This is a genomic window from Chitinophaga rupis, assembly GCF_900109685.1.
Taxonomy (GTDB): Bacteria; Bacteroidota; Bacteroidia; order Chitinophagales; family Chitinophagaceae; genus Chitinophaga; species Chitinophaga rupis.
This window is the reverse complement of sequence record NZ_FOBB01000001.1, coordinates 980,413-1,038,083: the sequence shown is the minus strand read 5'-3', so window position 1 is coordinate 1,038,083 and position 57,671 is coordinate 980,413. Positions and strand designations below refer to the sequence as shown.

50 protein-coding genes and 1 riboswitch (2 of these 51 only partly in view) are annotated in these 57,671 nt (G+C 48.7%); of the genes, 29 read left to right on the top strand and 21 right to left on the bottom strand.

Annotation, left to right across the window (positions count from 1 at the left end; all coding sequences use genetic code 11):
• The 7 genes from BMZ54_RS04080 to BMZ54_RS04050 all read left to right on the top strand — a co-directional run.
• Window positions 1–141, top strand: the 3' portion of a protein-coding gene (locus BMZ54_RS04080; RefSeq protein ID WP_089906849.1) for an AAA family ATPase. The gene continues 867 nt to the left of window position 1, outside the view; only the last 141 of its 1,008 coding nucleotides appear in the window; its start codon lies beyond the left edge, outside the window; the stop codon is at window positions 139–141.
• A 211-nt stretch (window positions 142–352) separates the two neighbouring features.
• Complete coding sequence (locus BMZ54_RS04075; RefSeq protein WP_089906848.1) at window positions 353–1,243, top strand: DUF58 domain-containing protein; 891 nt, start codon at window positions 353–355, stop codon at window positions 1,241–1,243.
• Between the two features lie 3 nt (window positions 1,244–1,246).
• The gene (locus tag BMZ54_RS04070) at window positions 1,247–2,638 is read left to right on the top strand and encodes a BatA domain-containing protein (protein WP_143080900.1); all 1,392 of its coding nucleotides are present in this window, start codon (window positions 1,247–1,249) and stop codon (window positions 2,636–2,638) included.
• A complete protein-coding gene (locus BMZ54_RS04065; RefSeq protein ID WP_089906846.1) occupies window positions 2,631–4,775 on the top strand; it encodes a hypothetical protein in 2,145 nt (714 codons plus the stop codon). Before BMZ54_RS04070 ends, BMZ54_RS04065 begins: the two co-directional genes overlap by 8 nt.
• Window positions 4,772–6,283 carry a hypothetical protein gene (locus BMZ54_RS04060; RefSeq protein ID WP_089906845.1) on the top strand — a complete coding sequence of 504 codons (1,512 nt, stop codon included), beginning with the start codon at window positions 4,772–4,774 and terminating at the stop codon, window positions 6,281–6,283. Before BMZ54_RS04065 ends, BMZ54_RS04060 begins: the two co-directional genes overlap by 4 nt.
• Window positions 6,284–6,513: 230 nt before the next feature.
• Complete coding sequence (locus tag BMZ54_RS04055) at window positions 6,514–8,100, top strand: TldD/PmbA family protein (protein WP_202909131.1); 1,587 nt, start codon at window positions 6,514–6,516, stop codon at window positions 8,098–8,100.
• Between the two features lie 10 nt (window positions 8,101–8,110).
• Window positions 8,111–9,445 (top strand): TldD/PmbA family protein, encoded by a 1,335-nt coding sequence (locus tag BMZ54_RS04050; RefSeq protein ID WP_089908327.1) that lies wholly within the window; start codon window positions 8,111–8,113, stop codon window positions 9,443–9,445.
• A gap of 131 nt (window positions 9,446–9,576) precedes the next feature.
• On the opposite strand, the gene BMZ54_RS04045 is transcribed toward BMZ54_RS04050, so the two are convergent.
• The gene (locus BMZ54_RS04045) at window positions 9,577–10,260 is read right to left on the bottom strand and encodes an ArsR/SmtB family transcription factor (RefSeq protein ID WP_089906843.1); all 684 of its coding nucleotides are present in this window, start codon (window positions 10,258–10,260) and stop codon (window positions 9,577–9,579) included.
• A 38-nt stretch (window positions 10,261–10,298) separates the two neighbouring features.
• Window positions 10,299–10,859, bottom strand: coding sequence for an AAA family ATPase (locus tag BMZ54_RS04040; RefSeq protein WP_089906842.1), 561 nt, complete (start codon window positions 10,857–10,859; stop codon window positions 10,299–10,301).
• Between the two features lie 365 nt (window positions 10,860–11,224).
• Between BMZ54_RS04040 and BMZ54_RS04035 the strand changes: the two genes are divergently transcribed.
• From BMZ54_RS04035 to BMZ54_RS04025, 3 genes are all read left to right on the top strand, one after another.
• Entirely contained in the window at window positions 11,225–12,280 is a 1,056-nt protein-coding gene (locus BMZ54_RS04035) for an NAD(P)-dependent alcohol dehydrogenase (protein ID WP_089906841.1), read from the top strand.
• 172 nt (window positions 12,281–12,452) lie between these two features.
• Window positions 12,453–12,992 (top strand): RNA polymerase sigma factor, encoded by a 540-nt coding sequence (locus BMZ54_RS04030; protein WP_162277466.1) that lies wholly within the window; start codon window positions 12,453–12,455, stop codon window positions 12,990–12,992.
• A 180-nt stretch (window positions 12,993–13,172) separates the two neighbouring features.
• Entirely contained in the window at window positions 13,173–14,231 is a 1,059-nt protein-coding gene (locus BMZ54_RS04025; protein WP_089906839.1) for a FecR family protein, read from the top strand.
• A 150-nt stretch (window positions 14,232–14,381) separates the two neighbouring features.
• Here BMZ54_RS04025 and BMZ54_RS32695 read toward each other — a convergent pair whose 3' ends face one another.
• On the bottom strand, window positions 14,382–14,540 hold the full coding sequence (locus BMZ54_RS32695) for a lmo0937 family membrane protein (protein ID WP_143080899.1): 159 nt from the start codon (window positions 14,538–14,540) through the stop codon (window positions 14,382–14,384).
• Window positions 14,541–14,852: 312 nt separating this feature from the next.
• Between BMZ54_RS32695 and BMZ54_RS04020 the strand changes: the two genes are divergently transcribed.
• Window positions 14,853–15,311 carry a ferritin-like domain-containing protein gene (locus BMZ54_RS04020; RefSeq protein ID WP_089906838.1) on the top strand — a complete coding sequence of 153 codons (459 nt, stop codon included), beginning with the start codon at window positions 14,853–14,855 and terminating at the stop codon, window positions 15,309–15,311.
• A 352-nt stretch (window positions 15,312–15,663) separates the two neighbouring features.
• Here BMZ54_RS04020 and thiH read toward each other — a convergent pair whose 3' ends face one another.
• The 7 genes from thiH to thiS all read right to left on the bottom strand — a co-directional run bounded on the left by thiH (window position 15,664) and on the right by thiS (window position 22,343).
• A complete protein-coding gene (thiH, locus tag BMZ54_RS04015) occupies window positions 15,664–16,782 on the bottom strand; it encodes a 2-iminoacetate synthase ThiH (protein WP_089906837.1) in 1,119 nt (372 codons plus the stop codon).
• A 291-nt stretch (window positions 16,783–17,073) separates the two neighbouring features.
• Window positions 17,074–17,850, bottom strand: coding sequence for a thiazole synthase (locus BMZ54_RS04010; protein WP_089906836.1), 777 nt, complete (start codon window positions 17,848–17,850; stop codon window positions 17,074–17,076).
• A gap of 10 nt (window positions 17,851–17,860) precedes the next feature.
• A complete protein-coding gene (locus tag BMZ54_RS04005; RefSeq protein ID WP_089906835.1) occupies window positions 17,861–18,511 on the bottom strand; it encodes a thiamine phosphate synthase in 651 nt (216 codons plus the stop codon).
• Complete coding sequence (locus BMZ54_RS04000) at window positions 18,508–19,257, bottom strand: hydroxymethylpyrimidine/phosphomethylpyrimidine kinase (RefSeq protein WP_089906834.1); 750 nt, start codon at window positions 19,255–19,257, stop codon at window positions 18,508–18,510. The genes BMZ54_RS04005 and BMZ54_RS04000 overlap by 4 nt, the downstream gene beginning before the upstream one ends.
• Complete coding sequence (locus BMZ54_RS03995) at window positions 19,236–19,844, bottom strand: thiamine phosphate synthase (protein ID WP_162277465.1); 609 nt, start codon at window positions 19,842–19,844, stop codon at window positions 19,236–19,238. The genes BMZ54_RS04000 and BMZ54_RS03995 overlap by 22 nt, the downstream gene beginning before the upstream one ends.
• A 34-nt stretch (window positions 19,845–19,878) precedes the next feature.
• Complete coding sequence (gene thiC / locus BMZ54_RS03990) at window positions 19,879–21,729, bottom strand: phosphomethylpyrimidine synthase ThiC (protein WP_089906832.1); 1,851 nt, start codon at window positions 21,727–21,729, stop codon at window positions 19,879–19,881.
• 410 nt (window positions 21,730–22,139) lie between these two features.
• Window positions 22,140–22,343 (bottom strand): sulfur carrier protein ThiS, encoded by a 204-nt coding sequence (gene thiS, locus BMZ54_RS03985; protein ID WP_089906831.1) that lies wholly within the window; start codon window positions 22,341–22,343, stop codon window positions 22,140–22,142.
• A gap of 53 nt (window positions 22,344–22,396) precedes the next feature.
• Window positions 22,397–22,500, bottom strand: a riboswitch (TPP riboswitch).
• Window positions 22,501–22,840: 340 nt separating this feature from the next.
• Between thiS and BMZ54_RS03980 the strand changes: the two genes are divergently transcribed.
• Window positions 22,841–23,359: a lipocalin-like domain-containing protein gene (locus tag BMZ54_RS03980; RefSeq protein WP_089906830.1), complete on the top strand. Its 519-nt coding sequence runs from the start codon at window positions 22,841–22,843 to the stop codon at window positions 23,357–23,359.
• Window positions 23,360–23,633: 274 nt separating this feature from the next.
• Here the strand turns inward: BMZ54_RS03980 and BMZ54_RS03975 are convergent, their stop codons facing one another.
• From BMZ54_RS03975 to dnaN, 3 genes are all read right to left on the bottom strand, one after another.
• Window positions 23,634–23,885 carry a hypothetical protein gene (locus BMZ54_RS03975; RefSeq protein ID WP_089906829.1) on the bottom strand — a complete coding sequence of 84 codons (252 nt, stop codon included), beginning with the start codon at window positions 23,883–23,885 and terminating at the stop codon, window positions 23,634–23,636.
• A 46-nt stretch (window positions 23,886–23,931) separates the two neighbouring features.
• The gene (locus BMZ54_RS03970; protein WP_089906828.1) at window positions 23,932–24,759 is read right to left on the bottom strand and encodes a sterol desaturase family protein; all 828 of its coding nucleotides are present in this window, start codon (window positions 24,757–24,759) and stop codon (window positions 23,932–23,934) included.
• Window positions 24,760–25,129: 370 nt separating this feature from the next.
• The gene (gene dnaN, locus BMZ54_RS03960; RefSeq protein WP_089906826.1) at window positions 25,130–26,248 is read right to left on the bottom strand and encodes a DNA polymerase III subunit beta; all 1,119 of its coding nucleotides are present in this window, start codon (window positions 26,246–26,248) and stop codon (window positions 25,130–25,132) included.
• Between the two features lie 335 nt (window positions 26,249–26,583).
• On the opposite strand from dnaN, the gene BMZ54_RS03955 reads away from it, so the two are divergent.
• The gene (locus tag BMZ54_RS03955; RefSeq protein ID WP_089906825.1) at window positions 26,584–27,843 is read left to right on the top strand and encodes a pyridoxal phosphate-dependent aminotransferase; all 1,260 of its coding nucleotides are present in this window, start codon (window positions 26,584–26,586) and stop codon (window positions 27,841–27,843) included.
• A 575-nt stretch (window positions 27,844–28,418) separates the two neighbouring features.
• Window positions 28,419–29,048, top strand: a complete 630-nt coding sequence (locus BMZ54_RS03950; RefSeq protein ID WP_089906824.1) for a TetR/AcrR family transcriptional regulator — start codon at window positions 28,419–28,421, stop codon at window positions 29,046–29,048.
• A 91-nt stretch (window positions 29,049–29,139) separates the two neighbouring features.
• Here the strand turns inward: BMZ54_RS03950 and BMZ54_RS03945 are convergent, their stop codons facing one another.
• The 3 genes from BMZ54_RS03945 to BMZ54_RS03935 are packed head-to-tail and all read right to left on the bottom strand — an operon-like array spanning window position 29,140 to window position 32,605.
• A complete protein-coding gene (locus BMZ54_RS03945; RefSeq protein WP_089906823.1) occupies window positions 29,140–30,549 on the bottom strand; it encodes a nicotinate phosphoribosyltransferase in 1,410 nt (469 codons plus the stop codon).
• Window positions 30,550–30,584: 35 nt separating this feature from the next.
• The gene (locus BMZ54_RS03940) at window positions 30,585–30,983 is read right to left on the bottom strand and encodes a hypothetical protein (protein WP_143080897.1); all 399 of its coding nucleotides are present in this window, start codon (window positions 30,981–30,983) and stop codon (window positions 30,585–30,587) included.
• Between the two features lie 2 nt (window positions 30,984–30,985).
• The gene (locus tag BMZ54_RS03935; RefSeq protein ID WP_089906821.1) at window positions 30,986–32,605 is read right to left on the bottom strand and encodes a M28 family peptidase; all 1,620 of its coding nucleotides are present in this window, start codon (window positions 32,603–32,605) and stop codon (window positions 30,986–30,988) included.
• Between the two features lie 472 nt (window positions 32,606–33,077).
• Between BMZ54_RS03935 and gcvT the strand changes: the two genes are divergently transcribed.
• The 5 genes from gcvT to BMZ54_RS03910 all read left to right on the top strand — a co-directional run bounded on the left by gcvT (window position 33,078) and on the right by BMZ54_RS03910 (window position 40,801).
• Window positions 33,078–34,175 (top strand): glycine cleavage system aminomethyltransferase GcvT, encoded by a 1,098-nt coding sequence (gene gcvT, locus BMZ54_RS03930; RefSeq protein ID WP_394332704.1) that lies wholly within the window; start codon window positions 33,078–33,080, stop codon window positions 34,173–34,175.
• Window positions 34,176–34,310: 135 nt separating this feature from the next.
• Window positions 34,311–34,784: an SRPBCC family protein gene (locus BMZ54_RS03925; protein ID WP_089906820.1), complete on the top strand. Its 474-nt coding sequence runs from the start codon at window positions 34,311–34,313 to the stop codon at window positions 34,782–34,784.
• A 172-nt stretch (window positions 34,785–34,956) separates the two neighbouring features.
• Window positions 34,957–35,685 carry a 2-phosphosulfolactate phosphatase gene (locus BMZ54_RS03920; protein WP_089906819.1) on the top strand — a complete coding sequence of 243 codons (729 nt, stop codon included), beginning with the start codon at window positions 34,957–34,959 and terminating at the stop codon, window positions 35,683–35,685.
• Between the two features lie 189 nt (window positions 35,686–35,874).
• Window positions 35,875–36,675, top strand: a complete 801-nt coding sequence (locus tag BMZ54_RS03915; RefSeq protein ID WP_089906818.1) for an MBL fold metallo-hydrolase — start codon at window positions 35,875–35,877, stop codon at window positions 36,673–36,675.
• Between the two features lie 391 nt (window positions 36,676–37,066).
• The gene (locus tag BMZ54_RS03910) at window positions 37,067–40,801 is read left to right on the top strand and encodes a DEAD/DEAH box helicase (protein ID WP_089906817.1); all 3,735 of its coding nucleotides are present in this window, start codon (window positions 37,067–37,069) and stop codon (window positions 40,799–40,801) included.
• 2 nt (window positions 40,802–40,803) lie between these two features.
• Here the strand turns inward: BMZ54_RS03910 and BMZ54_RS03905 are convergent, their stop codons facing one another.
• Together BMZ54_RS03905 and BMZ54_RS03900 are read right to left on the bottom strand one after the other, a co-directional pair.
• Window positions 40,804–41,340 carry a metalloprotease family protein gene (locus BMZ54_RS03905; protein WP_089908319.1) on the bottom strand — a complete coding sequence of 179 codons (537 nt, stop codon included), beginning with the start codon at window positions 41,338–41,340 and terminating at the stop codon, window positions 40,804–40,806.
• A 10-nt stretch (window positions 41,341–41,350) separates the two neighbouring features.
• Window positions 41,351–42,397 carry a tetratricopeptide repeat protein gene (locus BMZ54_RS03900; RefSeq protein ID WP_089906816.1) on the bottom strand — a complete coding sequence of 349 codons (1,047 nt, stop codon included), beginning with the start codon at window positions 42,395–42,397 and terminating at the stop codon, window positions 41,351–41,353.
• Window positions 42,398–42,642: 245 nt separating this feature from the next.
• Between BMZ54_RS03900 and BMZ54_RS33455 the strand changes: the two genes are divergently transcribed.
• The 9 genes from BMZ54_RS33455 to BMZ54_RS03865 all read left to right on the top strand — a co-directional run bounded on the left by BMZ54_RS33455 (window position 42,643) and on the right by BMZ54_RS03865 (window position 51,613).
• Window positions 42,643–42,777: a hypothetical protein gene (locus BMZ54_RS33455; protein WP_262487571.1), complete on the top strand. Its 135-nt coding sequence runs from the start codon at window positions 42,643–42,645 to the stop codon at window positions 42,775–42,777.
• A gap of 50 nt (window positions 42,778–42,827) precedes the next feature.
• Window positions 42,828–43,001: a DUF7674 family protein gene (locus tag BMZ54_RS32890; protein ID WP_156093007.1), complete on the top strand. Its 174-nt coding sequence runs from the start codon at window positions 42,828–42,830 to the stop codon at window positions 42,999–43,001.
• 109 nt (window positions 43,002–43,110) lie between these two features.
• Window positions 43,111–43,191, top strand: coding sequence for a potassium-transporting ATPase subunit F (locus tag BMZ54_RS33535; protein WP_089906815.1), 81 nt, complete (start codon window positions 43,111–43,113; stop codon window positions 43,189–43,191).
• A gap of 24 nt (window positions 43,192–43,215) precedes the next feature.
• A complete protein-coding gene (gene kdpA, locus BMZ54_RS03890; protein WP_089906814.1) occupies window positions 43,216–44,931 on the top strand; it encodes a potassium-transporting ATPase subunit KdpA in 1,716 nt (571 codons plus the stop codon).
• 19 nt (window positions 44,932–44,950) lie between these two features.
• A complete protein-coding gene (gene kdpB / locus BMZ54_RS03885; protein ID WP_089906813.1) occupies window positions 44,951–46,999 on the top strand; it encodes a potassium-transporting ATPase subunit KdpB in 2,049 nt (682 codons plus the stop codon).
• Between the two features lie 18 nt (window positions 47,000–47,017).
• Window positions 47,018–47,584, top strand: coding sequence for a K(+)-transporting ATPase subunit C (locus BMZ54_RS03880; protein ID WP_089906812.1), 567 nt, complete (start codon window positions 47,018–47,020; stop codon window positions 47,582–47,584).
• Between the two features lie 110 nt (window positions 47,585–47,694).
• Entirely contained in the window at window positions 47,695–48,777 is a 1,083-nt protein-coding gene (locus BMZ54_RS03875) for a porin (protein WP_202909130.1), read from the top strand.
• Between the two features lie 14 nt (window positions 48,778–48,791).
• Complete coding sequence (locus tag BMZ54_RS03870; RefSeq protein WP_089906810.1) at window positions 48,792–49,919, top strand: histidine kinase; 1,128 nt, start codon at window positions 48,792–48,794, stop codon at window positions 49,917–49,919.
• Window positions 49,916–51,613 (top strand): ATP-binding protein, encoded by a 1,698-nt coding sequence (locus tag BMZ54_RS03865; protein ID WP_089906809.1) that lies wholly within the window; start codon window positions 49,916–49,918, stop codon window positions 51,611–51,613. The genes BMZ54_RS03870 and BMZ54_RS03865 overlap by 4 nt, the downstream gene beginning before the upstream one ends.
• Window positions 51,614–51,615: 2 nt before the next feature.
• Here BMZ54_RS03865 and BMZ54_RS03860 read toward each other — a convergent pair whose 3' ends face one another.
• The gene (locus BMZ54_RS03860) at window positions 51,616–53,673 is read right to left on the bottom strand and encodes an ATP-binding protein (RefSeq protein WP_202909129.1); all 2,058 of its coding nucleotides are present in this window, start codon (window positions 53,671–53,673) and stop codon (window positions 51,616–51,618) included.
• 178 nt (window positions 53,674–53,851) lie between these two features.
• Here BMZ54_RS03860 and BMZ54_RS03855 point away from each other — a divergent pair, with 178 nt between their 5' ends.
• Entirely contained in the window at window positions 53,852–54,541 is a 690-nt protein-coding gene (locus BMZ54_RS03855; RefSeq protein WP_089906807.1) for a porin family protein, read from the top strand.
• 88 nt (window positions 54,542–54,629) lie between these two features.
• Here BMZ54_RS03855 and BMZ54_RS03850 read toward each other — a convergent pair whose 3' ends face one another.
• Window positions 54,630–55,409, bottom strand: a complete 780-nt coding sequence (locus BMZ54_RS03850) for an enoyl-CoA hydratase-related protein (protein WP_089906806.1) — start codon at window positions 55,407–55,409, stop codon at window positions 54,630–54,632.
• Window positions 55,410–55,727: 318 nt separating this feature from the next.
• A protein-coding gene (locus BMZ54_RS03845) for a S9 family peptidase (RefSeq protein ID WP_089906805.1) crosses the window boundary here: on the bottom strand, window positions 55,728–57,671 show its 3' portion. 84 nt of this gene lie beyond the right edge of the window; the window shows 1,944 of its 2,028 coding nt (coding positions 85–2,028); its start codon lies beyond the right edge, outside the window — the gene reads right to left on this strand; the stop codon is at window positions 55,728–55,730.

Here is a 57,671-nt window from a genome sequence, read left to right as displayed (position 1 = left end):
CTGCAGGCCATGGCCTACCCGGTATTGCGGCACCGTGTGCTGATGAACTTTAAAGCAGAAGCGGAACATATTACCGCCGATCACGTAACGGAGGAGCTATTGAAGACCATCTCCCGGAAAAATACCGTGCTGGTAAAGTAAAGAGGTTGACTAAAAAGAATGTAAAATCATAAACTGCGAAGGAGGTTCATAGAGGCCTATTTAAAAGACTTTATGAGCGGGATAAATGCAAAATTTCAAAGGTAAAAGTAACATACCGCGAACAGGCATCTTTACCCGGTATTATTGCATTCTACATCCTTTTTGGTAAGCCCACAGTGCATTTGTTCATACATCATACAGCTATCATTTAATGAGCCGACCGTTATTAGATCCAGCCACTCTCTCCGCTATTAAAGACCTGTCTTTAGTAGCGCGGACGGTTATTGACGGTTTTATGGCAGGGCTGAACCGCAGCCAGGTAAAAGGCACGGGTTTAGAGTTTAGCCAGTACCGCAGCTACCAGCCTGGCGATGACCTGCGCTGGCTGGACTGGAAAATGTATGCCCGCTCTGACCGGTATTATATCCGCGAATCGGAAATGGAAACCAGCATTTCGGTACGTATACTCATAGATGCCAGTAACTCCATGAACCACCGGGATGGCCCGCTGGCCAAAATGGATTATGCCCGCTACCTGGCCGCTGCGCTGGCTTACCTGGCCTATATGCAGGGCGATGCCATTGGGTTGTATATTTTCCAGGACGGGCAGCTGTTTTCCCTGCCATCGCGAAAAGATCCACAGCATTTATCGCGCATATTTTACCAGCTGGAAAACATACAGGCGGCCGGCAAGTTCACAGAGCCCCTGCAATACAAACAACTCTTTACCGGGGAACGCAGGAAGGAGCTGCTGATCTTTATTACCGATATGTACCAGCAGCAGGGGGAGATCTCCGGCCTGCTTAGCTCCTTAGCGGCGCTGCAGCATGAGCTGATCGTGTTTCACCTGATAGGTAAAAATGAGCTGGACCTGGATTTTGCCGGTTATACTACCCTGCAGGACCTGGAAACCGGCAAAACAGTAAGCATTAACAGTGCGGAAATGAAAAAGGCCTACACGGAAAAGCTGCAGCAATACCTGGCCGCCACGCGTATGCAGCTATTGGAGCAGCAGATCTTTTACCGTTTAATAAGCACGGATCAACCTTTGGATAAAGCATTACGTGATTTCCTGAACCAACGGCAAAAATCATTGACATAAGTTTTGTTACAGCTACTACAACCCATATGGCTTTATGCAATGGCCGGTATTATTATACCGGTGGTGATCCATTTATGGAACATGAGCCCGGGAAAAACCTTGCTGGTTGGCAGTGTAGCCTTGATGCAGGAGAACAGCCGGCAGCAATCCCGCCGGGTAAAACTAACGGATTGGTTTTTGTTATTGCTGCGTTGTTTGCTGATCATACTCCTGGCACTCCTGCTATCAAAACCGGTATGGCAGCAGCAGCCGGTTAATAAAGAAAAGGGTTGGATATTAATGGAGCCATCCCATATAAATGAAACCTACCAACAGTTTCAGCCGCTTATAGATTCTTTGTTACAGGCAGGTTATACCTTTCATTATTTGCAGCCGGGTTTCCGGGAAGCGCGGTTACCTGCTGCTTTGGAAGAAAGGGGGGATACGCTTGCGGATACAACATCATACTGGGCGCTGGTAGCGGCGTTGCAACAGCAACGTGCTAACAAACGTGCTGTATACCTGTTCACCCCCAATTACCTGCATCGTTTTGAGGGCCTGCGCCCGGCTATAGATACAGGCATTCACTGGTATGCCTATACGCCAAAAGATTCCATAGCTACCTGGACCGCAGGCGATTACCAAACGGATAATGGTACTGTGCGCGTACGGCAGCTGAGTAGTAACCCCGGCGGTACTTCTTATACTTATGAAGAAAACAGGAGTACACTGTCAGCCGATACTACCACCAGCCACCTGGTTATTTTTGCAGATACTTATGTACAGGATGCACATTACCTGCAAGCCGCGTTAAATGCTATACAACAATTTACCCGGCGGAAAATGGAGATAGCAGTAGTGCATGAAACAACCGCTTTACCCCCTGCAGACTGGCTGTTCTGGCTATCCGCCAAACCACTGCCGGCAGGTATAAGCGCGCATAATATATGGCAGTATGATAGTGGTAAAGTTGTGAATACCGCTTCCTGGCTGCTGGCAGCAAACATGCCGCCGGTAGCGTTGTATAAAAGCATTGCTGTGCAGGATACTGCTGCTGCCTTATGGCGGGATGGCGCCGGCCATGGAGTGTTGCGCCTGGAAAAGCGGGCGGCAGGGAACATTTATCATTTTTCCAGCCGGCTGGATCCTGCCTGGAATGAGCTGCCCTGGAGCCCGGCTTTCCCTGCTTTGCTATTGCCTTTATTATTCCCGGATAGTATAACTGTTAAGGATAAACGGGCCATTGCTATACAGCAGTTAGCGCCGGACACAGATCAGCAGGCGGTTACAAGACCTGCAGGAGTAAGCCCGGTTACCAAAGACCTGAGCACTGTTTGCTGGATAGCGATTGTAATATTATTCCTGGCAGAACGGCTATGGGTATTAAGAACGCAAAAAATCCCTGCTCATGGCTGATGTACGCTACCTGCACCGGTTTCATGTTTTACGGCAACGCTGGCAAATGTACACGCTGTTAAGCCGGGTATTGGCAGGCCTTACCATGGCGGTGGTATTCACTACGCTCGTGTATATGATGCATGGTGCCTGGTGGTGGGCTATTCCTAACACCATTCTGTGCCTGGCTGCGCTGCTGCTGCCGGCATACTCCTGGAAAGTTACTGAAGCAGATGTGATCCGGTATTTTAATATCACTTACCCGGAAATGGAGGAAAGCAGTGGCTTGTTATTAAAGCCTTATGAGCAGCTTACTTTCCTGGAACAGTTGCAGGCGCAAAAAATAACGCAGGCGCTTGATGCCATACCCACTCCCCAGCCACTGAAAAAACACTTACATATATGCCTGCTGGCTTTTATTTTAGTGATGACGGTAAGTGCCGGCATTGGCTGGTGGGTACATATGGAAACTAAACGGGCTGTAAAGGAAAGCGGAACACCGCAAAAAACAGCCGCTGTTAAAGAAAACATATTGCCGGAAATAAGCGGCGTAACCATCAGTATACAACCGCCTGTCTATACCCGTAAAGCCAAACGGCAACAGCAGCAGTTTAACCTGGAAGCAGAAGAAGGCGCACAGCTGTTATGGGAGATCCGCACCAACAAGCCGGTAGCTGCTTTACAGCTGGTATTAAATGATACAGCCTGGATCACCCTGCAGGCAACTGATAAAACACATACCCAATGGACCGGCCGCGCTGCTGCCATGCGCGCAGGGTTTTACCAGGTGCAGCTGGATGGCAAGCTATCAGACCTGTATAAAATAGCCGTTATTAAAGACCAGACCCCGGTGATCAACATACTAACCCCCAAGGCCTACACTATTATTGACTATGGCATGCCAACACGTATAGCCCTTAAAGTGAGTGTAGCGGATGATTATGGGATTAGCAATGCGCACATACAAGCCACGGTAGCCAGCGGCAGCGGGGAGGCGGTAAAGTTTAAGGAACAGCCCATCAACTTTGGTGAAAGCTTTAGCAGCGCTGGTACGCAATACACGCTGGAAAAAACCATTGACCTGGCTGCACTGGGCATGCAACCCGGCAGTGAGTTATACTTTTACATACAGGCACAGGATAATCACCGGCAGGTTGCCCGCTCCGGCATGTATATGGTGGTGCTGCCTGATACTGCGCAGCTCATGAACATAGAAGGCATGGCCAATAGTATGAACCTGAAACCGGAATATTTCCGCAGCCAGCGCCAGATCATTATTGAAACAGAACAGCTGATCCGCGATAAGGATACCCTCGCAGAAAAAACATTTCAGCGCCGCAGTAATGATCTGGGTATAGACCAGCGCCTGCTGCGCTTGCGTTACGGCAAATTCCTGGGGGAGGAAACAGAGAATAATATTGGCGATGACCGTTTGGAAGAAGAACATGATCATGACCATGCAGCAGCTAACGACGCAAAGGATTTTAATAATGCAGAAAAGATCATAGATCAGTTTTCCCATAAACACGACATTGCCGAAGATGCCACCTTCTTTGATCCCGCTACTAAAAGCCAGCTGAAAGCTACGCTCACAGAAATGTGGAATGCAGAGCGGGAGCTGCGCACCTATCAGCCGCAGGCCGCCCTGCCCTATGAATACAAAGCCCTGCGCTTGCTGAAAGACCTGCAGCAAAAGTCCAGGGCGTACGTGGCAAAAACGAGTGTAAGAACCCCGCCTCTAAAACCGGAAAAACGGTTAACAGGCGAATTGGATAAGATCATTTTGCCCTTGCGGCAACAGCAAACGGCACCTGCTGTTACCGATAAAATGGCCTATGCCCTGGCCATACTGGAAACGCTGAAAAGCGGCAGCCATTTGCCGGATGCGGTTTCTCTGCAGGTGTTACAACAGGCAGCCCGGCAGTTGGCTACTGAAACGGCTACGGCCCCGGCCCGCTACCTGCCTGCATTGCAGGCCATGCGGCAAATACTGGCCGCGCTGGAACAACAGCAAAATGCATCGCCGGCTGCTGTTGCAATAGCAGAGCAGGCCCTGTATAATTTATTGCCACTGCCTGCGCGCCTGCCGCAAGCAGGTAATGCTACTGCCAACATCAGCTTATCACAACAATATTTTATGAACCTGCAAAAGAAATGATGCCGCTGCATTATATAGTGCTTATAATATGCTTATTACTGCTGGTGTTCCTGTGCCGGAAGGAGTGGATGCGCGCTAACCGCAAGCGGCTGACAGCGCGCTTACTGGCCTCTCTTTTAGCCGTGGTAAGCCTGGCATATTTAATATTGCCTATTGGTAAGGGGCGGCCCGTAACGCCTGCTAAAACCGTGCTGCAGCCTACAGATACACCTAACGGTATAGCGGCTATTTACTGGCCCCGGCAAATAAACGCAGGCAGCGCGTTACAGGTGCAAGGTCTTTTTAATAACAAAGAAAACCACCCGGTTAAGCTATTACTCAGCGGTTTTAATGAGCGGCTGGATTCTGCTACTATTCCTGCACAGCAGCAACAATCTTTTATTTTTAATACCCGGCCCAAACACGCCGGCCGCGCTTTGTACAGCTTAACAGCGGTAGCAAAAGATACTATTGAAAAAGAGACGATCCCGCTGGAAGTATTACCGGTAAAACCTTTGAAGGTATTGCTGCTGGCTGCTGCACCTGATTTTGAGCATAAGTTCCTGGCCGGCTGGCTATCGCAAAACGGTTATATGGTGGCTGCCCGCACTGCCATCAGCAAAAATAAATACAGCTATACCTACCTGGATACTACCCGCTTTCCACTAGAACAGCTTACACCTGCCTTGCTGGATGCCTTTGATGTATTGGTAGCAGATGCAGCTGCATTAGCTGCACTGAATGCCCGGGAACTGGCCGCCATCCGCACACAGGTGGCCGACAAAGGCCTGGGGCTGCTGGTTAAGACAGACAGCGGTGCGGCACGCAATTTTTATAATCAGCCTTTTCCCCTTACCGCGCTGGCAGATAAAAGCGAACGCCCGGTAACATTACAATTGGCCGGCACTAATGCTATGTTGCGTATGGAAGCGCCGGTGTACATTACCTCTACGCCTGGTACGCAGGCATTGGTAACCGATGCGCAGCAGCATATATTGGCCGGCAGCAGCCTGTATGGCAGCGGTAAGCTGGTGAATACTACATTGCATAATACTTACAGCTGGCTGTTAGCGGGTAACAGGGAAAGCTATCAAAACCTGTGGTTGTTATTGTTACAAAAAGCAGCGCGTACAAGACCTCAAACTGCGCAGTGGTTTATTGGCACGGCATTACCCAGGGTGCGGATGCCGGTAACATTACGGCTGGAAACCAGCACGCCGCAGCCCATGGCCACGGTAAATGGCGCCCGCCTGAGCCTGGCGCAGGATGCTGTGCTGCCTTTTCAATGGCAGGGCACTTACTGGCCCACGCAGGCCGGTTGGCAGGAGGCTGTAGCCGCTACGGGCGATACCTGCCATTGGTACGCTTTTGATGAAAATGCCTGGCAGCCCATTGCTGCGCGGGAACAGCAGCGGCAGGGCAGTATAACAGCAACCGGCGCTGATACTGCCACGCTGCCTAAAATATATGTAGTAATAGTATTGCTGTTAGCCCTTACATTTTTATGGGTGGAAGAAAAAATGGTCTAACGGCGTAAAATAGTTTGCGGAATGTTCTAACTTTCATGCAAGTGGAAACCGTGATCAGGGAACAACCAGATCTAACAGTAACAAAAACCAATTCTAAACCGCATTTTTCATCTGTATACGAATTAAGTGAGCCACCTGTCACTAAGCATTCGTAATTAAAACCTAAGGAGGGCTACGCCTTGAACAGAAAAGATTTTCTCCAGCTTTCGGCAATGGGTTTTGGGGCCCTTATGATCCCCAGCTCTTTACTGGCCGGTAATGCCATTGATCCTGCCCAGGCTTTGCTGGAGGGTATGGATGTGGGCATGAAAAAACAGCTATCGGATGTGGCATTAACCGCCGCCCGCGCCAAAGGCGCTACCTATGCAGATGTGCGCATAGGCCGCTACCTGAACCAGTTTATTACTACCCGCGAAAAACGCGTGCAGGGTATTTCGAACACAGAATCTTTTGGGGTAGGCATTCGCGTTATTGCCAATGGCAGCTGGGGCTTTGCCGCTTCCAATGTAGTTACGAAAGAAGATATTATTAAAACCGCGGAAAGGGCGGTAGCCGTAGCTAAAGCCAATGCCAAAATCACCACGGAGCCGGTGCAGCTGGCCCCGCAGAAAGGTTTTGGAGATGTAAGCTGGAAAACGCCCATTGAAAAGAACGCGTTTGAAATACCGGTAAAAGACAAGGTAGACCTGCTGTTAAAGGTGAATGATATTGCCCTGCAAGGCGGCGCTAACTTTGTGAACTCCGCTATTATGGCGGTGAATGAGCAAAAGTATTTTGCCTCCACAGACGGTTCTTACATTGACCAGGACATACACCGTATTTACCCCTTCTTTAACGTTACGCAGATAGATAAGGCCACTGGTAAGTTCCAGACCCGCCGCTCCCTTAGCTCGCCGGTAGGTATGGGTTACGAGTACCTGAATGCTGCGGGCAACAATAAAGTGACCGGTGTGGTAACCCGTTACAAAGACAGGTATGATATACTGGAAGATGTTAAAAATGCCACAGCCGATGTAGCGCAGAAAATAAAAGCTAAAACCGTAGAACCGGGCAAGTACGACCTGGTGCTGGATCCCTCTCACCTGTGGCTTACCATTCATGAATCGGTAGCCCACCCTACAGAGCTGGACCGTGTGCTGGGGTATGAAGCCAACTATGCCGGCACCAGCTTCCTGACGCTGGATAAATGGAAATCCAAAAACTTCCAGTTTGGCAGTAAGCTGGTAAATATTGTGGCGGATAAGCTGCAACCCGGCTCCCTGGGCGCAGTTGGTTATGATGATGAAGGCGTGAAATGTAAAGAGTGGGACCTGATCAAAGAAGGCGTGCTGGTGAACTACCAGGCCATTCGCGACCAGGCGCATATTATTGGCCTCAAGGAATCGCAGGGTTGCTGTTATGCGCAAAGCTGGGAGGATGTACAGTTCCAGCGCATGCCCAATGTATCGCTGAAACCCGGTACCACGCCCTTAAGCGTGGATGATATGATCAAAAATGTAGAGAAAGGCATTTACATTATTGGCGACGGTTCTTTCTCCATTGACCAGCAGCGTTACAACTTCCAGTTTGGCGGACAGCTTTTTTACGAGATAAAAGACGGGAAAATAGCCGGCATGCTGAAGGATGTAGCCTACCAGGCCAACACGCAGGAGTTCTGGAATTCCTGCACAGCCATTGCCGATAAAAACGACTACCGTTTAGGGGGCGCGTTTAACGATGGCAAGGGACAGCCGGGGCAGTCCAACGCAGTATCGCACGGTAGTTCTACCGCCCGTTTTAATGGAGTAAATGTTATTAACACTGCACGTAAAATCTGATCAATCTTTTATGGCTATATTAAAACAAGACGAAGCACAGGCGCTGCTGAAAAAGGTGCTGTCCTTTTCCAAAGCAGACGAATGTGAGGTAAGCCTCAAAGGCCGCGAAGGCGGTAACATCCGTTATGCCCGCAATGCCGTATCCACCGCAGGTGATATAAGCACCATTACGCTTACCATTAACGCTACTTTTGGTAAGCGAACAGGCCGCACCACTATCAATGAATTTGATGATGCATCCCTGGAAAAAGCGGTACGCCGTGCGGAAGAGCTGGCGCAGCTGGCCCCGGAAGACCCGGAGTACATGCCCTTACAGGGACCGCAAACCTTTAAGGAAAGTATAACCTATGTACCGGCAACAGCGGCCATTACGCCGGATACGCGTGCAGCAGCCGTAGCTAAAAGCATACAGGTATCCAAAGACGCCAAGCTGGAAGCAGCAGGCTTTTTGGAAAATACTACCAGCTTTGATGCGCTGATGAACTCCAAAGGATTATTTGCCTATAACACGGATACGGATATTATTTTCAGCATTACTACCCGTAACCAGGCAGGTACCGGATCCGGCTACGCTGCCCGCGGGTACAATGATGTGAGCAAGCTGGATACCTTTACCGCCACGCAGATAGCGGCCTCCAAAGCCAATGGCTCTGCCAATGCCAAAGCCATAGAGCCGGGTAAATATACGGTGATACTGGAACCGGTAGCTGCTGCGTATATGATGGAAAACATGTTCCGCGGACTGGATGCCCGTAATGCCGATGAAGGCCGCAGCTTTATGAGCAAGCCCGGTGGCGGTAACCGGATAGGTGAACAGCTGATGGATGAAAAAGTGACCATCTACTCTGATCCCTTTCACCCTGAATTGCCTGCTGCTACCTGGAATAGCGACGGGCAGCCGCAGGAAAAGATAAACTGGATCGAAAAAGGCGTAGTAAAGAACCTGGCCTACTCCCGTTTCTGGGCGCAAAAGAAAGGGGTAAAACCGGTACCGGGGCCCAGCAATATTATTATGGAAGGGGGCACCGCCTCGCTGGATGAGCTGATCAAAAGCACGGAGCGCGGCATCCTGGTATCCCGCCTGTGGTACATTCGCATGGTAGACCCGCAAACCCTGCTATTAACCGGCCTTACGCGCGACGGTACTTTTTACATAGAGAATGGTGTGATCAAACATCCCATCAAGAATTTCCGTTTTAATGAAAGCCCGGTGATTATGCTGAATAATGTGGAAGCACTGGGTAAGCCGGAAAGGACCATCAGCGTAGAGTCTTACAGGAGCTACCTGATACCGCCTATGAAGCTCCGGGATTTTACGTTTACGTCACTTTCTGACGCCGTATAAAAAGTTGAAAAGTAAAAATTAAAAGTTGGGTGCGGTTTATAGGCTGCATTCAACTTTTTTATTTATCCCGTTCATAAAGTCTTTTCAATGGTCTCTATGAACCTCCTTCATCGGTTTATGATTTTACATTTTCATAACGCTATCCCCAACAGCTCGTACATATTTCGTTGCCCCGTTCCCGTAATTACAATAGCCCTTGAATGTTGTGTGCTGCGTACCCAGTCGGCTTCCAGCATTTTATTCAGCAAAGCCGCACCCAGCGTGCCTGCCAGGTGATAGCGCCGTTCACTCCAATCCAGGCAGGGCCGGGCCAGCACCCGGCGTTTTTTTTGTAAAGTGGTAATATCAATTTGTAAGGCGGCAAACCAGGCCCGGCCTGCCGGGCTTACGGTATAGCTATTGTCTTTTTCCTGTAGATATTGTTTAGTCAGCAGGCCATCTGTGATCATTACACCGGCTTTGCCTGCCAGGTGATCATAACAGGTGCGGCAGTGTTTAATGGGCGATGCTTTTTCCGGCGCCTTTTGTTTCTTAGTGGTTTGCGGCGGCACCAGGTTGGCCAGGGCTTCTATGGCATAGGCTACTTCATCGCGGGCAAAGCTGTAATAACGGTGGCGGCCCTGAGCGCTTACTTTCAGCAGATCGGCTTGTACCAGCTTGCTCAGGTGCATGCTGGCATTTTGCGGAGAGGTATCTGCAAACAGTGACAGCTCAGTAGCGGTATACGCCCGCCCATCCAGCAGGGACCATAACATACGCGCCCGCACCGGCTCCCCAATGAGGGAGGCCATGTTTTCAAGATCAGTTGTTTCCATAACACATCACTAATGAACGTTATAAAAGTAACGGATTTTTATTTTGAAATATGATCCAGAATAAAGGCCAGCCGTTGCTGCACCGGCCCAGTGGGCACTACCTGTAAAGTATAACCATATGACTGGTAAATGGCGTAGATGACCCGGTAGGTTTGCACAGCATCGGCATAGGTTTGTTTTCTTTCCGTATCTGTACAGTAAATTTCTTCCCAGGGCGGAAATATAAACACCTGTGGATTGTAGCGGTATTGTTGTGCGGCTGTTTGTAACGCTGTATTTAAGGGTAAATGATTTAATTGTATATGACCTATTACATCCGGTATACCGCGGTCAAAAAAGCAGGGGCCTGCCTTAGGTGATGGCGCGGCCCCCCATACCGCTATAGACTGTGCCTGCATTAAATGAGTGTACTGCGCATTATCCAGCCAGGGTACCGCGCTGCCGCCGGTAGCCATTTGCTGCCGGATGATTTCCCGGGCCACTTCTGGTATTACCGGGAAACCCTGTTGCGCCAGAAGATCCAACACGGTGGTTTTACCGGCGCCGGGACCACCTGTAAATACAAAGCAATGCGCCTTGCACTGTGGGTTTGCTGCCATAAAGTTTTATGGATTAAAAATGAATAATGTAAATGGGAAAACTAAAAGTGAGGTATGACTGCTTTTGCAGTGAGGATGTAAAGATACGGAATAAGCGGAAAGCAGAAAGCATAAAGCAGTTAGGATTGCGGAGGGTGATGGTCTGAGACCGGCGGCGGGCGTAATGTTCTTTAAAGCCGGCCGGGCTAGCGCCCGCCGATGCAGCGCGGCCCTGATGCCTTCATACCATGCCGGATAGCTGTTTCCCCGTAACGGGTATTTGTTAAGCTACTAATTTATTAAAGAGCAAGGTCCCCGCCTATACTATTATACTTTATAGTATAAATTTGTACGCACACCTTTCCAACCACCTAAATGCAAATCAGATGAGTACGAACACAAAAGCTTATGCAGCGCCCAGCGCAACGGAACCATTAGGCCCATTTGGCCTGCAACGCAGGGAGCCAGGCCCGCATGATGTACAGATAGAGATCCTGTACTGCGGTGTTTGCCACTCCGACCTGCACCAGGTATGCAATGAGTGGAAGAATTCTATTTACCCCATGGTACCGGGCCATGAAATTGTAGGCCGTGTAACAAAGGTGGGTGATCATGTTAAAGGATTCCAGGTAGGCGACCTGGCTGGTATAGGATGTTTTGTAGACTCCTGCCGGGAATGCGAAAACTGTAAAGCCGGTATTGAGCAATATTGCCTGCAGGGTATGACAGGCACTTACAATGCTTATGAGCGCGATGGTAAAACGCCCACTTATGGCGGTTACTCCACGCAGATAGTAGTAGATGAAAAATACACGCTGAAGGTATCACCCAAGCTGCCGCTGGAAGGCGTGGCGCCTTTGCTGTGTGCGGGTATTACCACTTATTCGCCGCTGCGGCACTGGAAAATAGGGCCCGGACATAAGGTAGCTGTTTTAGGTTTAGGTGGCCTGGGCCACATGGGTGTAAAGTTTGCCTCATCTTTTGGCGCAGAGGTAACCATGCTAAGCACCTCGCCCTCCAAAGAGGCGGATGCCAAACGGCTGGGTGCACATCATTTTGCACTCACCACTGACCGGGCTGTAATGAAAAGCCTGCGGGGAACCTTTGACTTTATACTGGACACAGTATCTGCCCCGCATGATTTTCCGGCGTTCCTGCGCCTGCTGAAAACCAACGGTGTGCATATTTGCGTGGGCGCACCGCCGGAACCGGCTTCCATACCGGCTTTTAGCCTGCTGGCCAACCGCATTAGCCTGGCTGGCTCCAATATAGGCGGCATCCGCGAAACACAGGAGATGCTGGACTACTGCGCGGAGCATAACATTATTTCCGATGTGGAAGTGATCAACATACAGGATATAAATGAGGCGTATGAAAAGCTGCTGAAAGGGCAGGTGAAGTACAGGTTTGTGATTGACATAGCAAGCCTGAAAGGCGCTTAATGCTTAATGCAAAACGCTGAATGCTATATGCAATGTATGAAGCACACCGGTATCCGGTGGACGGCGTTCAGCGTTTTGCATTAAGCATTCAGCGTAATTCGTAATTGCTTTGCTTTTTGGCAAAAAAACAGTATCTAGTGTTAGTTTAGCGTATCAACCTAACACTACAACGTTGGAGAGAATAGTTGCCATAAAAGCAGGATCAGTAACTGTTTTTGAGGAAGTGTATCAGCAGTTCCATGAGAAGCTGTATTACTATTTCCTGAAACGCACGGCTGCTGCTGATGTAGCCGAAGAGCTGGTGCAGCTTACCTTCATTAAGCTGTGGCGTTACCGCAGCCACCTGGATGAAACCCTGCCTTTATCCCAACAATTATTCCGCATAGCCAGCACAACCCTGATAGATGTATTGCGCCGTAAAGCGCAGGAACGTACAGTGCTGGTAGATGTTCAGCAGCTGCCCGAAGTAGCAGATACCTCCCGTCACTTACAGGAGCGTGAAACCCTGGACCAGGTGCAGCGTGCCATGGCTGCACTGCCGCCGGAAAGAAAAAAGATCTTCGGGTACCGTATACAGGGATTCACCAACCGGGAAATAGCCCTCCGCCTTTCTATTTCCCTGAAAACCGTAGAAAACCAGGTAAACCGCGCCATTAAACAGATCAGGGAAGCCATAGTGCTGCTGATCTTTTTTGCAGACGCTTTCCAGTAATGCAAGCTCATTTCCCACTCACCCCCCCCGTAATATGCTGCTGATTATTGCTAATAATAACCCGGTGAACGGAAATTGACAACCTGGTTGTCAAATAAAAGCACATTTTTTTTCTTTCTCGTGGGTGTAAGCCTTTTTTGCTGCGTAGTATAATGTAGCAGACCTATATTCCAGCAGATAATGATGAACCGCGCTTTAATAGAGCAATTTTTAAAGAATCAGTGTACAGCCGAAGAAGCTGCTGCGGTGAGTGATTATTTGCAGAATAACCCGGAGGAGCTGGCAGCGCTGCTGCCGGAACAGGATTGGGAAGCTTTTGAAGCAGGTGAATACCTGCATCCCGTTCATACGGAACAAATGCTGCAAACCATCCGCCGGGAGGTGAGGGAGATGCGGGCGTACCGCTACCGCACCCGGGCTGCTGCTGCAATAGTACTGTTACTGGGTACCGGTTTTATGATGTGGTTCTACCAGCATAAAGCCTTACAACCTGCAACAGCTATTACACAAAACGGTAAGATACCAGTAACGGATACCATCGTAACAAACACCGGCAATACCCAGCAGCACATTGTTTTGCCGGATGGATCGGTAGCCCTGCTGGAAGGGCAAAGCACCCTGCAATGGCGCCCGGGTTTTACACCTGACCAGCGGGCGCTGTACCTGAAAGGAGCCGCCACATTTACCGTAACGAAACAAGAGGGACGACCATTTACTGTATATTCTGAACATGTAGCAACAACCGCCCTGGGTACGTCTTTTCGTATTAAAGCGTATGACCGGAGCAAAACCGTGAAGATCCGTTTACTCACGGGAAAAGTAATGGTAAGATCTACAGGAGCTCAAGCTGATAAGAAATTGGTGTACCTGGCGGCCGGTCAGGAATGTGCTTTTAACAAAAAGCAGCATTCGTTAATGGTGTATAACTATGAGCGTATTGCAGACAGCATTCTGACCAGGCCAATAAAGGGTAACATCATGGAAAACGGCGAAGAGCTCCTGTTCACTAACGTACCCTTAACAGAGGTCATGAGCCGCTTTGAAGCCGTGTACCATGCTTCCATTAACTACTCTGAAAAACAGCTGAAGAACTATTCCTTTACAGGACAGATCAGCAAGCGCGATTCCCTGCCTCACATTCTTGAAACAATGGCTATACTAAACCGGCTGCAGGTAAAGGAAGACAGCAGCGGTTACCACGTTTTTAACCCGGCCTGCAACCACCCGGAACAGCGATAAGCTGCAACGGCTTTAAATGCCGTATAGCCGTTAGAGATACACCCGATGTTACAAACAAAAAAATGAATAATCAATAACGAAGTGGTTACGGCCACTGGTTATTGATTATTCATTAGTTATTTCCTGTACGGCTTTAAGCTGTTGGTATATTTATTCTACAGGCGCTCTCCCACGGATAACGCTCAACAGGATTGCTATAATAGCTAGCACCAACAATGCATGAATCAGCGCACCAGCTGAATAAACGAAAAAGCCTAACACCCATCCTATGATAAGAATAAGGGCTATTAGATACAATATGCTTCTCATATGAATAATGTTTGGTTAACTCTTATAGTTAAAAATCTGTGCCAATTCATTTGTCCTTTGTAAGCCATAACGTTTACTGCTAAAACTGCTGCAATAAGGGATTCTATTGTAGAACAGATTCCCCCATGCGTGAAAAAAATACGTCAGGGAAATAGCGAAAACGCGCAGTGCCGGAGTACTTTATAGACGGCGCTGCTCAACTGGTCGCATTTTTGAATTAATATTAAGGAGATCGATAGTAACCTATAACATGTTAACACCTTACCGCGCCGCGGTAAATGATCATATTACAAACATCAAAATAATAATGCCATGCAACAGAACGAAAAATTATCAGAAGTACTCAGCGACCTCGTACAGATCAACAATGACCGTATAGAAGGATACCTAAAGGCAAGTGACAAGACAGACGATCCGGACCTGAAAGCATTGTTTCAACGAATGATAGATGAAAGCCGCACTTATGTATCCCAGCTGAACCAGGAGCTGGCCCGGATGGGCGCTGACGTGGAAACCGGCACCACTGTTTCCGGTAAAATATACCGTGCCTGGATGGATGTAAAAGCAACCTTTACCGGTAACGACCGCCATGCTATACTGGCGAGCTGTGAATATGGAGAGGATGCTGCACAACGTGCATATGATGAAGCGCTGCGCTCAGATGACCCGATGCCTTATAGCATAAGGGAGCTGATCGCTAACCAGAAAGGTGCGCTCAGAAGCTCACATGACACTATTAAAACATACCGTGATATGGAGAAAGTAGGCTAACGCCTGCAAGGTTTGTTTTGTAGGATGGCTTATAAAATATATTGTGCAGTAGCATGGGCGCCTGTTCATTTTGTTCAAACTTAACAGGTTTATAGGTTGTTCATTTTGAGCAACTTACATTTGAGTCCTATGGTACGTAGCTGCTTATTTTCATAAGCGATATCTTATATGTTTAATGATTAATGGATTTTAGGTTTTCAAATACCCTTCGCTTTCCCGGGCGGAGGGTAATTTTTTAGTAGTTAGCAGTTGGCAGTTAGCAGTCATGCGGGCCGATTGGTTATCCGGGAATACCAGAAGCTGTGTACCACTCATTAAATTGCAGCCATTCCTCCTGACTGCCAACTGCCAACTAACGGCTGCCAACTAATCCACCGTCCCAATCTTTCCATACCGGCTCATAACCCTGCGATTGCAGCATTTGCGCAATGGCCTGCGGGCTGCGCTCATCTGATATTTCAAACTGCTCCAGTGATTGAAGGTCGGCGGCATATCCGCCAGGATTGGTTTTAGAGCCGGCGCTCATGGTAGTAATGCCCAGCTTTATTACATGATTGCGGAACTGCTCTGATTCCCGGGTTGAGAGGCTTAGCTCCACATCAGGATCCAGCAGGCGGTAGGCGCAAATAAGCTGCACAAGCTCCCGGTCTTTCATTTCCACCTTAGGCGGTAGCCCGCCGGTGCAGGGGCGCAGTCGCGGAAAGGAAATGCTGTAGCGGGTTTGCCAGTAGGTTTTTTCCAGGTACTGCAGGTGCAGGGCCGTAAAAAAACTATCTGTACGCCAGTCTTCCAGCCCAATAAGCACACCCAATCCCATTTTATGAATGCCTGCGCGGCCCAGGCGGTCGGGGGTTTCCAGCCGGTAGTCAAAGTTGGACTTACGGCCTTTGGGATGATGCAATTTATAATCCGCCTCATGATAGGTTTCCTGGTACACCAGCACACTTTGCAGGCCCAGGGGAATAAGTGCAGCGTAGTCTGCCTCGTCCATAGGCTGAACCTCCATGCTGATGTGGGAAAAGTGCGGGCCTATGAGCTGAAGGGCTTCTTTAAAATAATCCACGCCTACAGTTTGCCAGGCCTCCCCGGTAACCAGCAGCACATGCTTATACCCCATGGCTTTAATAACCTCCACTTCCTGCATGATCTCTGCTGCACGCAGGGTTTTACGACGGATCTTATTATCCAGGCTAAAACCGCAGTAGGTGCAAATGTTCTGGCATTCGTTGGATAAGTACAACGGAATATACAGCTGCATGGTATTACCAAAGCGCTGCCGGGTAAGGCGGTGGCTTAGCTGCGCCATTTGTTCCAGGTAATGCAGCGCGGCAGGGGATATGAGGGACTTAAAATCTTCCAGCGTACGCCGGCCGGCTGCCAGCGCACGTTCCACATCCGTCGCGGTTTTGCTGTAGATGCTCTCTTTGACAGCATCCCAATTATGTTGGGTGAAAATATTTTTGAAACTCATTTTAATTAATAATTAAAAATGAATAATTAATAATCGGGCGGCAGGTCGTAAAGCTTATAGCAAGCGAACACGTTGCCGTTTAATGAATAATTAATAATCAAGCGGCAGGTTGTAAAACTTATAGCAAGCGAACAACGTTGCCGTTTAATGAATACTTAATAATCAAGCGGGCAGGTTGTAAAACTTATAGTAAGCGAACAACGCTGCCATTTAATGAATAATTAATAATCAAATGGGCAGACTTATGATAGTTGAACGACTGCAATACGATTATTAATTATTAATTGTTCATTATTCATTGTCTAAAAAGGCGATTAAAGGGCTGCTGGCGCTGGCCTGCTGATGCTTGCCGGGCAGCCCTGCCTCGTAGGCCAGGCGGCCTGCAATTACGGCCTGCTTAAAGGCCTGCGCCATACGTACCGGGTCTTGCGCTACGGCAATGGCGGTATTTACGAGTACAGCATCTGCGCCCATTTCCATGGCCTTGGCTGCATCAGAAGGGCTGCCGATACCGGCATCTACCACTACCGGCACGCGGCTTTGCTCAATAATAATTTCCAGAAAATCAAAGGTACGTAAGCCTTTGTTGCTGCCAATAGGTGCACCCAAAGGCATTACAGCAGCGGTGCCTGCGTCCTCCAGCCGTTTGCACAGCACGGGATCAGCATGTATGTAGGGCAATACTATAAAGCCCAGCTTTACCAGCTCCTGCGCCGCCATCAGTGTTTCTATAGGATCGGGCAGCAGGTAGCGGGGATCAGGATGTATTTCCAGCTTGATCCAGTTTGTTTCCAGCGCTTCCCGTGCTAACTGTGCCGCATATACGGCCTCCTTAGCAGTACGTACACCGGAGGTATTGGGCAGCAGGTGCAGCTGCGGGTGGTTAAGGTGCTGCAGCATATCATCTGCCTGGTTATGCATATCTACCCGCTTTAGCGCCACGGTTACCAGCTCGGAGCCGGAGGCCAGCAAGGCCTGCTCCATTACCGGCGCTGCGGAAAACTTTCCCGTACCGGTGAACAGGCGGGATTGAAAAGTACGGTCAGCAATTATTAAGGGTGCTATCATTTTTTAATTTTTAAATGTTACTACCTGCTTCCTGTTCCTTTTGTGCCATTGCGAAAATATTTTTCACTACTTCCTTTCTATCCGCCGCATGTGTAATAAGGCCGCTTACTGCTACGCCATGTGCCCCTGCTGCTATTAATGCAGCAACATCTTCCTGCACAATGCCGCCAATGGCTATTACAGGAATGGTAATACCTTGTGACGCCAGCTGCTGCAGGATATTGGCAATACCCTCCAGACCCAGTATGGGGCTTAGCTTTTGCTTGGTAGTAGTAAAACGGTAAGGCCCCAGCCCAACATAATCAGCGCCGTCTTTTACATGCTGCAACAGATCGTTCAGGGTATTGGCTGTACCGCCTACTATCATTTCAGGGCCGGTAATGGCGCGGGCTGCAGCTACCGTCATATCATTTTTGCCTACGTGCACGCCGTGGGCGCCGATGGCTTTGGCCACCCGGGGATAGTCGTTAATGATAAGCGTAGCGTTGTACGGTTCGCATATTTTTTTTGCAGCAATGGCAATGGGTAATACTGCTTCCGGCGTGCTGTCTTTAATACGCAGCTGGATCCAGTTGCAGCCTGCATCGCAGGCGGCCTGTATGTTTGCAAGGTGGTCTGCTGCTGCGGTTTGCTGTGATATGTAATGTAAGGTGCTGATCATAAATTGTGATATCCTAATAATGAAGGGTGACTGGATAAAAATTTCTCCGTATAAGCTTTGCCGTTAATACAGGCGTCCTGGAGGGAATGCCCCTTTGCCAGCTGCGCTGTAATGGCGGCGGATAATACACAGCCAGAGCCGTGTTTGGCATATACCTGCCGTACAACCGGCGGTAGCAGGTACTCGCTTTCCTGTGTGTACAATACATCCCAGCCCCTGTTTTCCGGGTGGTGGCCGCCTTTCAGCAGCACTGCACAATGGCGGCTAAGCTGTGCGGCAGCTTCCTGCCCGTCTGCAGCGCCATTGACTAATACCAGCGCTTCATCATAATTAGGGGTGAGCAGGTACAGGTAAGGCAGCACTTCCTGCCAGGCATGCGCCAGCGCAGTATTATGAAAGTCAAAACCGGCGGATGCTTTCAACACCGGATCCAGGATAATGCGGATGCCGGGGCGCAGCTGGTGCAGGCTGCGTACTATTTGCAGCAGCGTGGGCACATCTGCCACAATACCTATTTTGCACCAGGCAGGTGCAAACTTTTGCAGCAATGGTTTCGCCTGTTCTATAACACGCTCCGCCGGCAGCCAGTCTACCGACAAAAACTCCTGGTCCGTTTGCACGGTAAGCGCGGTACAAACGCCCAGCCCATAGGTTTGATGGGCCTCAAAGGTTTTAATGTCGGCCAGCAAACCGGCGCCCCCGCTGGGATCCAGCCCGGCCAGGCTCATAACATAGGGTCGTTCCATATGCTTTTAATATGTTGTAATTGTTGTACGGCTGTTGCAGGGGTTTGCCAGATGGAGCCTAACAGTGCCAGGCCATCGAACCCCATTTGTTTTGCCTGTGCGGCATTGGTGCTATCCACCCCTCCCAGCGCCAGTACTTTTGCGTTACAGTCATTTTTCTGCAGCTTAAAACCGGGTGGTATCTGTGCTTTATAACCTGGTTTGGAAATGCTGTCAAACACAGGGCTTAGTAACAAATAATCCCATGCATTGCCTGCTAACGGTAATGCTGCTACGTTATGAATGCCGGTGCTGGTGCGGCAGCCCTGACGGCGGTATTCCGCTATCAGCTGCTCATCCGTTTGTTCCTGCTGCTGCCCGCTCAAATGCACGCCCATCAATCCAAAATGCTGATACAGCTCCCAATGCCCTGCTATCATTATTTTAGAATAACAGACCGGATCGGTTTGTTCCAGCACCTGCGCATAGTTCTCCGGCGGCCACTGCGGCTTGCGCAGCAGGATGGCATCAGCGCCGGCGTGCAGCAGCTGTTGCCAGAGCTGTGTTTCGTTGGGCACGTGTTCGGGATGGGTGATGATGAGTAACATTGTGATTGCTATATGCCGCATTATAATGCGCACGTTATAAATAAATTTCGCCGCCCTGCACTTTAAATGCTTCCGCCTGCGCGCTCATGCCGGCTTCCAGTGCCGCCTCTTCTTCCACACCCTGTGTAGCTGCAAACTCCCGTACTTCCTGCGTAATTTTCATAGAGCAGAAATGCGGACCGCACATAGAGCAGAAGTGCGCTACTTTAGCGCCATCTGCCGGCAGGGTTTCATCGTGGTAAGACTTAGCGGTTTCCGGATCCAGGGAAAGGTTGAACTGGTCTTCCCAGCGGAACTCAAAGCGCGCCTTGCTCAGCGCATTGTCCCGGTGTTGCGCGCCGGGATGGCCTTTGGCCAGGTCTGCCGCATGGGCGGCTATTTTATAGGTAATAACTCCCTGCCTTACATCTTCCTTGTTGGGTAAACCCAGGTGTTCTTTGGGTGTTACATAACAGAGCATGGCGGTACCAAACCAGCCGATCATAGCAGCGCCAATGGCCGATGTAATATGATCATATCCCGGTGCAATATCTGTAGTTAATGGGCCCAGCGTATAAAAGGGCGCTTCATCGCAGTGCTGCAGCTGTTTTTCCATATTCACTTTTATGAGCTGCATGGGTACATGGCCGGGGCCTTCTATCATTACCTGCACATCGTGCTTCCAGGCCTGTTTAGTAAGCTGGCCTAAGGTTTCCAGCTCGCCGAACTGCGCGGCGTCATTGGCATCTGCAATGCTGCCGGGGCGCAGGCCGTCGCCCAGTGAAAAGGCTACGTCGTAGGCTTTCATGATGTTGCAGATCTCTTCAAAATGTGTGTACAGGAAGTTTTCCTTATGATGCGCCAGGCACCATTTGGCCATAATGGAGCCCCCGCGGGATACAATGCCGGTGGTACGTTTAGCCGTGAGTGGTACATACCGCAGCAGCACGCCGGCATGAATGGTAAAGTAGTCAACCCCCTGCTCTGCCTGTTCTATCAGCGTATCGCGGAAAATGTCCCAGGTCAGCTCTTCTGCCTTGCCGTTCACTTTTTCCAGCGCCTGGTAAATGGGCACGGTACCAATTGGCACGGGCGAGTTGCGGATGATCCACTCCCGGGTTTCATGAATATGTTTGCCCGTGCTGAGGTCCATAATAGTATCGGCGCCCCAGCGGCAGGCCCATACTGCTTTTTCCACTTCTTCCTCAATACTGGAGGTAACAGCGGAGTTGCCGATATTGGCATTGATCTTTACCAGGAAGTTACGGCCAATGATCATAGGCTCACTTTCCGGGTGGTTGATGTTGGATGGAATGATGGCGCGGCCGGCAGCTACCTCCTGCCGTACAAACTCCGGCGTAATGAACTGTACCGGGGTATTAGCGCCAAAGGAATGACCTTTGTGCTGCTGCCAGAGGGCGTTATTTTCTTTGAACAGCTGTTCCGCACACTGGTTTTCACGGATGGCGATGTACTCCATTTCCGGGGTAATGATGCCCTGCCGCGCGTAGTGCATTTGCGATACATTACGGCCGGGCTTAGCGCGCAGCGGTGTTTGGATGTGTGTAAAACGCAGGGCATCCAACCCGCTGTCTGCCAGCCTTTCACGGCCGTAGGCAGAGGTAGGCCCTGTTAATAGTTCCGTATCATTGCGGCCTTCTATCCAGGGCTGCCGCAGGCGGGGCAGGCCTTCGTGCACATCAATATTAACTGCCGGATCTGTGAACGGGCCGCTGGTATCGTATACCACAACCGGCTCATTGGGAACGGCAGCGCCATTCTTACCATTGAGCCGTGTAGGCGTTAAAGTTATTTCACGCATGGCTACCCGGATATTATGCAACTGACCGGGAATATAAATTTTGCTGGAAGCCGGAAAGGGTGAGCGGCTGATGGAATGAGACATGGGAGTTTGAATTACGAATTAGTTAATTACGAATTACGAATGAATGCTTAGTGCTTAACGCTTAATGCTTAACGCTTAATGCTTAACGCAGAACGCGTAATGCAGAACGCGTAATGCATAACGCTGAATGCCGGAGGCTTAAGGCCATGGCTTAATACAGCGGAGCTTTTCATCATCGCCAACGGGAATAATGGTGATGAATAATTAACCGGGCATGGGTAGCCAGCACGGAAAATATTCATGATCCATTTACAGCGGGGATCATTACAAACAGGCAATCACAAATAACGCAGATCATCAGAGCACATAAATCTGCTCTAATCAATTATGCACTTTCATAAGTATTTTCAATGGTGCTTATGCCCCGCTTAGCGGGGTCGTAATTGACAATTCGTAATTCCCCGCCTGGTCTATCCTCCTTGTGTGGCGCGGATGATCATCACCTTATCCTGCGATTGCAGGAGCTGCTGTTCCCAGTGGATCTTAGGGATCACCTGGTTGTTAATGGCAATGGCAATGCCTTTTGCGGATGGTAGTTGAATAAACTGTAAGAGGGCAGCCACCGTGGTTTCCGGCTGCACCGCATAAAGTTTATTGTTCACAAGTACTTCCATGTGTTTACAGGAGTTTAAAATGAAACAATAAACTTTAAGGATGTGAATTAAAGAGAGAGTTCAGTACTTTTCCCTCCGGCAGTATGAGCTGCGTCAGGTACTGAGGGTATCATCTCAGCTTCCCGGTTTGCACCGGGAAACACCCCTAAAGTGAAGCATAAAGATAGCAGATAAATTTTAATTACAAATGAATGCTTAATGCTGAATGCGGAACGCTTAACGCTGAAGCCCGTTTATTGGGGTATAATGCTGAATACGTAATATAATTTATTGGGTAATGGCTAATAATCATTACTATGCGCCAGCCACATTTAATAGCGTATGTTCAGCTCCTGCGTTTATATGCTGTATTCAGGTGTTTGGCCGCTGGCGTTTGCGCAGTACCCTGCGTTAAGCATTAAGCGTTCAGCGTTCCGCATTCAAATCCCGGACGTGTAGTATTCTGCGTTACGCATTAAGCGCTACGCATTCAGCATTAATTCGTAATTTGGAAACCTATGATCAAACAACGCCTGTCATTATTGGTTTTGTTAGCTGGCGTAATGGCCTGCCGGCAACAGGCGCCTGCCTCAAAAGCAGAACTGGAGGAGGATAGCAGCCTGCTGGAAGTTAGAGACAGCATTGCAGCTGCCCCGGACACAGCCCTGCTTACCGCAGATACTATCAGCTACAGCCCGGATCAGCTTATTGGCAAATGGCTGCAGCCGGTACCCGGCCTGGATAAACAAAAACAGGGCTTTGATCTGCGTAAAGACAGCGTAGCCCGCTCCCTGAATATGTATACCCTGGTATATGAAAAATGGGGCCTGGTAAAAGATACTCTGCTGCTTTGGAACCATACGGAAGGTGTGGAAAAACAAGATTCCGCCGCTACCATAGATACCGTCCTCATTAAAGAATTAACAGACTCAACGCTGGTACTGTTTCCCGTAAAAGCCGCCGAAGGCTACCTGGAAAAATATGAGAAGGAAGCAGGGGGGAAAGTGAAAAGTAAAAAAGCAAAAGGTAAAAAGTAAAAATACCGGAGCGGTGTCCGTCTCTCCTGAAACGGATGTTTGCCCGTGTCACGTGAGTACCTTGTTCCAGCACCCTTACCCGCACTTGCACCGCATGTTAGTTTAACAGAGATTTTTGGTAATAGCATTACAGGCCTCATTATATGGAGGGGTAAAGGCGGCTAACAAACAACCCTGTTAAAAACAAAAAGTAAAAACGCACTCACTGTAACGAACGTTACCACATGAGCGGTTTTTACTTTTTAACCGTTTAAAACTTTTATTTAACCACGGATCATCCTACGGACAGGCCGATAACCAAAGATACTACGGCCATGAAAAGACCAGCAGTAGCCAATTGCATATCGTCAGTGTTCTTACGGGACATCCATAAAGAAATAACGCCTATTACAGTGGCAATGCCACCTAGTGTTACGGCGGTACCGGGGGCCTTGGTCAGGAATGAAATAAGGGCGGCAATTACGCCAGCTGCCAGGCCTATGAAACCGGCAATTTTTGTTGTTGCGATGTGATGTTGCTGTGCCATATCACTTTTGATTAGATTATAGAAATATAAAAAATAATAACTCTCACTATGAATTAACGGGCTTCTCTGAAAACCCGTCCGGCCGCTCCCAGGGTACTTTCAGCAGGGAACCTATCTCCTGGTACTTTGGCTCCTGGTACTCATCCAGCCCGTACTTCAGCTGCAGCGTATCCGGTACCGTTACAAATGTGCCGCAGATACGGTCCCAGATGGAAAAGATATTCGCGTAATTGGAATCCGTTTCCGGCTGGTACCGGCTGTGATGCACCTTGTGCATGTCCGGCGATACAATGATCCAGCTCAACCCCTTATCCAGCCAGTGCGGCAGGTGTATATTGGCGTGGTTGAACTGCGCCATCAGCGCCGACAGGCTCTGGTACAACATCACCATCCAGATGGGAATACCCATGATAATGATGGTGGCTACCAGCGCTACCACCCTGAACACACTTTCCACCGGGTGGTGCCGCAGGGCGGTGGTAACATCTATAGACGTATCTATATGATGGATCTTATGAAAGTGCCACATCCAGGCCACCTTGTGCTGTACCAGGTGTATCAGGTAAGCGCCCATAAAATCCAGCATCAGCAGCGCCAGTATAGTATGCAGCCATAATGGAACGCCTAGCCAGTATAATAAACCAAACTGCACGTGGCTGGTCCATTCGGAAGACTTTACCACTGCAAAGGCAAAGCCCAGGTTAATAATGGCCGTAGTGAGGGTAAAGAACAGGTTAGTACCTGCATGTTTGTAACGGTTATACTTTAACGCAAACCGTGGAATGAATCCTTCTATTACCCACAGCAGCAACAATCCAATAACGAGTAAACCCGTCCTGTAAGACGATGGGATGTGTTCAAAAAAAGTCTCCATGAGAGCCTGTATTCAGTTTTCGCAGAATAAATTAACAAACGTAAACGTGGTTCAAATGCTATGCTTAAAGCGGGGAATACAGTAAAAATACGGCAACCCGCTCATAGGCATGGTATATGGTATTTTTACGTTGTTAGTTACTATCCTAAAATGAAACTGTCCTTTTTGAATCGTTTTCCAATGTTAAATTACGACTTTCCGGGGAATTTATTTCGCCTCAAATGCACTGTGGACAAAGAAAAAGGCAACCTCCATGGAAGAGATTGCCTTATATATAATTTAATAATGAAGAGTGAATAATTAATAATATTATTTCGTGCTAATACGGGCCGGGAGCGGCTTTAAGCCTCTTCTATATTCATTTTTTTTATCAATTGTTCAGCATCAGCGGCATTACCAGCATCAGCAGGTCTTCGTTCTCCCCGATATCAGAAGGTTTCAGGATACCGGCTTTGGTGGGGGTAGAGAGCTCAATGCTGATCTCATCCCCTTCCGCCGCATTCAGCATTTCGATCAGGAACTTGGCGTTAAAGGCGATCTGCATATCATCGCCGGTGTACTGGCAGCTCATACGCTCATTGCCTTCAAAAGAGAAGTCCACATCCTGGGCCGACAGCTGCAGCTCGCTGCCGCTAATGTTCAGCGCTACCTGGTTGGTGCTTTTATTGGAGAACACGCTTACCCGCTTTAAGGCGTTCTGGAAGTCGGTCTTTGCCATGGTAAGCCGGTAAGGGTTATCCTTCGGAATAACTACCTTATAATCCGGAAAACGGGCATCAATTAAACGGCAGATCATCTGCGCGCCATCGTGCGATACAAAGAAGTGGTTCTGGCTGTAAGAGATCTTTACTTCGCTTTCGTTATCGGGCAAAGCAGATTTCAGCAGGTTCAGGGGCTTCTTAGGCACAATAAAGTTATCAGCCTGCGGGCAGTTGGCATCTGTTCTTACATATTTTACCAGGCGGTGCGCGTCGGTAGCTACAAAAGTTAGGCTTTTGTTGGCCAGCTCAAAGTACACGCCGGTCATGGCCGGCCGCAGGTCGTCATTACTTACTGCAAACAGGGTTTTGTTGATGGCGGTAACCAGGGCAGAGGATACCAGGGTAAAAGAAGTGGTATCATCGGCAGTAGGCTCCTTGGGGAAGTTCTCCGGGTTTTCGCCCATTACTTTGTACTTACCGTTATCGGAGGTGATCTCTACTGCGTAGGTATTCATATCTACATTAAAGGTGAGCGGCTGGTCCGGCAGGTTCTTTAATGAGTCCATTAATATTTTAGCAGGGATGCAAATGCGGCCATTTTCCTTAGCTTCCACCTCCAGCTTTACCTTCATTACAGTTTCCAGGTCGGTTGCCACCACTGTTAGTTCGTTCTTGTCAATCAGAAAAAGAAAATCTTCCAATATTGGCAATACCGTATTGGAGTTAATCACCCCACTGATCTGTTGTAATTGCTTTAACAAAGTAGAGGAAGAAACAATAAATTTCATCGGTTAATGTTTGATTTTTTTATTGGTCTGATGGAACCTTGCGTTCATGCCCGGTTGCACATGGTAAATTTCGAATGTGAACAAAGATAGAAAGTTTTAGTATTCCCCCTAATTTACCTTTTTATCTTTTTACCCCATCGGTTTCAAAGAGTTGTGCTTTGCTTAATATTAAACAGGAAGTACGTATTTTGCCCTCTTTATTAAATAAAACCTCGTTCAACTGCCATTATATTAAATAATATAAAAAGAATCAGCAGGTTCTTTTCAATTGTTTACAGATCGGTTACCTTTGGCGCGCTAAAAAAAATTAATCACACCATAAAAACACGGGAATTATGAAACTATCTCATTTAGCCGAAACATTGATTGGTTCTGAAATTATTAAGCTGGCCGGTGAGATAAAGGAGAAGCAGGCGAAGGGCGAGAAGATCTACAACTTTACCATCGGCGACTTTGATCCCAAGGTATTCCCTATTCCCGTTGAGTTTGAGCAGGAGATCATTAATGCGTATAAGGAACACTATACGAACTATCCTCCTGCAGATGGTATTGCCGAACTGAGAAAAGCAGTAGGTGATTTTATTGCTGAAAGAGAAGGGCTCAGCTATGACCCTGCCAAAGAGATCGTGATCTCCTGCGGCGGCCGTCCTATCATATATGCTACTTACCGTACCATTGTAGACCGTGGCGAAAAGATCATTTACGCTACGCCTTCCTGGAACAACAACCACTATACCCACTTCCTGGAAGCAGAGCATGTGGTGCTGGAAACTACAGCGGAAAATAACTTTATGCCTACTGCAGCGGAGCTGAAGCCCCTGCTGAAAGGCGCCAGCCTGCTGGCACTGTGCTCTCCGCAGAACCCTACCGGTACTGCCTTTGGCAAACAGCAGCTGGAAGAGATCTGCGACCTGGTGCTTGCAGAGAACAAAAGCCGCAGCGCTGATGAAAAGCCCCTGTACGTAATGTTTGACCAGATGTACTGGGTGCTTACATTCGGACAAACGGAACACTACAACCCCGTATCCCTGCGCCCGGAAATGAAGGACTACACCATTTTTATTGATGGTATGAGTAAAGCCTTTGCCGCTACCGGTGTGCGTGTAGGCTGGGCCTTAGGACCTGCGCATGTAATTGGTAAAATGAAATCCATTCTTTCCCACGTAGGCGCCTGGAGCCCGATGGCAGAACAAAAAGCCGCCGCCAAGTACCTGGGTCAGAAAGAGGCCGTAAATAAATACCTGCAGCACTTTAAAGGTGAAGTAGAAGAAAGGCTGGTAAAGATCTATGAAGGTTTTGCTGCGCTGAAGAAAGCCGGTCACCCGGTGGATTGTATTGCGCCGCAGGCTGCCATTTACCTCACCATACGCCTGGACCTGAAGGGTAAGAAAAAAGCTGATGGCACTGTACTGGCCGACCAGGGAGCTGTTACCTCTTACATACTGGATGAGGCTAAGCTGGCGGTAGTGCCGTTCTATGCCTTCGGCTCTTCCAGGGATTCCTCCTGGTACCGCCTGAGCGTAGGTACCTGCGTAAAAGAAGAAATACCGGCTATGCTGCAGCAGCTGAAAGTAGCGCTGGAAAAGCTGAAATAATATTTCCCGGGCTAACCGGAAAGGAGGGGTAATACCCTTGATATAAAGAAAGGCGGTCTGTAAGGGACCGCCTTTTTATTGCGATCTAACTCCCTGTTTATTCGGGTGCAACTGGTATGCTCCCCTCCTAAAAAGGCCCCGTAACCCGTATGCAACCCTAGTGACATCCCTCCCCCCTACATAAAACCCTACATCTTTTCACCCCTATTTTATCCCTCATTTCCAATCTCCTGCTTCCTCTTTCCACCTCACTTTCACCATACTCTTTTACTTCATGTCCTTAATCTCTCCAATCTCATACTTCCCATCTCCGGCCCCCAATCTCCTATCTTGGCTCCGGCTTCCATCGCTTTACCTTTCTCATTTGTGTATTTCCCATCTCCAGCCTCCTAATCTCCCTTATCTGTTTCAACAACCATTTGTCACGGTACTGTTAATTGGTCAACTCTACTTACCAAATATGGAAATTACCCGTACTTTTGACCGGAAAACGGAAATAGTCGAAAATTAGAAAGGAAGAATAAAAAGCGGGATCTTTTACAAACAACAGGCATTCAATTCAAAAGACGAAACGTATGACCTTGCAGGAACGGATATTAGAAACGGCGCTTCGGTTATTCAGGACCTACGGTATCAAAAGTGTAACCATGTTTGATATTGCCAAGGAGTGCGGCGTTTCCAAAAAAACAGTGTATGAGCATTTTGCGGATAAGGAAGCACTGATAAAAAGCGGTGTACAAACGGTGCTGGATGGCTTGCAGCAGCAGCTGGACCAGGGCCGCCGGCAGGCAGAGAACGCGATTATGGAGCAGCTGCAAACCGCGCATATACTGGAAGTGCTGGCCCGTACCATGAACCCGGTAATGATGCACGAGGTACGCAAGTACCACCCGGCAGTAGGGCAGGCGGTAGAAGATTTCAGGCGGGATAATGTGTTACAGGGCATTCGTGAAAACCTGGAAAGGGGCATAGAGGAAGGCCTGTACCACCCCTACCTGAAGCTGGACATTATGGCCCGTATGCGGCAGCTGCAGCTGGATGCTGCTTTTGACCAGGCCCAATATCCGCCCGAACAATTTGATATGCACCAGGTGATGCAGGAGATCACCTTTAACTATATTATGGGTATTGCTACCCCTGAAGGGCGTAAGCTGGCCGGCCAGTACCTGGTAACGGCATCTGCACCGTCTTTCAGCTTAGAGTAATTAACAGTTACTAACAGTGTAACAGTTGTAGGTTTAGGTAAATGGCCGGAATAATCATATCCCGGCTTTCCTTTTTTATAGCGGTTGAAGATCATTGCCCGGCCCTGGCCCGTATATCTGCAAAGGAATATTCCTTTATAATGTGGCCGTTCTCAAAAACGGTTTCCAGCTGATCGGCTAAGTCGGACGCCTCCTGCAGTGTTACAGTGCGGTACTCCCCCTTTTCCTTTACCAGCTTTAAACGCCCGGCTTTGGAATGTTTAAAGGAGGTGCGCAGCTGCCCTTCCGCATTCAGCTCCACAGGGTTCTTTTGTACATCAATATCTTTTCCATTCACCATAGCATAGGAGCATTTAAGGGCAAACTCCTGCGTATCGCGGTTTACGCGTTGCAGCAAAGCCCCGCCCATACCCAGGGCCAGGTTCTCTGCACTAATGCCGGCCTGCTGCAGGGCGGTATAAATATTACCGATGGAAGAAAGGCTGATCCCATCGCCCTGTATTACGCGCACTTGCGGGGGCAATACCTTGTAACCTTTTTCATTAGTGGTATAGCCGAATTGTTTAAAAAGGATCTCAAATACCTGCAGCAGCGTACGCACCGGGTCGCCGCTATCTGGGCGAATGACCAGGGAGCCCTCCCGCTGCAGCACCTGCTGTTTCAGATCCTCCCCCCAATACTGCTCACAGGCGCGGAAAATATTGTAGGAGTCCGATACGCAGGCTATTACCCCGGTAGGGAAGGTATCCAGCACATGTTTAAAAATAGCTTCCTCCCCTTTTTCACCCAGCAGGGTTACTATAGAGTGTTCCGTAGCGGGGATAGAAAGGCCCGGGGCCTGCTGTGCGCCGTAATACCGTTTGGCAAAAATGGAAGCGGGCAGCGTATCACTGCCGGAAAAGTTCACCAGGTGGGCGCTGCCGCCCAGGCCTGCACTTTCTACAGAGCTGGCGCCCCGGAAGCCAAAATCATTCAGCACCAGGTCTATACCTGCAAAGGAGGCAGCGCTGGCCGTGGCCGTATAATATCGTTTTACGATCTGTTTTATTTCCCGGGAAAGAGTGGCTACCGTGCAGGGATACCATACCTGCATCAGCAGGGTTTCCAGGAAGTTGGTAAGCCAAAAGCAGGCAGGGTCCGTATTCTCAATAGTCATCAGCACATTGCGTACCGGCACTACCGTGCCCTCCGGTACGGCTTTAATACGCACGGGCAGGTGCCCGCCATGGGTGTGTACAATGTATTCAAACCTGCGGCGGTCAAACACATCTTCCCGGCCAAATACTTCCTGCAGCAGCGTCTCTGCCTCATTGATCTTTTCTTTGGTGAACACAATGCCCTGCAGGTAGTTTTTCAGGTAATACTGCAATCCGTAGAACACGGTGTTATCAAACTTGCCGCCCCTGCTTTCCAGGTAAGAGTAAATGTACTCCGTACCCGGCAGGTACAGCTTGTGATGCGAGTATTTATAGGCATCTGCCAGTAGAATGAGATTCTCCATTAACCAGGTATGAAGTAAGAGGTTGGGTTTACTCCCTATTTCGTTTTTATGTATTCATCAATTTGTTCCGTCCCTTTATGCAAATTAACAAACAGCGGGTTCTTTTGCGGATCAAATACAATGAGGGTATGCGACTCCCAGGTATCCTGGGGTACAGGCAATTCAATAATTACTTCCTGTCCGTTGCTGCGCCTGAAAAGCAGGCTGTCCTTAGCGGCTACGTGGCGGGTAAACTGGTGCTGTTCCAGGTAGCTGATCAGCTCCTGCTGTTTTTGCTGTGCAGCGGCAGCTGTGGTATCCCCTGCAACCGGTTTTACCTGGCGCAGCACATATACTTTTTGCGTGATCAGGTCATAGCTATCGGTGTTCTGCTCATCACGGCCGCCACTGTTACAGGCTGCCAGCAGCAGGATGGACAATAAGAAATATCGCATGGTTAGAATTGTATTTTAAATTGCTGTTGCTTGTTACCCCGTTTAACGACCACCGTAGTGGTATCCCCTTTTTTGAATGTACCCAGCGCCTGCATATAGGCTTCCAGGTTAGTAATGTTTTGTTTGCCCAGCTGTACGATCACGTCCCCGGTCAGCAGCCCTGCTTTTTGCGCGGGCCTGTTGTCAGACACCCCATCTACCCGTACGCCGCCTTTATTATACGTATAATCCGGCATAATACCCAGCGTTACGGAAAAACGGGCAGTGCTCATCTGCGGCTCTTTGGTGGGTGTAAAGGCCAGCTTCTCCTGCTTTTCCGTTCTTTCAATTACATGGTAAATGTACTTTATAACGGTAAGCTCCCCGTTGTAATTGATCTTATCTGCATCATCCGTAGGCTTGTGATAGTCGGCATGCGAGCCGGTAAAAAAGAACAATACCGGTACTTTGGCGCGGTAAAAAGAGGTATGGTCTGAGGGGCCTACGCCGCTGGAATCATACGTAAGCTTCATACCCTCTGCCGGCACCTGCTGCAGCAGCGGGCCCCAGGCCGGCGAGGTGCCTACCCCGCCTATCTGCAATCCTTTGGCCGCATCCAGGCGGCCTACCATATCCATGTTGATCATGCAGTTCACCTGCTCCATGGGTATGGGTGCATGGGTGGTGAAATACTTGGAGCCAAACAGCCCCAGCTCCTCGCCGGAAAAGGCTACCAGGATGAAGTTATTGCTTTTAAAGCGGCCGCTTTTCAGCAGGCGGCCCAGCTCCAGCAGGGCAGCTATGCCGCTGGCATTGTCATCGGCCCCGTTATGAATGGCCTTTTCGCCGGTGTTCAGGGAGTTATGATCCTCCCCATAGCCCAGGTGGTCAAAGTGCGCGCCTATTACAATTGTTTTAAGCGCGTCGTTATCAATATAGCCGATCACGTTAGTGCCGGTACGTTTGGTTTGTTTAAAAGCCACCTGAAGGCTAATCTGGAAACCATCGGCATTATCGCTCTTCAGCTTTTTGCTGATGGCATCATTCACCCACAGCGCCGGTATGGTTAGCTTTTTGGCATTTTCATCCAGCCATTGCAAAGCCGTTGGTACATTGTCCTTTGAGTTAAAGAAAATAACGCCGTTGGCGCCGTTCTTGGCGGCTTCCAGGGCTTTTTTGCGGTACTCTTCCAGCGGGGAGGCATGCGGGTTCAGGTCCAGGTCCTGCACATCTATGAGCCATATATTATCCGGTTCTTTTACCTGGGGTAGTACATCGCCCTTAGCGGTTTTTTCTGCGCTGAAAGGGAGGGGCACAAACTGTTCCCCGGCGGTAAAGCTTTCTTTATTAATGGTAAGCCGCGTGGCGCCGGCAATTTCCCGGCCCTCCCGCACGATGAAGGTTTGCAGGTAGCCGCTATCGCCTTTAGGTGTCAGGCCCTCTGCTTTCATTTGGCCGGCAATATAAGTGGCGGCTAATTGTTCGCCGGGGGTGCCGGTTCTGCGGCCTTCCAGCTGGTCGCTGGCCAGGTAGCTCACATGTGCCTGTAAATTGCCCAGGGTTTTCCGGTCGGCTTTCTTCTGGGCCTGTGATGATATGGTGGCCAGTAAGGATAAAAAGAGAAACCAGGTAGTTCGTTTCACAGTTAAAGGATTTACTTTTTCAGACTTACGGTGTTTTGTATTGCTGAAGATTTTACCACTGACCAGGGAGATTAAATTACGAAATGCGAATTAAAATGCAGCGGCAAGGTTTAATTACGGATTATTCAATACGAATTAAAAACGCCCCGGTTAAAGCCCCTATTTATTAAACGTAGCATATGTTATAATTTTTATATGGGATAATAAAATAAGGAACTTTAAGCTTGCAGGACCTTAGAATACAAACGCAATAAAAACAACTTAATCCTACTCTCCAAAATCTGAACCACTTCACAACGAACTACTTAATGGCATTACCCGCCAGGGGGCCAGGGTATGAATGCTTCATTTTGTAATTGACAATTCGTAATTCACAATCGTATTTCCCCAAAATGCAATTATTACACCAAATTTGGATTTTCAACCTATTTTTGCCGCGTTAAAAACCAATCATACCCAAACAACCAACAAGATGTCTGAGATCAAAAACACGCCTTTTACCCCAAAACATGTGGCGCTGGGGGCCAAAATGGTTCCTTTTGCAGGTTATAACATGCCGGTTTCCTATACCGGTATTAATGATGAGCACCAGGCCGTACGCACCAATGCCGGTGTATTTGATGTAAGCCATATGGGCGAGTTTATGTTAAAAGGCGCCGATGCGCTGGACCTTATTCAACGGGTTACCAGCAACGATGCTTCCAAATTAACCGCGGGCAAAGCCCAGTACAGCTGTTTACCAAATGCAGAAGGGGGGATTGTAGATGACCTGCTGGTATATTGCATAGAAGAAAATAAAGTGTACATGCTGGTGGTAAATGCCAGCAACATTGAAAAAGACTGGAACTGGATCAGCCAGCACAATACCAAAGGGGTGGAAATGCATAACATTTCCGATAAAACCTGCCTGCTGGCCATACAGGGCCCTAATGCCACCGGTATGCTGCAGCCGCTGACGGATATTGATATTATAAACCTGAAATATTACACTTTTGCCAAGGGCACCTTTGCGGGCGTACCCAATGTGCTGATTAGCGCTACAGGTTACACCGGCGCAGGTGGCATTGAGATCTATTTTGAAGATAAGGACGGCGCTGCTGAAAAAATATGGGATGCCCTTTTTGCTACCGGCGGTCCTAAGGGATTGAAACCGATAGGCTTAGGCGCCCGCGATACCCTGCGCCTGGAAATGGGTTTTTGCCTGTACGGCAATGATATTGATGACCGCACCTCCCCGCTGGAGGCCGGCCTGGGCTGGATCACCAAGTTCACCAAGGACTTTACCGCCCGCGACATTATTGAAAAAACAAAAGCCGCCGGCGTTACACAAAAGCTGGTAGGTTTTGAAATGATAGACAAGGGCATTCCCCGTCATGATTACGAGATCAGGAATGCAGCAGGCGAAGTAATAGGACGGGTAACCTCCGGTACACAGTCGCCCTCCCTGCAAAAGGCCATTGGGCTTGGATATGTAAAAACGCCTTACGCAGCACTGGGGAGCGAGATCTTTATTACCGTGCGCGACAAACAGCTCAAAGCCCAGGTGGTAAAGGTGCCGTTTTTGGGGTAGGTAACAATTAGCAGTTGGCATTGAGCGTTTAGCTTTTGATAAAAGATTGAAAAATTTGCCTGCGGGCCATTATCTTAGCTGACAGCCACGGGGGTTGACAGCTGAGCGCTAAACGTTTTCACACCATATCATTCTATGCCTACTATTCATCAGACCACAGTTATTTATGCTCCTATGGAACGGGTGTTTAACCTGAGCCGGAGTATTACCCTGCACAAGCGCAGCATGGCCCATTTACAGGAAGAAGCCATTAAAGGCCGCCTGAACGGGTTAATAGAAAATAATGAAACAGTGACCTGGCGTGCGCGCCATTTAGGTAAGAACCGGGTGCTTACCACCCGGGTTACCGATATGCGCAGCCCGGAGTACTTTTGCGATGAAATGGAACAGGGCGATTTTAAGTATATGCGCCATGAGCACCATTTTAAGGCAATTGAAAATGCTACGGTGGCCATAGATATCATGGATTTTGAAATACCCTACGGAAAGCTGGGGCAGCTGTTTACCAAATTTTACCTGAAAAAATATATGAGCCGCCTGTTACAGCAGCGTAACCGCGTAATAAAAGATTATGCGGAAACGGAGAAATGGCGGGTTATTCTTGATTAATTAATAATGAATAATTAAGCATTAATAATCGTGGGAAGTGTAGTTCAATGAAGTACCGGCACTTCTTAATTATTCATTAATAATGAATAATTAAGAATTAATAACTACTGCGCAAATAGGGTAGCTCAGTGAAGTATGGCATTACGATTATTAATTCTCTAAAAAAGTGGAAATGACTGAACCGAATGGAAGTACTCCCTCGCTGGAGGTGTGCCTGTCGCCGGCCTTATTACATTTGTATGATGTGAAAAACAGTATTGTTGTGATCATTGATGTGCTAAGGGCTACCTCTACTATCTGTACGGCATTATATAACGGTGCTGCCAAAATAATACCGGTAGCCTCTGTAGAAGAATGTGTGAACATTGGCCGCCAGCTAAGCGCCATTACTGCCGGTGAGCGGGATGGTAAAATTGCCGAAGGGCTGGCTTATGGTAACTCCCCCTTTGAATACCCGCGTGATTTTATAGAAGGTAAGATCCTGGTGCTTACCACCACCAATGGCACCAAGCTGCTGCACATGGCAAAAGATGCCATCCAGATTATTACGGGCTCTTTCCCAAATCTTTCTGCCGTATGTGAGTACCTGGTAGCCCAGGGTAAAAATGTGATACTGGGCTGCGCTGCCTGGAAAGACCGTGTGAATATGGAAGATACCCTGTTTGCCGGGGCCGTAGTGCACCGCATTAAGCAGCATTTTAACGTGAACTGCGACTCCGCCCTGGCGGCAGAAACCTTGTATAATACCGCTAAAGACGATATTTTCGGCTTCATGCGCCAAGCCTCCCACTTCCAGCGCCTGTCACGCTATGGATTGGAAAAAGACATCCGCTACTGCCTTACGCCGGACAGCGCTAATGTGCTGCCCATACTGCAGAACGGAGAGCTGGTGGTGGGGTAGTGAGTAATTCGTAATTGAATTAGTTCGGGGAAAAGCAATGAATGGTTTGTGAACCTGTTTTATTTAAGTGTTTAAATAAGGTCTCCAATCGCTGCATTCTAATTCGTAATTATTCGCATTTATATCTATTTTCAATGGTGCTCATGTACCGCTTTGGCGGAATCGTAATTAAATAATTCGTAATTAACCATGCGTTCCATCTGTTCCACTTGTGGTATTCAATACGAAGATACTCCGCAGCCGCCGGCGCATTGCCCGGTATGTGAAGATGACCGCCAGTATGTAAATCCCGGCGGCCAGTCGTGGACTACGCTGGAACAGGTAGTCCGTGGCCACCGCAACATTATTGAAAAAGTAGCGCCTGACCTGTACGCTATTTACACTACGCCGGCCTTTGCCATTGGCCAGCGGGCTTACCTGCTCATTACTCCCGGCGGCAATATTCTCTGGGATTGTATCACTAACCTCGACGCCTCTACTATAGATCTTATTCAGCAGCTGGGTGGTATTAAAGCTATTGCTATCTCGCACCCGCATTATTTTTCCACGATCGTGGAGTGGAGCCATGCCTTTAACAATGCCCCGGTGTACGTACATGCGTTGGATGCGCAGTGGCTGGGCCGCAGGGACCCGGTAATTAAATTGTGGGAAGGCCCTATGCTGCCTTTATGGGATAATATCGGGCTGGTGCTTTGCGGCGGGCATTTTCCCGGCGCCAACATCCTGCACTGGCCGGCCGGGCATAACGGTAAAGGTGTGCTGCTGGTGGGCGATGTGATCCAGGTATCCCCTGATCTGAAAACGGTTTCCTTCATGTATAGTTATCCCAACCTGATCCCCTTGCCTAAGAGGGATATCCTGCAGATCCAGGCAGCCGTTAAGCCATTGAAATATGATGCCCTGTACGGCGCTTTTGGCCGGGTGATTGCCGCCAACGGGCAGCAGGCCGTTGCGTTTTCTATTCAGCGGTATTTACGGATATACGAATAGTCCGTCGATGGTCCATAGTCCATTGCCTGGTTCGCGGGTGAAGTATTACGTGGCTGGGCTATAAACTGCGCCGCATTGTTGCAGATATATTGTTAAAGCAATATTTCCATACGCAGTGTGATACGCCTTTTGAATGATCAGTGCCCTGTTTCCATAAAGTTTTCATGAAATTTTATTGCACGGCGTATGGTAAATAGGGAACCATCCGGCTATAAATACACGGCACTGCTATTATCACCTATCGCGGTCAAACCTTCTCCACGCTATATTCCATGGACTATCGACCATGGACCATCGGCCCTCCCTCCACATTCCAAAAATTCTGCTTACTTTTGTGGATTGCCTTTTAGCGAGTTGCTAAAGATTTTAGTCTTTATAAAGCCTGGAATATATGTCACTACCCCAGTTATTAAAATACGTTTATAATAACGGCACCGATGAGGTGATCCGGAGGGGGAAACGTATATTCTCTACAGGCGGGGTAGAGCTGCTGGAGGCCGACCCTGTGCTTAAATCAGCCGCTTTCCGGGTAAAGAGCGATACGCACGCCAACTACTACAAAGTTACCATCGCCAAATATCACGATACCGGCAATATGTCGGTACGCTGCCAGTGCCCCTATAACCTGGGGGATATTTGCCGGCACGAAGCAGCTGCTTTGTTCCAGCTGCAGGAAATGCTGGACAAGAACCACTTTGATAGTTTTGAAACGCATTACAATCAGCAACATACGCTGATAAAAATGAAGTCTATTGACCTCAAATCTATCAGGCTGCTCACCTCCCCGGAGATCTATGCAGAGGCAGAAAAAATACTGAAACACCATAAGATCCAGATCCGCAGCGCCAAAGATGAAAAGGTAGAAGCGTTGCTGAAGCTGGATGGACAGGAATATCCGCTCATCCTGCAGCGGAATGAGGAACGCAACTTTGATACCCACTGCATTTGCGATGAAACGGAGCACCCCCTGTGTAAGCACAAAACAGCCCTGTTCCTGCAATTGCTGAATGCCAACGGGCCTTTTTATTTTGATACCCTGCGCAACTGGGATAAGGAAAAAAATAAGCTGCTGGCCATTTACGGCTACTCCCTTACAGATAACCTGGATGGTAAGTTTGCTTTTTCCTACATGGAGGGCAAGCCCTTCCTGCGTGTGCTGGACCCCAGCATTAAGCGGGTAGAAGCTCCTGTGGCCGGCCGGGCACAACAGGCGCCCCCACCGCCCCCGCCGGACATTGTGGTTACACAGCGTGTAGGCGTGGTGTTTAATGCCAATGAAACCCTGTATCCCTTTTTCCGGATGGACCTGGTGAGCGGGGAAGTGAATGAGGAGCAGAATGGTTTTGTATCCCTGGTGAACAAGCTGGACCTGACCAAATACATTGATTTTTACCAGTATAAAGAGCATGACCGGGAGTTGATCTCGCCGGTGCGTAAGCTGCAGTCAGGCGAGGTGAGTAAATACCTGAGCAAGAACTCGCCTTTTGCAGGCATCTGGGAAAATATTACCCACGATAATTCAGAAGAGCTGCCAACGGAAACTAAGGAGCTGATGCTGGAATACATGCATCCCAAGCTGGCTAAGCTGTTCCCGCAAATGGCGGAACATGGCTTGCTGTTCCTGCTACCCAACCGGCAGCCGTTTAAAACACGTAACCTGCAGCCCATTGCACTAGCCGGCGGCCGCCTGTTGCCCGTGTTTAAAACCCATACCGGCGAAAAGGAAGTGGAGATCACCTGTTATGTAAATATAGAAGGCGAGCTGGTGAATGTAACGGAAAATGAATGGGAAAGCCCGCTGCTGTTCCTTTACAAGGGCATGCTGCACCTGTTTGAAAATCCGCAGGATGCGCTGCATGTGGAGCTGTTCCGTAATACCGGCCGCTTACGTATACCCGTAACCGAATGGCCTACTTATTTAAAAGATTACCTGTTGCCCTTAAGCCGGCAATATGATATACAGTTTGATGCTTCCCTGCTGGCTGAGGTAGATGATATTTTACCGGAAAGCCGCGTGTACCTGAAAGAGATGGGCGAAACCTTTATTATTCAGCCCGGCTTTGCCTACCATGGGCATGAGGTGGAGTGGAATGATGAAACCCGCATTACGGTGCAGGAAGGCAACAAAGTGCTCATTATTCACCGGAACAAAGCGGCGGAAGAGCAGTTTGTGGAAAGCATCCGGGCGCTGCACACCAATTTCAGTCAGCCCAGCAACAACAACTATTTTTACCTGCGCTCCAAAGAAGCGCTGAAGAACAACTGGTTCTTCCTGTTCTTTGATGCGCTGAAGGAAATGAATGTACGCGTGTTTGGCTTTGACGGCCTGCGCAACTTCAAGTTCAACTCCCATAAGCCGGTCACCAATCTGCAGATCAGCTCCGGCATTGACTGGTTTGACGCGCAGATAGAGGTGCTGTATGGCGATCAGCGTGTAAGCATTAAGGATATTAAGCATGCGCTGGCCAATAAGCAAAATTATGTACAGCTGGCAGATGGCTCCCTGGGCCTGCTGCCGGAGGAATGGCTGCGCAAATATTCCCTGCTGTTTAAGATAGGCGAGGAAAAAGATAAAGGGCTTAAGCTCAGCAAATACAACTTCAGCGTTATTGATGAGCTGTTTGAGTTTATTGATGATGAGGCCATTGTTATAGAGCTGGAGCAGAAGCGTAAAAAGCTGCTGCAGTTTGATGAGATCCGCAATGTTTCCCTGCCGCATAACCTGAATGCCAATCTGCGTCCTTACCAGGAAAGCGGTTTCCAGTGGCTCAACTACCTGGATGAAGTGAAGTGGGGCGGCATCCTGGCCGATGACATGGGTTTGGGTAAAACCATACAGGCGCTTACGTTTGTACAGCATTACAAGAACACGCATAACGATAAATGCCTGGCGCTGGTAGTATGTCCTACTACGCTGATCTATAACTGGGAGAACGAGATCAAGAAGTTCACCCCTGAAATGCGTTACCATATTCATCACGGGCCTACGCGCATGAAAAATCCCGAAGAGCTGCAGAAGGTAGATATTATCATCACCACTTACGGTACCCTGCGCAGCGATGTGCAGCTGCTCATGAAAATGGAGTTTGACTATGTGATCCTGGATGAATCCCAGGCCATTAAGAACCCGCAGAGCAAGGTTACCAAAGCGGCGCAGCTGCTGCATACCAGGAACCGCCTGGCGCTGAGCGGTACGCCCATGCAAAACAATACTTTTGATATTTATGCGCAGATGAACTTCCTGAACCCCGGCATGCTGGGGAGTGTAGACTTTTTCAGGAATGAATTTGCCACGCCTATTGATAAATTCCAGGATGAGGAGCGTAAAGATCATTTGCGTAAGCTCATCTACCCATTCATATTACGCCGTACCAAGGAGCAGGTTGCCAAAGAGCTGCCGGAGAAAATAGAAACCGTGATCTTCTGCGAAATGGATGCGGAGCAGCGCCATATTTACGATGCTTACCGCAATACCTACCGCTCCAAGATCTTAGGGGTGATAGAAGACCAGGGTATGGAGCGCTCCCAGCTTACTATTTTGCAGGGCCTGATGAAGCTGCGCCAGATCTGCGATTCACCGGCTATCCTGAATGAATCAGAGCAGTATCCGAACCACTCTGTAAAGCTGCATGAGCTTACCCGTGAAATGTCAGAGAATATCAGCAACCACAAGGTGCTGGTGTTTTCCCAGTTCCTGGGTATGCTGGCGCTGATTAAAGACCGCCTGCAGCATCTTAAAATTCCGTTTGAATATTTTGACGGCAGCACCAGCACCATGGAAAGGGAACGCGCTATCCAGAACTTCCAGAATAACGAGGAATGCCGTGTATTCCTGATCTCCCTTAAAGCCGGTGGCGTAGGTTTGAACCTTACCGCTGCCGACTATGTATATATTGTAGATCCCTGGTGGAACCCCGCCGTAGAACAGCAGGCCATTGACCGTACCCACCGTATTGGCCAAACCAAGAATATTTTTGCCTACCGCATGATCTGTAAGGATACGGTGGAGGAAAAGATCTTACAGCTGCAGGAGCGCAAGAAATCTTTGGTAAAAGATATTATTGCCGATGATACCGGCTTTATTAAGAAGCTGTCTAAAGAGGATGTGCTGTATTTGTTCAGCTAAGCTTAAGCCATCATTTTTATCAGTAACACCGGCAGTCCCAGGGAAACGCCCATTCCATAGAACAGATCCAGCCAGAAGAAGGAACCCAGTGCGCCGGCATAAATAATGCCTACCACCGGTACCGTTACCACCTTTAGCCATTTCGGCGTATCCTCTCCATGCCACAGTGTATTCCACATCGTTTTTGCATCACCGATGCTGGGAAAAGCATGCATACCAATAGAAATAGACAGGTACAGCAAAAGATAATCCAGCGAATTACCGCTGCTGAATTTCATGACCGGTATAGCGGCCGGAAAGGCAATAATAGCCGCCAGCAAAGTGTTCACAATAAAAGGCCCGATGCCTATCCATAGCTGGTGCACGGGATTGCGTACCGGTTCATGGATCACATAACCGGCGGGGTTGGCGGCCTGAAAATATTTTACTTCAAATACGGCTACCCCACATAAGCGGCAGAACAGCTGGTGGGCCAGCTCATGTGCTACCACACCCGGAAAAGTAACGATCGTAATTATAATACCTGGAATAAAAAACATATTGAATACATTAATCTCTGTAAGGAATAGTACCGGCAATGACCCCTTGCAGGTTACCCAGCCAGGAGGTATCGGCATTTTGTTTTACGCGTGCCAGCAGGGCGTCCCGCTCTTTGGTTTGCTTGTTGAAATGGTAGGCCAGTGTAAGCGCCTGCATAATACTGGCATTATCCGGCTCCAGGCCGTAGGCGTACAGCGCTTTTTCCAAAGCCTGTTTATCCTGTTTTTGTTTCAATAATATTTTCACCAGCGAAACATGCGCATCTACTGATTCTGCGTTCAGCTTCAGCCACCGGTTACAGATAGCTGTAGCTTTTTCATATTGTTTTTCTTCCCGGTAAGCGGCGGCCAGCAGGCCATATGCCGGTTGAAAGTCAGGAGCAGCTGTTAATACCTGGCCGCAGAGACTGTCGGTAGCGGTATATTCGTGTGTCTCAAAATACTGGTCGGCCAATAAATAATTTGCCAGGTTATCTTTCGGGTGCTGCTGCACATATTGCTTTAAAGCTGCCCGGTAAGCTATATTATCGTTCCCGAGGCTATCACGTACAAAGTGAAAGGCGGTGTCCTCAAAGTGGTAGTTTTTAAAACCGCCTAATACTTCGTTCACCCGTTCAATGAGCTCCTTTTCTTTGTTGAATGTTTGGCCGGCCCAATGTTCCCGCGCGCTGTCAGCTTCTGCGAGATGGTCATTATAATAAGCCGCAATCATGTAATGGCAGGCGCCCTGAAGGTATTCCGGGTAGTCCTTCAGCGTTTGCCGCAGCGCAGCTTCTGCACTTATATACTTATGCTGCTCTTCCAGCTTTAATGCCCGCTCATAATTGAGGCCTGCTGTAAAAGATTTTGGAAACTTTGCCAGGGAGAATAATACCAGCAAACCCACGCCCAGGGCAGCCCATAATACTTCTTTTTTAATGGGATAACGGCTTAGCCCGCGGCGGCAGGGCGCGCATAGTCTTATTTTATAACCTTCTTCATAGGATGGTATGCCGCATTTCTGGCAGCTGTCATTCCCCGCAGTCCCTTGCGCAGGAATGTTGTCATTTACTTCCATAGGTACTCTTGAATTGGGGTGTCAAGATATAAGAAAAAATACAAATGTGTTATCCCACTATCATTGCATTTTCTGCAATCACCCTTCCGTTTCTGCATGGTTCCTTCAGGCATCTTTTCAACTGTCCTAAACCGTATTTCCGATTTTGCAATTGACTATCAATTGCTTACCCATCATTTCAAACACCGCATGCCAACACTGGCACTACAATAGCTTTTACCTGCCCGTAACAATCACAAACCTATATGTTACCAGACACAAAAATCTCTCAGCTTATCAGTCACCAGATCCCGGGCCTCAGCTATGTAATGTGGCAGTTCCGGCTTACGGGCCCGGTGTATGAAGTGATCCATGTATTTACAGATTACACCCGGCGCTGATCCGTGGTGGGCGGCTGAACGAAGCCCGGAAATGTTTCACCATAGCTGCGGTGTTGTACCGCAACGGCAGCGGCCTGCTGCGCAATGCTATTGAAAGCGTGTACCTGTACGGGTTATCGCCCCTGCTGGATACCGCCTGCAATAACCAGCCGGTAAAAGCATTGCTGCCGGTCAGGCTGCAACAGCTACGCATCCAGCAGATCCAGCACGGTACCACTAATTAAAATATACACCATTATGCTTACCATTCTTTTATTACTCGCAGGCCTGGCCTGTTTTGTATTGTTCTTCCGCTCAATTGATTATTTCGACCGCATATAACAGCTAAAGACTATGATGAACGCATTATTTATCCTGGCCATAGGGGTATTCCTGTACATGATCTATGTATTGCTGAAACCCGAAAAGTTTTAAAACAAACAAGCCAAAAGAAAGAAGATGACAACAGAAATTTTAGGCGTAATTATCACCTATGCACTTACACTACTACTGGCCTGGCCTTTAGGGAAATACATAGCCAGAGTATTCAAGGGGGAAAGAACCTGGTCAGATTTTATGGCGCCAATAGAACGCCTGTTCTACAAACTATCCGGCATTAATCCTAAAGAGGAAATGAACTGGAAGCAGCACCTGAAAGCGCTGCTGACCATTAACCTGGTATGGTTTGTATACGCATTTTTTGCACTGCTGTTTCAGGACAAGCTGCCCCTGAACCCGGATGGCAATCCAGGCCAAACGCCGGACCTGGCCTTTAACACCGCCATCAGCTTTGTGGTGAACTGTAACCTGCAGCACTATTCCGGCGAAAGCGGGGTAACTTATTTTACCCAGCTGTTTGTACTGGAGTTCCTGCACTTTGTAAGCGCCGCCACCGGCATCGCTTCACTGATAGTAGTATTAAAAGCATTAAAAGATAAAACTACCAGTAAGCTGGGTAACTTCTGGGACTTTTTTGTAAAAACCATCACCCGCATTTTATTGCCGCTAGCTATTGTTATTGCCATTATACTGGCCTTTAACGGTACCCCCGCCAGCTACAAAGGGAAAGACTCCTATGTAAGTCTGCAGGGCGATACGGTAAATGTATCCCGCGGCCCTGCTGCCGGCATGATTGCCATTAAACACCTGGGCACCAATGGCGGCGGCTGGTTTGGCGCCAACTCCGCACACCCGCTGGAAAATCCTAACTACATAACCTACATCACGGAAATGGTAGCGCAGGTAGTGCTGCCCATAGCCATGATCTTTGCGCTGGGCTTTTTCATAAACCGTAAAAAGTTTGCGTACGTGGTTTTTGGCGTTATGACACTGGGCCTGCTCTGTTTAGTGATACCAACCATCATTACGGAAATACATGGTAGCCCTGCCATTGCGCACATGGGCATAGCACAGCCTACGGGCGCCATGGAAGGTAAGGAAGTAAGATTCGGACCAGCCGGATCGGCGTATTGGAGTATCGTTACCACCATTATCTCCACCGGTTCTGTCAATGCTATGCACGACAGCACCATGCCGCTCAGCGGCTTAATGCAAATGCTGGGTATGATGGTGAACAGCTTTTACGGCGGCTGTGGTGTGGGCTTCCTGAACTACTACATCTACATTGTTATAGCCGTGTTTATATCCGGCCTTATGGTAGGCCGTACGCCGGAGTTCATGGGCCATAAGCTGGAAGCGCGTGAAATAAAAATAGCGGCGCTCATTACGCTGTTATCACCCTTCATGATACTGGCCGGTACGGCGTTATCCTCCTTTATACTGGCACATCATCCCGGGGCTGACTGGGCGGTGAAACCATCGGCCTGGTTAAATAACCCAGGTTACCATGGCTTCTCTGAAATGCTGTATGAATACACTTCATCCAATGCCAATAATGGTTCAGGGTTTGAAGGCCTGGGCGATAATAACATTTTCTGGAATGTGAGCACGGGCTTTATCCTGATCCTGGGCCGCTTTCTGCCCATTATAGGGCCGGTAGCCATTGCAGGATTAATGGCCAACAAAAAATTCATACCGGCAGCTGCAGGCACCTTAAAAACAGATTCGCTCACTTTCGGGGTAATGACCTTTGCCGTGATCATTATCATTAATGCGCTGTCGTACTTCCCCGCGCTGGCGCTGGGTCCTATAGCAGAGTATTTTTCCATGCATTAATGAACAATAGCTATAACAAATGAAAAATAAAGATAACAGACTTTTTCCGCGGGAGCTGGTAAAGGAAAGCTTACAACAATCCTTTATAAAGCTGAATCCCCGGTTAATGATAAAGAACCCGGTGATGTTCACCGTTGAATTAGGCACCATCGTAATGTTGATTGTTACACTGTATGCCATCATCACCAGGCATACCGACCAGGGCAGTGTAGCTTATAACGGGCTGGTATTCCTGGTGCTGCTGCTCACCGTATTATTTGCCAACTTTGCGGAAGCCATTGCAGAAGCCCGTGGTAAAGCCCAGGCAGAGAGCCTGCGTAAAACCCGCGAGGAAACGCCCGCCAGGCTGATACGCACCATAGGTGAGGTATTTATGAATGAGGTACAGGTAATATCATCTGCACAGCTGCGTAAGGGAGATGTATTCCTGTGTGAGCCGGGTGATATTATACCGGCAGATGGTGAGATCATTGAAGGCCTTGCCAGCATAGACGAATCGGCCATTACCGGCGAAAGTGCGCCGGTGATACGGGAAGCCGGGGGCGATAAGTCCAGCGTGGTAGGCGGTACCAAAGTATTGAGCGACCGTATTAAAGTGCAGGTAAGCACAGAGCCTGGCGAATCTTTTTTAGATAAGATGATTGCCCTGGTAGAAGGCGCCAGCCGCCAGAAAACGCCGAATGAAATAGCGCTGACTATACTGCTGGCCAGCTTTACACTGGTGTTCATTATTGTATGCGTAACCTTAAAACCGTTTGCAGATTATGCGCAAACACCCATTACCATTGCGGCCTTCATCTCCTTGTTTGTATGCCTGATACCCACTACCATTGGCGGTTTGCTCTCGGCCATTGGTATTGCGGGTATGGACCGTGCACTGCGCGCCAATGTAATTACCAAATCAGGTAAGGCGGTAGAAACAGCCGGCGACGTAGATGTATTACTGTTAGATAAAACCGGTACTATCACTATTGGCAACCGTAAGGCCACTAACTTTTATGCGGCCAACGGAGTATCCAAAGAAGAATTTATAAAGCTCTGCGCCATCAGCTCTTTGTCCGACGAAACGCCGGAAGGCAAGTCCATTGTGGAGCTGGCCGGTAAGGAAGTAGTAAGCAAGCTTTCAGTGAACGGCGCTACGCTGGTAAAGTTCACCGCCGAAACCCGCAGCAGCGGTATTGATCTGTCAGACGGTACCCGCATCCGCAAAGGAGCATCTGATGCTATGCAAAAGCTGGCCGCCCATGCCGGCCATAGTGTGCCGGCTGAAACGCTGGAGAAGGTAAAAGCTATTGCCAAAGATGGCGGCACACCCTTAGTGGTGGCCCTTAACAGCCAGGTACAGGGTGTAATAGAGTTACAGGATATTATTAAACCCGGCATACAGGAACGTTTTGACCGCCTGCGTAAGATGGGCGTAAAAACAGTAATGGTTACCGGCGATAATCCTTTAACGGCTAAATACATTGCTACCAAAGCCGGGGTAGATGATTTTATTGCAGAAGCCAAACCGGAGGATAAGATGGCCTACATTAAAAAAGAGCAGACCGAAGGCCGCCTGGTAGCCATGATGGGCGATGGCACCAACGATGCGCCGGCGCTGGCCCAGGCAGATGTAGGTGTGGCCATGAACAGCGGTACACAGGCTGCGAAGGAAGCCGGTAACATGGTAGACCTGGATAATGATCCCACCAAGCTGATCGAGATCGTGGAAATAGGCAAGCAGCTGCTCATGACGCGCGGCACGCTCACCACTTTTTCCATTGCCAATGATGTGGCTAAATACTTTGCCATTGTACCGGCGCTGTTTATAGCCTCTATCCCAGCCCTGCAGGGTATTAATATCATGCGCCTGCACAGCCCTGAATCAGCTATCCTGAGCGCAGTGATATTCAACGCCATTATTATTCCCCTGCTTATTCCGCTGGCATTAAGAGGCGTGGCTTACAAGCCTATTGGCGCCAGCGCGCTGCTGCGCAGGAACCTGCTCATTTACGGTGTAGGCGGGGTAATAGTACCGTTTATTGGTATTAAGCTCATAGACCTGTTCATTAGTATGTTCTTTTAACACTTAACAACAATCAACATGAAACGATATATTTTTCCTGCCGTAAGATTGACCCTGGTACTGATAGTCGTGCTGGCAGGCTTGTTCCCGCTGTTTATTGCCGCTGTGGCTAAAATGGCGCCCGGTAAGGGCGATGGTGTAACGGTAATGCATAAGGGAAAAGTAGTGGGTTACGCCAACATCGGCCAGAAATTTACAGAGGATAAATATTGCTGGTCGCGCCCCTCAGCGGTGGACTATAATGCCGCCGGTTCTGCGGGTTCCAACAAAGGTCCCTCTAACCCGGATTACCTGAAAACAGTGCAGGAAAGGATTGATACTTTCCTGGCGCACAACCCCGGTGTAAATAAAGAAGACATACCAGCGGAGCTGGTTACGGCATCCGGCAGCGGCCTGGATCCTGACCTGTCGCCTGCAGCGGTGGAAATACAGATACCCCGCATTGCCAAAGCCCGCGGCATGGCGCCGGAGCGTATTAAAGCACTGGTAAAAGAACATACCAAAGGGCCTTTACTGGGATTGTTAGGGCCGTCTAAAGTGAATGTGCTGCAGCTCAACATCGCTTTGGACGATATGCAGCAATAGTATTTCATATCCTACGAAAATTTAAACCTGTTAAGTACGTTCCCCGCGCTCCGCTGCTGAAAGGGCAGTGGGGCGCTATTTTAAAAAGAAAGGATCTATCCAGAAATATTTTGAAACGATTTTTAATCAGCGCAGCCATGCTTACTATTACGGCTACACGCGCATTCTCACAAGACAGCACTGCAGCAAAAGAACCCGGAAAGCTTACCTTTTCCGGTTATGCAGAGGTTTATTATAGTTATGACTTTAACAATCCTGGCAACCATGTGAAACCTCCATTTATCTATAGCTATAACCGGCATAATGAGGTGAACCTGAACCTGGGATTTGTGAAAGCCAATTATACATCTGACCGGGTACGGGGTAATATTGCTATTATGGCCGGTACCTATGCACAATACAACATGGCATCAGAAGCAGAACTGTTGCGGCATGTGTACGAAGCAAACGCAGGCTTGCGTATTGGAAAAGGATTGTGGGTGGATGCCGGTATAATGCCTTCCCATATTGGGTTTGAAAGCGCCATTGGGAAAGATTGCTATACGCTTACCCGCAGTATTTTGGCAGATAATACGCCTTATTATGAGGCGGGCGTTAAAATAACCTGGAATCCCAATGAGCAATGGACGCTGGCTGCCATGTACCTGAACGGCTGGCAGCGCATTCAACGGGTAAATGGAAATCAAACACCCGCTTTTGGCACGCAGGTGACCTTTAAACCCAATGATAAGGTCGCACTGAACTACAGCACATTTATCGGGAACGATAAACCGGACAGCGCCCGGCAAATGCGGTATTTTAATAACCTTTACGGTACCTTTAGCATAGGAGATAAGTGCACACTGGTAGCGGGTATTGACTATGGTTTGGAACAAGCAGCAAAAGGCAGCAGCGATCTGAATACCTGGTACAGTCCCATTCTTATAGCCCGGTATGCATTAACCGATAAGGTGGCGCTGGCCGGCCGTGTAGAACATTATAATGATAAACACGGTGTTATTATTAATACCGGCACTGCCAATGGCTTTCAAACCACCGGCTACTCGCTGAACCTGGATGTAAAACCCATGGATAATGTGCTGTTCCGGATAGAGGGAAAATATTATGACAGTAAGGACGCCATATTTACAAAGGATGATGAGCTGAAAACCGGCAACGTATCGGTAACCACCTCACTATCACTCTGGTTTTAATCCACATACCTGTTATGACAGACAAAGAACATACGGTACAACACTACCTGCACCTGGCCAACAAAACATCGGGCCGGGGCAAGTTCAAGATCTATATTGGTATGAGCGCCGGTGTGGGCAAAACCTACCGTATGCTGCAGGAAGCGCACAACCTGCTGCGCAATGGTGTGAACATACAGATAGGTTACGTGGAAACACATAGCCGTAAAGAAACACAGGCATTGATAGAAGGATTGCCGGCCATACCGCGCAAGCAGGTTTTTTACAAAGGCAAAATGCTGGAAGAAATGGACCTGGACAGCATTTTGCTGCTGAACCCTGAATGGGTGATAGTAGATGAGCTGGCGCATACGAACATACCGGGTGCACGTCATGAAAAACGCTGGCAGGATGTGGCGGAGCTTTTAAATGCAGGCATTAACGTTATATCTGCCGTGAACATACAGCACATTGAAAGCATTAACCAGCAGGTAAAAATAATTACCGGTGTGGAGGTAAAAGAGCGCGTGCCGGACAGTGTGCTGCAGATGGCTGATGAAGTAGTGAACATAGACCTTACGGCCGATGAGCTGATCACCCGTCTGAAAGAAGGTAAGATCTACGATCCCTCAAAGGTGGAAACGGCGCTTAAGAATTTTTTCCAGTCGGAGAAAATACTGCAGCTGCGGGAGCTGGCCCTGAAGGAAGTAACCTCGCAGGTGGAGCGCAAAGTGGAAATAGAGGTGCCGCGCAGCCAGCAAATGCGGCATGAGAATTTCCTGGCCTGCATTTCTACCAACGATGAAATTGCACGTAAAGTGATCCGTAAAACGGCCCGCCTGGCATCTTATTACCATGGCAACTGGTATGTGCTGTATGTGCAGGCCCCGCGTGAAAATGCCGCCCGCATAAGCCTGGCATCCCAGCGCCATTTGATCAATAACCTGAAGCTGGCAACAGAGCTGGGCGCGGAAGTGCTGCAGGTGCACGATGCCCGCATAGCGCAGGTGATCATTGACACGGCTATTGAAAAGCGGGTAACCACCGTGTGTATTGGTAAACCACACATTAGCCTGTTCCGTATTATCCTTAGAACCAACCTTTTTAACCAATTGTTAAAAACATTATCTTCCAATGATATTGATCTCATAATTCTATCATGAGGCTAAAAACAAAGATCACGCTGGGGGTGCTGTTCCTTTACTTTATGCTGCTGCTGGTGAGCGTACTGGGATACTATTACCTCACCAACCTGAATGTAAAGGCACGCACTATTTTGCAGGATAATTATGAATCCCTGGAATACAGCAAGAATATGCTGATAGCGCTGGATACCCTGAATGCTGACCGCAGCAGCGGTCTGCAAACATTTGAGCAGCAGCTGCACCGGCAGGAAACTAATATTACTGAATACGGTGAGGGCAGCGCCACGGTGCAGGTACGCAGGGCCTTTGAGCAGCTGAAAAAAGACAGCGCTGTTTCCCAGCAGGAGCTGCAGGCCATACGTAAAAGCATATACGTGATCATGGATGCCAATATGCAGGCCATTGTAGGAAAGCATGAAAGCGTAAAGAAAACAGCTAACAATGCGCTGTTATACATAGCCGTTATCAGCGGGGTTTGCTTTTTACTGGGATTCACCTTTGTATATAATTTCCCTGGTTATGTGGCTAATCCCATCCGCGAGCTTACCATCGGTATCAAAGGCATTGCAGATAAAAAATACAGCCAGCGCCTGCATTTTAAAAGCGCAGATGAATTTGGAGAGCTGGCCACGGCCTTTAATACCATGGCCCAGCGCCTGGATGATTATGAGCACAGCAACCTGGCCCGCATTATGTTTGAAAAGCAGCGTGCGGAGGCGGTGATCAGCAGCCTGAAAGATGCTACCATTGGTTTTGATACCAGGAACATCATCCTGTTTGCGAATACGCCTGCCCTGCAATTATTAAATATGCCGGAACAGGCGCTGATAGGCAAGCCTGCGCAGGAAGTAGCAAAGTATAATGACCTGCTCAGCTTTTTAGTGAACCCGCAGAACACGGGCCCCTTGAAAATAGTGGTGGATGGCAAGGAATGTTTTTTTACCAAAGAGCTGGTGGATATTGATTATGCCAATGAAAGGATCGGTTATATTATTGTGCTCAAGAACATTACCAGCTTCCGCGAGCAGGACCTGGCCAAAACGCATTTCATAGCTACGGTATCGCATGAGCTGAAAACACCTTTAGCCTCTTCTGATTTTAGTTTAAAGCTGCTGGAAGATGAGCGCATTGGCCACCTGACCAGTGAGCAGCATGAGCTGGTTGAAAGCCTGAAGCAGGATAACCTGCGTATGATCAAAATTGTAAGTGAGCTGCTAAATCTTTCGCAGGTAGAAAGCGGCAACATTCAGCTGCAGCCCCAGCCCGTGGCTCCTGCACAGGTATTGGAGTATGCGCTGGATACGGTGCGTAAACAGGCAGCCCAAAAACAGGTGAATATTCAAACCCGGATACCGGAACAATTACCCAGCATACAGGCCGATGTGGAGAAAACCGCCTGGGTGCTGGTGAACCTGCTTACCAATGCCATCCGTTATTCACCCGCAGGATCCGCCGTGCAGCTGGCCATTGCACAAACGGCAGACACGCTTACCTTCAGTGTGCAGGATGAGGGTAAGGGCATTCCGGCGGCTTTCCGTGAAAAGATATTTGAACGTTTTTACCAGGTACCCGGTACGCACAGTCAAAAAAGCAGCGGGCTGGGACTGGCTATAGCAAGGGAGTTTATAGAAGCGCAGGGAGGAACTATAGGAGTAGAGAGTGAGGAAGGCAAAGGCAGCCTGTTTTATTTTAGCTTGCCGGTAGCGGTATAAGCTTACAGGCGCTCCATTTCCTGCACTACTTCCTGGCAGGCTGCATCCATAATAGCGGACAGCTGCTGTACTTTTTCATGAATAGCGGGTATATTGGTGCCCTGCTCCGCCTCTTTCTCCAGATCGCGGGTAGTTTCCATCGCATTTACAATAGGCACAATACCCAGGCTTGATTTCAGGCGATGGGCCAGGAAGGCCGCTCTTTTCCAATCCTGCTGCTGGATGGCTTCCTGTATCTCCTGCACATTTTTAGGCATAGTGGTCAGGAACTCCTGCAGCATTTCTTTTATGTAAGCCGTGTCATTGTATAATATACTACGTAAATGGCCGAAGTCTACTACGCCTGGACCAGGCAGCGGGGTGTTGTCCAATATCTTCATATAGAGCTCTTCAGGTACAAATGGTTTGGAAATATAATCATTCATGCCGGATTGTAAACATTTTTCCCGTTCACCCTTGATAGCGGCAGCGGTCATGGCAATCACCGGGGTATCAATACCCTGCTTGCGCAGCTGTATGGTAGTGGTATAGCCATCCATTTCAGGCATTTGGATGTCCATGATTATGCAGTCGTATTCTTTCTGCTGCACCAGGGTAAGCACTTGTTTGCCGTCCGCTGCAATGTCTACCCTGGCGCCGGCTTTGTGCAGGGTGTTATAAGCTACGCGCTGGTTAATAATATTATCTTCCGCTACCAGCAGCATTTTGCCCTGTAATACGGGCCGTAGCTGGGTAGCTGCTGCCAGGCCTTTGCTTTGTGTTTCCGGCAGGAAGAGGTTTTTGGTAAAGGGTATTTCGCAATAAAAGGTAGTGCCGGCGCCTTCCTTGCTTTTTACGGTAAGGGAGCCGCCCTGCAGGGCTACCAGCTCGCGGGTAATGGCCAGGCCCAGGCCGGTGCCGCCATAACGGCGGGTATTTTCTGCATTGGATTGTGTGAAGCTTTCAAAAATGATCTCCTGCTTATCTGCCGGTATACCAATACCGGTATCACTCACCTCAAAGCCTATACGTACCCTGGTATTTTGTGTGGCCAGCACACGGCAGCGTATGCCAATGGCGCCGCCCGGCGTAAATTTAATGGCATTCTCCACCAGGTTCACCATGATCTGGGTAAAACGTACGGGATCGCCCAGCAGGTGATCCGGCACTTCGTCTGCTATTTCCAGGGAATAATGCAGCCCTTTTTGCTGCGCCTGTAGCTGCAGGGGCAACAGGGTTTTATCCATCAGCTCACGGAAATGAAAGGCAATTTGTTCCAGCGCCATTTTGCCGGAGCGTATCTTGGAAAAATCCAGGATCTCGTTAATAATAGCCAGCAGGTTGCTGGCAGATTGCTGGGTGGCTTGAATGTATTCTTTTTGCTCAAGTGTTAAAGAAGTGTTAAGGAGCAGGTTGGTCATACCGATAATACCGTTCATGGGCGTACGAATTTCGTGGCTCATGTTGGCCAGGAACATTTCCTGCTGGCGTTTGGCATCTTCCGCTACTTTGCGTGCATGGATCAGCTCCTGCTCATATTTAATGCGTTCAGAAATATCTTTCAGCCAGCATTGGTAACCTTTCATTTCACCATCTTTATAAAGTACTACTACTTCCTGCTCTACCCATTTCCGTTCCCCATTCTTGGTTATGATCTGGAATTCCCGGTGTGTGACCGGTATTTTTTCCCTGACCTGCCGCAGGTAATATTGCATCAGCTCATCATACATTTCAGGATCAATATGCATGGAATAGTGTTGTCCCAGCAGCTCTGCATCCGTATACCCGGTTAAGGCAGCGGCGTGTTTGCTGACAAACGTAAAGTAACCGCCTCTGTTGGTAACATAGAGTAATACATGGGCCGTTTGTATGAGTTGTAAATATTTGTGCTCACCTTCCTGCAGCTCTTTTTTTGCCTTTTCCAGCAGGCCCATATCGCGGTTCAGCCAGAGCAGGGCTATTACGGAGATCAGGAAGATAGAGATGTCGGTAACCAGTGGCAAACGGGCGGTCGCCAGCAGCCAGGTAAAGCCGGCGGCACTAATGAGTAAGAAGATCAGGATAGGTTTTTTTAGTGGCATATCAAGGTTCTTCAAACCTAATGGTTAATGAGATAAAGGAATTGATAATACTGTCAGGGGTCAAAAATAGGGTGTGAAATCGAGGTCTTGGGTTATTTTTTTAATGCCCGGGCTCTTTGTTTTATTCTATTTCCATTAGATTTGCCTAATTTTCTTTCTCTTAAGTCGTTATAACTGTATGAAAAAAATATTTTTTACCCTTGGGTTGATGGTGTTTTCGCTAAGCGTTTTTTCCCAGGAAGCTATGAACAAAGCCATGAACTCAGTAACCCGTTCCAGGGATTTTCTGGTGGTATCCCTTACGTATGATGGCTGGGCCAACAGGCCGGATAGCGTAGGCACCGGGTTTAACCGGGGTTTTAATATAGCCTTCATGTACGATTTCCCTATTAACAAAACCAATTTAAGCCTGGCAGCAGGTTTAGGTATTGGTACCAGCGGCGTGTTCCTGAAGAACCACGTGCTGAATATGGATGACGCTACTACGGATGTTGCTAAATTCTCTACCGACAATACTTTTAAGAAGTATAAAGTTGCTACCACTTACCTGGAAGTACCGCTGGAGCTGCGCTACCGTAGTGTACCGGATAATGCCAACAAAGGCTTTAAAGTAGCTTTGGGTGTGAAGATCGGTAACCTGATGAATGCGCATACCAAAGAACGGAATAGCATAGGCGGCACCCGCAATACTGAAAAAATAGCTAACAAACGGTTCTTTAACTCCTGGCGATATGCTGCTACTGCGCGTATTGGCCTGGGTAACTTTGCCTTGTTCGGTTCTTATAACCTGAACCCCCTGTTCAAGGACAATGGCAGCAATTTAGATATCAGACCCTATTCTATAGGTATAGCGATCAGCGGACTGTAATTTAACTTTCGCAGATAAATAAAACGGATGTGCAGATGTTATCATTTGCGCATCCGTTTTATTTATGGCAGGTACCGGCACATAATCTTTACTCTCCCTTGAACGCCGGTTTACGTTTTTCCATAAAAGCAGTAACTCCTTCCTTATAATCTGCAGAGCGGCCGGCAATTTCCTGGCAATAGGCTTCGTAATCCAATATGGCATCCAGGTTCTCCGTCATGCCTTTGGTGAGCATTTTTTTCATGAGAGCAATGGCCTTGGTAGGTGCATTGGCATAAAAGGCGGCTTCTGCCTGCACGGCGGCATCCAGCTCTTCTGCAGGTACTACTTTGTTCACCAGCCCTAATTGCAGTGCTTCCGGCGCTGTAAGCTTGGTAGCTTTGGTAGCCATCTCAAATGCACGGTGGTAGCCAATAGTACGCGGTAAAAAGTAAGAGCTGCCTGAATCCAGCACCAGTGCAATATTCACAAAGATCTCTATAAGGGTGGCGGTTTCGCTGGCAATGATCAGGTCACAGGCCAGGGCCAGTGAGCAGCCGGCGCCTGCAGCTACACCATTCAGCTTACAGATTACCGGTTTAGGAAGGTTGCGGATAGCGCGGATAATAGGATTATAACGTTTATGCAGGGATTCACTGAAGCTGCGGTTACCTGCTTCCTGAGAGGCTTTCAGATCCTGCCCGCTGCAAAAGGCTTTGCCGGCGCCGGTTAATACTATGGTCCGCACAGCAGTATCTTTTTCTACCTGTTTCAGGGCATCCTGTAATTCATAGCTCAGCGGATCATTGAAGGCATTGTAAACCTCCGGCCGGTTAAGGGTAATAGTGGCGATGCCGTTTTGAGTGTGGAGTAAGAGGGGCGTGGACATGTTAATTACGAATTAGTTAATTACGAATTGGAATGCAGCGAATGATTGTGGATTTATTTCTTTTAGCCGGATTGTCTTTGATCCGGCTGTTTGTATCTGTGAAACGGAAGGATTTAATACAAATTATCAATTACGAATTACGAATTAAAATGTAGCCATTGAATCATTCGGATATTTGTTCCCTTGGCTGAACTGCTTTTCACTGTGCTATTAAAATCAATGATCTACTCAATTCGTAATTATTCGCATACATAATTATTTTCAATGGTGCTCATGCCCCGCTTTAGGCGGGTCGTAATTGATAATTCGTAATTCACGCTAAAGCGTTTCTTTCAGCCAGCTAAAAAATTCCCGCTGCCATACCAGCGCGTTCTGCGCGCGGAGTACCCAGTGATTTTCTTCAGGGAAGTACAGCAATTTGCTTTTAATACCTTTTAGCTGCGCCAGCTGAAAAGCCTGTAAGCCCTGCTCTATACCTACCCGGAAATCAATACCACCCTGCACAATGAGGATAGGCGTATTCCATTTGTTAGCGTAATTGCTGGGGTTAAACTCCTGGTGGCTTTTCGCATTGGCAGCCTCCCAGGGAGCGCCAATATCCCAGTTGGCAAACCACATTTCTTCTGTGGTGCCGTACCAGCTTTTGAGGTCAAATAAACCATCGTGCGCAATAAAAGTTTTAAAACGGTTGTTGTGCACACCGGCCAGCATGTACACGGAGTAGCCGCCGTAGCTGGCGCCTACTGCGCCCAGGCGGCTCTTATCTACATACGGCTCCTGGCTTACGGCATCAATAGCGCTCAGGTAATCGCGGATGGGTTGTCCGCCCCAGTCTTTACTGATAGATGCATTCCATTCCACGCCATGCCCCGGCATGCCCCGGCGGTTGGGCGCTACCACAATATAACCCTGCGAAGCAATGAGCTGAAAGTTCCAGCGGTAAGAGTAGAACTGTGATACGGCTGCCTGTGGGCCACCCTGGCAATATAATAAGGTGGGGTATTTTTTAGCAGGGTCAAAGTCCGGCGGATAGATGACCCAGGTTAGCATCTCTTTGTTATCCGTGGTTTTAATCCAGCGCTTTTCTATTTTACACATGCCGGTTTTGTCGTACACAGCTTTGTTTACAGTGGTTAGCGGTTGCAGGCTGCCTTTGGGAAGGCTTACGGTGAACAGCTCTGTGGCATGGTTCATATCCTGGCGGGATACTACCAGTGTATTACCTGCCTGTCCTACAAAACCGGTAATATCAAAATCACCGGTAGTAACCTGGCGTATATGCTTAGCCGTGGTAGCGGCAATATCTTTTTGCAGGTTGATTTCCAGCAGCTGTTCCGTTCCTTTTATCACAGCCAGGAAAAACAGCTGTTTGCCATCCAGGCTCCAGCGTATAGCCGATGCCGTACCATCCCAGTCTTTGGTGAGGTTGGTGATCTTGTCGCTGCTGCGTTCCATTACCACCACATCATTTTTATCAGCTTCAAAACCGTCCTGCGCCATGCTGGTCCAGGCCAGGTGTTTGCCATCCGGGCTAAAAACAGGGCTTACATCGTAGCCCATCATGCCCTCGCTCAGGTTGCGGGTACTGCGGGTTTCAAGGTTGTATTCGTAAATATCGGTGTTGGTGCTGGTGGCATAATCTTTCCCGAATTTCTTTTTGCATACATACAGGATGCTTTTGCCATCCGGTGCCCATATCATATCTTCTGCGCCGCCAAAAGGCATTTGCGGGGCGTCATAGGGCTCGCCTTCCATAATATCTACAGGCGTGCCTACCTGGCCGTTATCATAGGTAGCATAAAATACGTGCTGAAAGTTGCCGTCTTCCCAGGTATCCCAATGGCGGTAGTTCAGGTTGTCGTAGATCTGCACATTGGATTTAGGCAGGTCGGGGTAAAAGTCGCTGCCGCTTACTTTTTTGATCTTCACTTCTTTGGAAAACAGGATGTGTTTTCCATCCGGCGAGATGCGGATGTTCTGCATGCCGCCTTCTACATTGGTTTTCTGTACGGCGTTGGTGCCGTCGGCATTCATTTCCCACCATTGGTCTTTCAGGGAGTAGCCGATCTGCTGGCCCTGCAGGGCGGCAATACCGTTTTCGCCCCCGGGCTGTTGTGTGATCTGTTTGGCTTCGCCGCCGGCAAGGGGAATGGCGTACAGGTTCTTTTCACTTTTATTTTCGGCAATGTTGTATTGTGTTACACCGTAAATAACGGTTTTGCCGTCTGCTGTCAGAGCTTCGCCGCTCACCCGCCCCAGCTG

Bases quoted from the DNA above. Each gene is read 5' to 3' on its own strand.
- BMZ54_RS03980 (WP_089906830.1), top strand. From the start codon at position 22,841: ATGATCAAACAACGCCTGTCATTATTGGTTTTGTTAGCTGGCGTAATG.
- BMZ54_RS04010 (WP_089906836.1), bottom strand. From the start codon at position 17,850: ATGATAGCACCCTTAATAATTGCTGACCGTACTTTTCAATCCCGCCTG.
- BMZ54_RS03915 (WP_089906818.1), top strand. From the start codon at position 35,875: ATGCGTTCCATCTGTTCCACTTGTGGTATTCAATACGAAGATACTCCG.
- thiC (WP_089906832.1), bottom strand. From the start codon at position 21,729: ATGTCTCATTCCATCAGCCGCTCACCCTTTCCGGCTTCCAGCAAAATT.
- kdpA (WP_089906814.1), top strand. From the start codon at position 43,216: ATGACAACAGAAATTTTAGGCGTAATTATCACCTATGCACTTACACTA.
- BMZ54_RS04045 (WP_089906843.1), bottom strand. From the start codon at position 10,260: ATGGAAACAACTGATCTTGAAAACATGGCCTCCCTCATTGGGGAGCCG.
- BMZ54_RS03910 (WP_089906817.1), top strand. From the start codon at position 37,067: ATGTCACTACCCCAGTTATTAAAATACGTTTATAATAACGGCACCGAT.
- BMZ54_RS04040 (WP_089906842.1), bottom strand. From the start codon at position 10,859: ATGGCAGCAAACCCACAGTGCAAGGCGCATTGCTTTGTATTTACAGGT.
- BMZ54_RS03855 (WP_089906807.1), top strand. From the start codon at position 53,852: ATGAAAAAAATATTTTTTACCCTTGGGTTGATGGTGTTTTCGCTAAGC.
- BMZ54_RS03870 (WP_089906810.1), top strand. From the start codon at position 48,792: ATGACAGACAAAGAACATACGGTACAACACTACCTGCACCTGGCCAAC.
- BMZ54_RS03940 (WP_143080897.1), bottom strand. From the start codon at position 30,983: ATGCGATATTTCTTATTGTCCATCCTGCTGCTGGCAGCCTGTAACAGT.
- thiH (WP_089906837.1), bottom strand. From the start codon at position 16,782: ATGAGTTTCAAAAATATTTTCACCCAACATAATTGGGATGCTGTCAAA.
- BMZ54_RS03880 (WP_089906812.1), top strand. From the start codon at position 47,018: ATGAAACGATATATTTTTCCTGCCGTAAGATTGACCCTGGTACTGATA.
- BMZ54_RS04020 (WP_089906838.1), top strand. From the start codon at position 14,853: ATGCAACAGAACGAAAAATTATCAGAAGTACTCAGCGACCTCGTACAG.
- BMZ54_RS03950 (WP_089906824.1), top strand. From the start codon at position 28,419: ATGACCTTGCAGGAACGGATATTAGAAACGGCGCTTCGGTTATTCAGG.
- BMZ54_RS04060 (WP_089906845.1), top strand. From the start codon at position 4,772: ATGATGCCGCTGCATTATATAGTGCTTATAATATGCTTATTACTGCTG.
- kdpB (WP_089906813.1), top strand. From the start codon at position 44,951: ATGAAAAATAAAGATAACAGACTTTTTCCGCGGGAGCTGGTAAAGGAA.
- BMZ54_RS33455 (WP_262487571.1), top strand. From the start codon at position 42,643: ATGTTACCAGACACAAAAATCTCTCAGCTTATCAGTCACCAGATCCCG.
- BMZ54_RS03905 (WP_089908319.1), bottom strand. From the start codon at position 41,340: ATGTTTTTTATTCCAGGTATTATAATTACGATCGTTACTTTTCCGGGT.
- BMZ54_RS04000 (WP_089906834.1), bottom strand. From the start codon at position 19,257: ATGGAACGACCCTATGTTATGAGCCTGGCCGGGCTGGATCCCAGCGGG.
- BMZ54_RS03925 (WP_089906820.1), top strand. From the start codon at position 34,311: ATGCCTACTATTCATCAGACCACAGTTATTTATGCTCCTATGGAACGG.
- BMZ54_RS03945 (WP_089906823.1), bottom strand. From the start codon at position 30,549: ATGGAGAATCTCATTCTACTGGCAGATGCCTATAAATACTCGCATCAC.
- BMZ54_RS03850 (WP_089906806.1), bottom strand. From the start codon at position 55,409: ATGTCCACGCCCCTCTTACTCCACACTCAAAACGGCATCGCCACTATT.
- BMZ54_RS33535 (WP_089906815.1), top strand. From the start codon at position 43,111: ATGATGAACGCATTATTTATCCTGGCCATAGGGGTATTCCTGTACATG.
- BMZ54_RS04050 (WP_089908327.1), top strand. From the start codon at position 8,111: ATGGCTATATTAAAACAAGACGAAGCACAGGCGCTGCTGAAAAAGGTG.
- thiS (WP_089906831.1), bottom strand. From the start codon at position 22,343: ATGGAAGTACTTGTGAACAATAAACTTTATGCGGTGCAGCCGGAAACC.
- BMZ54_RS03995 (WP_162277465.1), bottom strand. From the start codon at position 19,844: ATGTTACTCATCATCACCCATCCCGAACACGTGCCCAACGAAACACAG.
- BMZ54_RS03920 (WP_089906819.1), top strand. From the start codon at position 34,957: ATGACTGAACCGAATGGAAGTACTCCCTCGCTGGAGGTGTGCCTGTCG.
- BMZ54_RS03975 (WP_089906829.1), bottom strand. From the start codon at position 23,885: ATGGCACAGCAACATCACATCGCAACAACAAAAATTGCCGGTTTCATA.
- BMZ54_RS03955 (WP_089906825.1), top strand. From the start codon at position 26,584: ATGAAACTATCTCATTTAGCCGAAACATTGATTGGTTCTGAAATTATT.
- BMZ54_RS04005 (WP_089906835.1), bottom strand. From the start codon at position 18,511: ATGATCAGCACCTTACATTACATATCACAGCAAACCGCAGCAGCAGAC.
- BMZ54_RS03860 (WP_202909129.1), bottom strand. From the start codon at position 53,673: ATGCCACTAAAAAAACCTATCCTGATCTTCTTACTCATTAGTGCCGCC.
- BMZ54_RS04035 (WP_089906841.1), top strand. From the start codon at position 11,225: ATGAGTACGAACACAAAAGCTTATGCAGCGCCCAGCGCAACGGAACCA.
- gcvT (WP_394332704.1), top strand. From the start codon at position 33,078: ATGTCTGAGATCAAAAACACGCCTTTTACCCCAAAACATGTGGCGCTG.
- BMZ54_RS32695 (WP_143080899.1), bottom strand. From the start codon at position 14,540: ATGAGAAGCATATTGTATCTAATAGCCCTTATTCTTATCATAGGATGG.
- BMZ54_RS04075 (WP_089906848.1), top strand. From the start codon at position 353: ATGAGCCGACCGTTATTAGATCCAGCCACTCTCTCCGCTATTAAAGAC.
- BMZ54_RS03900 (WP_089906816.1), bottom strand. From the start codon at position 42,397: ATGGAAGTAAATGACAACATTCCTGCGCAAGGGACTGCGGGGAATGAC.
- BMZ54_RS04055 (WP_202909131.1), top strand. From the start codon at position 6,514: ATGATCCCCAGCTCTTTACTGGCCGGTAATGCCATTGATCCTGCCCAG.
- BMZ54_RS03865 (WP_089906809.1), top strand. From the start codon at position 49,916: ATGAGGCTAAAAACAAAGATCACGCTGGGGGTGCTGTTCCTTTACTTT.
- BMZ54_RS04025 (WP_089906839.1), top strand. From the start codon at position 13,173: ATGATGAACCGCGCTTTAATAGAGCAATTTTTAAAGAATCAGTGTACA.
- BMZ54_RS04065 (WP_089906846.1), top strand. From the start codon at position 2,631: ATGGCTGATGTACGCTACCTGCACCGGTTTCATGTTTTACGGCAACGC.
- BMZ54_RS03970 (WP_089906828.1), bottom strand. From the start codon at position 24,759: ATGGAGACTTTTTTTGAACACATCCCATCGTCTTACAGGACGGGTTTA.
- dnaN (WP_089906826.1), bottom strand. From the start codon at position 26,248: ATGAAATTTATTGTTTCTTCCTCTACTTTGTTAAAGCAATTACAACAG.